This window comes from Pseudomonas sp. PvP027, from assembly GCF_017833005.1.
GTDB lineage: Bacteria > Pseudomonadota > Gammaproteobacteria > Pseudomonadales > Pseudomonadaceae > Aquipseudomonas > Aquipseudomonas congelans.
The window spans coordinates 1,499,461-1,557,131 of record NZ_JAFIBK010000001.1; the positions used below are offsets into that span (position 1 = coordinate 1,499,461).

At 60.0% G+C, this 57,671-nt stretch carries 54 protein-coding genes (1 of these 54 running past the window's edge); 10 read left to right on the forward strand and 44 right to left on the reverse strand.

The genetic code is table 11. The features are described 5' to 3' along the window. From JOE33_RS05845 to JOE33_RS05975, 27 genes are all read right to left on the reverse strand, one after another. Positions 1-787 carry the 5' portion of an O-succinylhomoserine sulfhydrylase gene (locus JOE33_RS05845; RefSeq protein ID WP_010432494.1) on the reverse strand. The gene continues 425 nt to the left of window position 1, outside the view, so 787 of the gene's 1,212 nt are visible here — the first part of the coding sequence; it begins with the start codon at positions 785-787; its stop codon lies off the left edge, out of view. 20 nt (positions 788-807) lie between these two features. Further along, complete coding sequence (gene purF / locus JOE33_RS05850) at positions 808-2,316, reverse strand: amidophosphoribosyltransferase (RefSeq protein ID WP_003347797.1); 1,509 nt, start codon at positions 2,314-2,316, stop codon at positions 808-810. Positions 2,317-2,328: 12 nt separating this feature from the next. Then, complete coding sequence (locus JOE33_RS05855; RefSeq protein WP_187625275.1) at positions 2,329-2,916, reverse strand: CvpA family protein; 588 nt, start codon at positions 2,914-2,916, stop codon at positions 2,329-2,331. Positions 2,917-3,034: 118 nt separating this feature from the next. Beyond that, positions 3,035-3,700 carry an SPOR domain-containing protein gene (locus tag JOE33_RS05860; protein ID WP_010432497.1) on the reverse strand — a complete coding sequence of 222 codons (666 nt, stop codon included), beginning with the start codon at positions 3,698-3,700 and terminating at the stop codon, positions 3,035-3,037. After that, positions 3,684-4,988 (reverse strand): bifunctional tetrahydrofolate synthase/dihydrofolate synthase, encoded by a 1,305-nt coding sequence (folC, locus tag JOE33_RS05865; RefSeq protein ID WP_010432499.1) that lies wholly within the window; start codon positions 4,986-4,988, stop codon positions 3,684-3,686. The genes JOE33_RS05860 and folC overlap by 17 nt, the downstream gene beginning before the upstream one ends. Next, a complete protein-coding gene (gene accD / locus JOE33_RS05870; RefSeq protein WP_003318491.1) occupies positions 4,985-5,905 on the reverse strand; it encodes an acetyl-CoA carboxylase, carboxyltransferase subunit beta in 921 nt (306 codons plus the stop codon). The genes folC and accD overlap by 4 nt, the downstream gene beginning before the upstream one ends. 252 nt (positions 5,906-6,157) lie before the next feature. After that, positions 6,158-6,778, reverse strand: coding sequence for a phosphoribosylanthranilate isomerase (locus JOE33_RS05875; protein WP_003390839.1), 621 nt, complete (start codon positions 6,776-6,778; stop codon positions 6,158-6,160). A gap of 60 nt (positions 6,779-6,838) precedes the next feature. Continuing rightward, positions 6,839-7,663, reverse strand: a complete 825-nt coding sequence (truA, locus tag JOE33_RS05880; RefSeq protein WP_010432501.1) for a tRNA pseudouridine(38-40) synthase TruA — start codon at positions 7,661-7,663, stop codon at positions 6,839-6,841. 159 nt (positions 7,664-7,822) lie between these two features. Beyond that, positions 7,823-10,669, reverse strand: coding sequence for a FimV/HubP family polar landmark protein (locus JOE33_RS05885; protein ID WP_054994573.1), 2,847 nt, complete (start codon positions 10,667-10,669; stop codon positions 7,823-7,825). A gap of 109 nt (positions 10,670-10,778) precedes the next feature. Next, entirely contained in the window at positions 10,779-11,792 is a 1,014-nt protein-coding gene (locus tag JOE33_RS05890) for an aspartate-semialdehyde dehydrogenase (RefSeq protein WP_187625274.1), read from the reverse strand. A gap of 85 nt (positions 11,793-11,877) precedes the next feature. Further along, a complete protein-coding gene (locus JOE33_RS05895) occupies positions 11,878-12,438 on the reverse strand; it encodes a DUF1285 domain-containing protein (protein ID WP_010432512.1) in 561 nt (186 codons plus the stop codon). A 21-nt stretch (positions 12,439-12,459) separates the two neighbouring features. Beyond that, positions 12,460-13,062, reverse strand: coding sequence for a DUF4823 domain-containing protein (locus tag JOE33_RS05900; protein ID WP_010432516.1), 603 nt, complete (start codon positions 13,060-13,062; stop codon positions 12,460-12,462). 123 nt (positions 13,063-13,185) lie between these two features. Beyond that, complete coding sequence (locus JOE33_RS05905) at positions 13,186-13,848, reverse strand: TetR/AcrR family transcriptional regulator (protein WP_010432520.1); 663 nt, start codon at positions 13,846-13,848, stop codon at positions 13,186-13,188. 159 nt (positions 13,849-14,007) lie between these two features. After that, positions 14,008-14,661, reverse strand: coding sequence for a LysE family transporter (locus JOE33_RS05910; protein WP_096102727.1), 654 nt, complete (start codon positions 14,659-14,661; stop codon positions 14,008-14,010). A 359-nt stretch (positions 14,662-15,020) separates the two neighbouring features. Further along, on the reverse strand, positions 15,021-15,806 hold the full coding sequence (locus JOE33_RS05915; protein ID WP_010432523.1) for a TatD family hydrolase: 786 nt from the start codon (positions 15,804-15,806) through the stop codon (positions 15,021-15,023). A 14-nt stretch (positions 15,807-15,820) separates the two neighbouring features. Continuing rightward, complete coding sequence (locus JOE33_RS05920; protein WP_003409617.1) at positions 15,821-16,177, reverse strand: PilZ domain-containing protein; 357 nt, start codon at positions 16,175-16,177, stop codon at positions 15,821-15,823. A gap of 34 nt (positions 16,178-16,211) precedes the next feature. Beyond that, positions 16,212-17,198: a DNA polymerase III subunit delta' gene (locus JOE33_RS05925; RefSeq protein WP_187625273.1), complete on the reverse strand. Its 987-nt coding sequence runs from the start codon at positions 17,196-17,198 to the stop codon at positions 16,212-16,214. Further along, entirely contained in the window at positions 17,191-17,823 is a 633-nt protein-coding gene (tmk, locus tag JOE33_RS05930; RefSeq protein WP_010432532.1) for a dTMP kinase, read from the reverse strand. The genes JOE33_RS05925 and tmk overlap by 8 nt, the downstream gene beginning before the upstream one ends. Positions 17,824-17,842: 19 nt before the next feature. Further along, the gene (gene mltG / locus JOE33_RS05935) at positions 17,843-18,982 is read right to left on the reverse strand and encodes an endolytic transglycosylase MltG (protein ID WP_010432534.1); all 1,140 of its coding nucleotides are present in this window, start codon (positions 18,980-18,982) and stop codon (positions 17,843-17,845) included. A 2-nt stretch (positions 18,983-18,984) separates the two neighbouring features. Next, positions 18,985-19,800: an aminodeoxychorismate lyase gene (gene pabC, locus JOE33_RS05940; protein ID WP_010432536.1), complete on the reverse strand. Its 816-nt coding sequence runs from the start codon at positions 19,798-19,800 to the stop codon at positions 18,985-18,987. After that, entirely contained in the window at positions 19,800-21,044 is a 1,245-nt protein-coding gene (gene fabF / locus JOE33_RS05945; protein ID WP_003390862.1) for a beta-ketoacyl-ACP synthase II, read from the reverse strand. Before fabF ends, pabC begins: the two co-directional genes overlap by 1 nt. A 114-nt stretch (positions 21,045-21,158) precedes the next feature. After that, entirely contained in the window at positions 21,159-21,395 is a 237-nt protein-coding gene (gene acpP, locus JOE33_RS05950; RefSeq protein WP_003227051.1) for an acyl carrier protein, read from the reverse strand. Positions 21,396-21,586: 191 nt separating this feature from the next. Next, on the reverse strand, positions 21,587-22,330 hold the full coding sequence (gene fabG / locus JOE33_RS05955) for a 3-oxoacyl-ACP reductase FabG (RefSeq protein ID WP_187625272.1): 744 nt from the start codon (positions 22,328-22,330) through the stop codon (positions 21,587-21,589). A 15-nt stretch (positions 22,331-22,345) separates the two neighbouring features. After that, positions 22,346-23,284 (reverse strand): ACP S-malonyltransferase, encoded by a 939-nt coding sequence (gene fabD / locus JOE33_RS05960; protein ID WP_187625271.1) that lies wholly within the window; start codon positions 23,282-23,284, stop codon positions 22,346-22,348. Positions 23,285-23,400: 116 nt separating this feature from the next. Continuing rightward, a complete protein-coding gene (plsX, locus tag JOE33_RS05965; protein WP_187625270.1) occupies positions 23,401-24,423 on the reverse strand; it encodes a phosphate acyltransferase PlsX in 1,023 nt (340 codons plus the stop codon). 4 nt (positions 24,424-24,427) lie between these two features. Beyond that, positions 24,428-24,610 carry a 50S ribosomal protein L32 gene (gene rpmF, locus JOE33_RS05970; RefSeq protein WP_002552688.1) on the reverse strand — a complete coding sequence of 61 codons (183 nt, stop codon included), beginning with the start codon at positions 24,608-24,610 and terminating at the stop codon, positions 24,428-24,430. A 13-nt stretch (positions 24,611-24,623) separates the two neighbouring features. After that, complete coding sequence (locus JOE33_RS05975; protein ID WP_003390869.1) at positions 24,624-25,151, reverse strand: YceD family protein; 528 nt, start codon at positions 25,149-25,151, stop codon at positions 24,624-24,626. A gap of 106 nt (positions 25,152-25,257) precedes the next feature. Here JOE33_RS05975 and JOE33_RS05980 point away from each other — a divergent pair, with 106 nt between their 5' ends. Next, on the forward strand, positions 25,258-25,836 hold the full coding sequence (locus tag JOE33_RS05980) for a Maf family nucleotide pyrophosphatase (protein ID WP_032612127.1): 579 nt from the start codon (positions 25,258-25,260) through the stop codon (positions 25,834-25,836). A 57-nt stretch (positions 25,837-25,893) separates the two neighbouring features. Here the strand turns inward: JOE33_RS05980 and sppA are convergent, their stop codons facing one another. From sppA to rluC, 3 genes are read right to left on the reverse strand one after another with little or no spacing between them, the layout of a single operon-like run. After that, the gene (sppA, locus tag JOE33_RS05985; RefSeq protein WP_187625269.1) at positions 25,894-26,892 is read right to left on the reverse strand and encodes a signal peptide peptidase SppA; all 999 of its coding nucleotides are present in this window, start codon (positions 26,890-26,892) and stop codon (positions 25,894-25,896) included. Positions 26,893-26,916: 24 nt separating this feature from the next. Next, complete coding sequence (locus JOE33_RS05990; protein WP_010432555.1) at positions 26,917-27,579, reverse strand: HAD-IA family hydrolase; 663 nt, start codon at positions 27,577-27,579, stop codon at positions 26,917-26,919. Further along, positions 27,569-28,525: a 23S rRNA pseudouridine(955/2504/2580) synthase RluC gene (gene rluC / locus JOE33_RS05995; protein WP_003317474.1), complete on the reverse strand. Its 957-nt coding sequence runs from the start codon at positions 28,523-28,525 to the stop codon at positions 27,569-27,571. The genes JOE33_RS05990 and rluC overlap by 11 nt, the downstream gene beginning before the upstream one ends. A gap of 726 nt (positions 28,526-29,251) precedes the next feature. On the opposite strand from rluC, the gene rne reads away from it, so the two are divergent. Next, positions 29,252-32,572 (forward strand): ribonuclease E, encoded by a 3,321-nt coding sequence (gene rne / locus JOE33_RS06000; protein WP_054994564.1) that lies wholly within the window; start codon positions 29,252-29,254, stop codon positions 32,570-32,572. A 154-nt stretch (positions 32,573-32,726) separates the two neighbouring features. On the opposite strand, the gene murB is transcribed toward rne, so the two are convergent. The 10 genes from murB to JOE33_RS06050 form a co-directional block, all read right to left on the reverse strand. Continuing rightward, positions 32,727-33,746: a UDP-N-acetylmuramate dehydrogenase gene (murB, locus tag JOE33_RS06005; protein ID WP_096126028.1), complete on the reverse strand. Its 1,020-nt coding sequence runs from the start codon at positions 33,744-33,746 to the stop codon at positions 32,727-32,729. 34 nt (positions 33,747-33,780) lie between these two features. Further along, positions 33,781-34,545: a 3-deoxy-manno-octulosonate cytidylyltransferase gene (kdsB, locus tag JOE33_RS06010; protein WP_096102739.1), complete on the reverse strand. Its 765-nt coding sequence runs from the start codon at positions 34,543-34,545 to the stop codon at positions 33,781-33,783. Further along, positions 34,542-34,727 (reverse strand): Trm112 family protein, encoded by a 186-nt coding sequence (locus JOE33_RS06015; protein ID WP_002552679.1) that lies wholly within the window; start codon positions 34,725-34,727, stop codon positions 34,542-34,544. Before JOE33_RS06015 ends, kdsB begins: the two co-directional genes overlap by 4 nt. A 17-nt stretch (positions 34,728-34,744) precedes the next feature. Continuing rightward, positions 34,745-35,740, reverse strand: coding sequence for a tetraacyldisaccharide 4'-kinase (gene lpxK / locus JOE33_RS06020; protein ID WP_187625268.1), 996 nt, complete (start codon positions 35,738-35,740; stop codon positions 34,745-34,747). Further along, the gene (locus tag JOE33_RS06025) at positions 35,740-36,171 is read right to left on the reverse strand and encodes a biopolymer transporter ExbD (RefSeq protein WP_003409582.1); all 432 of its coding nucleotides are present in this window, start codon (positions 36,169-36,171) and stop codon (positions 35,740-35,742) included. Before JOE33_RS06025 ends, lpxK begins: the two co-directional genes overlap by 1 nt. Then, positions 36,168-36,884 (reverse strand): MotA/TolQ/ExbB proton channel family protein, encoded by a 717-nt coding sequence (locus JOE33_RS06030; RefSeq protein ID WP_063613806.1) that lies wholly within the window; start codon positions 36,882-36,884, stop codon positions 36,168-36,170. The genes JOE33_RS06025 and JOE33_RS06030 overlap by 4 nt, the downstream gene beginning before the upstream one ends. Positions 36,885-36,926: 42 nt before the next feature. Next, the gene (locus tag JOE33_RS06035; RefSeq protein WP_187625267.1) at positions 36,927-39,143 is read right to left on the reverse strand and encodes a DNA internalization-related competence protein ComEC/Rec2; all 2,217 of its coding nucleotides are present in this window, start codon (positions 39,141-39,143) and stop codon (positions 36,927-36,929) included. A 136-nt stretch (positions 39,144-39,279) separates the two neighbouring features. Next, positions 39,280-40,068 carry an ABC transporter permease gene (locus JOE33_RS06040; protein WP_010432576.1) on the reverse strand — a complete coding sequence of 263 codons (789 nt, stop codon included), beginning with the start codon at positions 40,066-40,068 and terminating at the stop codon, positions 39,280-39,282. Then, a complete protein-coding gene (locus JOE33_RS06045; protein WP_010432578.1) occupies positions 40,065-40,997 on the reverse strand; it encodes an ABC transporter ATP-binding protein in 933 nt (310 codons plus the stop codon). The genes JOE33_RS06040 and JOE33_RS06045 overlap by 4 nt, the downstream gene beginning before the upstream one ends. Before the next feature lie 183 nt (positions 40,998-41,180). Then, positions 41,181-41,804, reverse strand: a complete 624-nt coding sequence (locus tag JOE33_RS06050; protein WP_010432580.1) for a glutathione S-transferase — start codon at positions 41,802-41,804, stop codon at positions 41,181-41,183. A 162-nt stretch (positions 41,805-41,966) separates the two neighbouring features. On the opposite strand from JOE33_RS06050, the gene JOE33_RS06055 reads away from it, so the two are divergent. The 3 genes from JOE33_RS06055 to JOE33_RS06065 all read left to right on the forward strand — a co-directional run bounded on the left by JOE33_RS06055 (position 41,967) and on the right by JOE33_RS06065 (position 45,946). Then, complete coding sequence (locus JOE33_RS06055) at positions 41,967-44,414, forward strand: acyl-CoA dehydrogenase (RefSeq protein WP_122579422.1); 2,448 nt, start codon at positions 41,967-41,969, stop codon at positions 44,412-44,414. 76 nt (positions 44,415-44,490) lie between these two features. After that, positions 44,491-44,901, forward strand: coding sequence for a PA2817 family protein (locus tag JOE33_RS06060; protein WP_187625266.1), 411 nt, complete (start codon positions 44,491-44,493; stop codon positions 44,899-44,901). A gap of 190 nt (positions 44,902-45,091) precedes the next feature. Then, the gene (locus tag JOE33_RS06065; RefSeq protein WP_187625265.1) at positions 45,092-45,946 is read left to right on the forward strand and encodes a pirin family protein; all 855 of its coding nucleotides are present in this window, start codon (positions 45,092-45,094) and stop codon (positions 45,944-45,946) included. 67 nt (positions 45,947-46,013) lie between these two features. Here JOE33_RS06065 and JOE33_RS06070 read toward each other — a convergent pair whose 3' ends face one another. Further along, complete coding sequence (locus tag JOE33_RS06070; RefSeq protein ID WP_187625264.1) at positions 46,014-47,195, reverse strand: patatin-like phospholipase family protein; 1,182 nt, start codon at positions 47,193-47,195, stop codon at positions 46,014-46,016. Between the two features lie 33 nt (positions 47,196-47,228). Next, positions 47,229-48,161, reverse strand: a complete 933-nt coding sequence (locus tag JOE33_RS06075) for a lipid A biosynthesis lauroyl acyltransferase (protein WP_010432594.1) — start codon at positions 48,159-48,161, stop codon at positions 47,229-47,231. 120 nt (positions 48,162-48,281) lie between these two features. Between JOE33_RS06075 and minC the strand changes: the two genes are divergently transcribed. The 5 genes from minC (at position 48,282) to JOE33_RS06100 (ending at position 52,535) form a co-directional block, all read left to right on the forward strand. After that, a complete protein-coding gene (gene minC / locus JOE33_RS06080) occupies positions 48,282-49,022 on the forward strand; it encodes a septum site-determining protein MinC (protein ID WP_010432596.1) in 741 nt (246 codons plus the stop codon). Positions 49,023-49,253: 231 nt separating this feature from the next. Next, positions 49,254-50,066: a septum site-determining protein MinD gene (minD, locus tag JOE33_RS06085; protein ID WP_003317454.1), complete on the forward strand. Its 813-nt coding sequence runs from the start codon at positions 49,254-49,256 to the stop codon at positions 50,064-50,066. Further along, positions 50,066-50,320, forward strand: a complete 255-nt coding sequence (gene minE, locus JOE33_RS06090; RefSeq protein WP_003317453.1) for a cell division topological specificity factor MinE — start codon at positions 50,066-50,068, stop codon at positions 50,318-50,320. The genes minD and minE overlap by 1 nt, the downstream gene beginning before the upstream one ends. Positions 50,321-50,410: 90 nt before the next feature. Next, the gene (locus JOE33_RS06095) at positions 50,411-51,046 is read left to right on the forward strand and encodes an RluA family pseudouridine synthase (RefSeq protein ID WP_010432599.1); all 636 of its coding nucleotides are present in this window, start codon (positions 50,411-50,413) and stop codon (positions 51,044-51,046) included. Positions 51,047-51,245: 199 nt separating this feature from the next. Beyond that, positions 51,246-52,535, forward strand: coding sequence for a M18 family aminopeptidase (locus JOE33_RS06100; protein ID WP_010432602.1), 1,290 nt, complete (start codon positions 51,246-51,248; stop codon positions 52,533-52,535). A 263-nt stretch (positions 52,536-52,798) separates the two neighbouring features. Here the strand turns inward: JOE33_RS06100 and JOE33_RS06105 are convergent, their stop codons facing one another. Both JOE33_RS06105 and JOE33_RS06110 read right to left on the reverse strand, forming a co-directional pair. After that, positions 52,799-56,395, reverse strand: a complete 3,597-nt coding sequence (locus JOE33_RS06105; RefSeq protein WP_209924046.1) for an Ice nucleation protein — start codon at positions 56,393-56,395, stop codon at positions 52,799-52,801. A gap of 457 nt (positions 56,396-56,852) precedes the next feature. After that, a complete protein-coding gene (locus tag JOE33_RS06110; protein WP_032612107.1) occupies positions 56,853-57,572 on the reverse strand; it encodes a UTRA domain-containing protein in 720 nt (239 codons plus the stop codon). Positions 57,573-57,671: the final 99 nt, after the last annotated feature.

Here is a 57,671-nt window from a genome sequence, read left to right on the forward strand (position 1 = left end):
TGAGGAAGATCCACGCGTTGAACGGGCTGAGCGTCGGCCCGGCAGTACGCAGGAAGCCGACCACTTCTTTCATTTGCTCGCTGCGGCCGGCAACCACGCCACCCATGCAACGGCCCTGGCCATCGATGAACTTGGTGGCCGAATGCACGACAATGTCAGCGCCCAGCAACAACGGCTGCTGCAAGGCCGGCGTGCAGAAACAATTGTCTACGATCAGCATCGCGCCCTTGGCATGGGCGATTTCGGCCAGCGCCGCAATGTCGACCAGCTCGGCCAGGGGGTTGGACGGCGATTCGACGAAGAGCATTTTGGTGTTGGGCTTGATCGCCGCGTCCCAGCCACTCAGCTCTGCGAGAGGAACGTAATCCACCTCGACACCAAAGCGTTTGAAGTACTTGTCGAACAGACTGATGGTCGAGCCAAAAACACTGCGCGACACCAGCACATGATCACCGGCACTGCATAGGCTCATCACCACTGCCAGGGTTGCCGCCATGCCGGTCGCCGTAGCGACGGCCTGTTCGGCACCTTCCAGTGCGGCGATGCGTTCTTCGAAAGCACGCACCGTCGGGTTGGTGTAACGCGAATAGACGTTGCCCGGCACCTCGCCGGAGAAACGCGCAGCCGCGTCGGCGGCTGTGCGAAATACGTAACTGGAGGTAAAGAACATGGGTTCGCCATGCTCTCCTTCCGGTGTGCGGTGATGCCCGGCCCGTACGGCAAGCGTATCGAAACCTACGCCTTCAAGGTCGCTGTCCAGCCGACCTGCATCCCATTCCTGAGTCATGCCGCCCACTCCTTGCCCGATTAGTTGTTGTACAGATCGATGATCGCGCTCACTGCCTGAGTCTTGATCTTGGAGGCGTCATTACGCGCGCTCTCGATCCGGTTCAAATAATGCTCGTCGATGTCGCCGGTCACGTACTTGCCGTCGAAAACCGAGCAATCGAAGTTGTCGATCTTGATCTTCTTGCTGCCGCTGACCGCCTCGATCAAGTCATTCAGATCCTGATAGACCAGCCAGTCGGCACCGATGAGGTCGGCCACGTCCTGAGTGGTGCGGTTGTGGGCAATCAGCTCGTGAGCACTCGGCATGTCGATGCCGTAGACGTTGGGGTAGCGAACAGCCGGGGCTGCAGAGCAGAAGTAGACATTCTTGGCGCCGGCTTCGCGGGCCATCTGGATGATCTGCTTGCAGGTCGTGCCACGTACGATGGAGTCATCCACCAGCATCACGTTCTTGCCGCGGAACTCCAGCTCGATGGCGTTGAGCTTCTGGCGTACGGATTTCTTGCGCGCAGCCTGGCCCGGCATGATGAAGGTCCGGCCGATGTAACGATTCTTGACGAAGCCCTCGCGGAACTTGACGCCCAGATGGTTGGCCAGCTCCAGCGCCGCGGTACGGCTGGTGTCAGGAATCGGGATGACCACGTCGATATCGTGATCCGGACGCTCGCGCAGGATCTTGTCGGCCAGTTTCTCGCCCATGCGCAAGCGCGCCTTGTAGACAGAGATACCGTCGATGATCGAATCCGGGCGCGCCAGATAGACGTGCTCGAAGATGCACGGTGCGTACTTGGGGTTGGCCGCGCACTGACGGGTGTGCAGCTTGCCGTCTTCGGTGATGTAGACCGCTTCGCCCGGCGCCAGGTCGCGAATCAGGGTGAAACCCAGCACGTCCAGAGACACGCTTTCCGAGGCGATCATGTACTCGACGCCTTCGTCGGTGTGACGCTGGCCGAACACGATAGGACGAATGGCGTCCGGGTCACGGAAGCCGACGATGCCGTAGCCGGTGATCATGGCCACGACCGCATAACCGCCACGGCAGCGATTGTGCACGTCGGTCACTGCCGCGAAGATATCCTCTTCGGTCGGCTGCAACTTGCCACGCACGGCCAGCTCATGGGCGAACACGTTGAGCAATACTTCCGAATCGGAATTGGTGTTCACATGGCGCAGGTCGGATTCGTAAATTTCCTTGGCCAACTGCTCGACGTTGGTGAGGTTGCCGTTGTGCGCCAAGGTGATGCCGTAAGGCGAGTTGACGTAGAACGGCTGAGCCTCGGCCGACGTCGAACTGCCCGCGGTGGGATAGCGCACGTGACCGATGCCCATATGCCCGACCAGACGCTGCATATGACGTTGATGAAACACATCGCGCACCAATCCGTTGTCCTTGCGCAGGAATAACCGGCCATCGTGGCTGGTTACGATACCGGCAGCGTCCTGGCCGCGGTGCTGGAGGACGGTAAGCGCGTCATACAGCGCCTGATTGACGTTCGACTTGCCGACGATACCGACGATGCCACACATGCGACACAACCCCTACTTAGTGGAACTGGATTTACCGAGCACATCCTGCGGCATTGTAGACGGCAGGATCTGTTCCTTGAACGGCATGTCAGCGGGTACGCTGATGCCGCTGGCGAGCCACTTGCTGGACATCCCGAGAATCAGGTTTTTCGACCAGTCAGCGACCATGAGAAATTGCGGCACCAGCCTGGACTGCTGCCACCATTGATCCTGCTGCACCGGCCCCAGGCTCAACAGCCCTACCGCCACAACGACAAGCAGGCCTCCGCGAGCTGCGCCGAAGACCATGCCGAGAAAACGATCGGTCCCGGAAAGCCCGGTGACGCGAATCAGCTCGCCTATCAGAAAATTGACCATGGCGCCTACCAGCAAGGTGGCGACAAAAAGAATGGTACAGCTCGCGATCACGCGGGCCGAAGGTGTTTCTATGTAGTTGACCAGATACTGCGACAGCCCTGCGCCAAACATCCAGGCCACAACACCTGCAATGATCCACGTCGTCAACGACAGTGCTTCTTTTACGAAGCCGCGCTTCAGACTGATCAGGGCGGAGATGGCGACAATTCCGAGAATTGCCCAGTCAACCGGAGTAAGTGGCACGTTGCAGCCTGCAGACGGATAAGGCGGCGCATTTTAGCAGAGCGCCTGCCTGCCGGTAAGCAGCGATTACCGGCGCGAGGCATTTAACTTTGCATCAAGGGCACGAGGTGCCGAACGGTCAGCCCCGTTCGGGCTGAAAGCGCACCACAATACCTTTGAGCTTTTGCTGTTTGTCGAGCTGATCACGCAGGCGATCGGCCTCGGCGCGCTCGATGAGCGGGCCGACAAATACCCGGTTCACACCATCAGCGGTGCGAATGTAGGCGTTGTAGCCCTGGGTGCGCAGCGTCTTTTGCAGATTGTCGGCATTGGCACGATTGGACATGCTCGCCAATTGCACCGACCAGCTGATCGACAGACCATTGGCATCGACGCCAGCAGGTGCTGCAGGTTTGGCGGGGGCCGCAGGCGCCGGTGTCGCTGCAGGTGAAGCAGCTGGCGCTGGAGCAGGTGCCGGTTTGGCAGCAGGCTTGGAGGCCGAAGCGGCAGGTGCGGTCTGGGCAGTCGGCGCAGGCGCGATCGGCATGGCAGGCGGCTGGTTGCTGCTCATGTCATCGTCGCCCGGCACAGGCTCCTGAGGCAGTACCTGGGGCTCCGGAACAGGCACCGGATCGACTTGCACCTGGGAAGCCGCAGGCGCCTGGGGCGCGGCTGGCGCCTCGACCTGCACCTGACGTGTTTCATCTTCACGCGTGAAAAGCATGGGCAGAAAGATGACCGCCACGGCGATCAGCACCAGTGCTCCAACCATTCGCTGCTTGAATACGTTATCCAGCAAAGCCATTTGCAGCGTCCTCATCGGTGTACCGGGCCAACCATTCCAGGGCCTCGGCAACACAGTAAAATGAACCGAACAGCAGAATCTCGTCATCGGGCGTGGCATGCGCGCACTGAGCTTCCAGCGCCAGCGCGATACTCTGATAGGACGTCACGCGGGCGCCAAGGTTCTGCAAGGCCGCCTGCAACTCTTCTGCCGGTCGACTGCGCGAGGTAGGAAGCGGCGCAACAGCCCACTCTTCAATGACCGGCGCCAGGTGCGCGACCACGCCGTCGAGGTCCTTGTCGCCGAGCAGGCCAAACACCGCGCGACGCTTGCCGCCAACCGGCTGCCGCGCGAGGCGCTGCCCCAGAAACTGGGCTGCGTGGGGGTTATGGCCGACATCCAGAAGCAGGTTGAGCGATTTGCCGTGCCAACTGACCACCCTGCGATCGAGACGACCGGCAAGCCGGGTCTCGGCAAGCACCTTGCCTGTAACATCCGGTTGCAATGGATACCCCAGCAGGGCGAAGGCCTGGAGTGCCAGCGCTGCATTCTGCATGGGCAGGTCAAGCAGCGGCAGACCACGTAGCTCGACCCGTTCGCCATCAGCGACACCGCGCCAGTCCCAGCTGTCATCGCCTATGGAAAGATCAAAATCCCGGCCACGCAACAACAATGGACAGCCCAGCTCGCGGGCTTTGGCCAGTAGCGGCTCGGGTGGCGCCGGGTCACCGCACAACGCAGGACATCCGGCGCGAAAGATGCCGGCCTTCTCGAAAGCGACCGACTCACGGGTGTCGCCCAGGTACTCGGCATGATCGACCCCGATACTGGTGACCAGCGCCAGGTCCGCATCCACGAGATTGACCGCATCCAGACGACCGCCCAGACCGACCTCCAGAACCACCGCATCGAGCCGGGCCTGCTCGAACAGCCAGAATGCCGCCAGCGTGCCCATTTCGAAATAAGTCAGGGTGACGTCGCCACGCGCCGCTTCGACCGCAGCAAAGGCGTCGCATAATTCCAGATCGGTAGCCTCGACGCCCTGCACTTTCACCCGCTCGTTATAGCGAATCAGATGCGGGGAGCTGTAGACACCGACCTTCAAGCCCTGAGCTTGCAACAAGGCGGCGACAAAAGCGCAGGTTGAGCCCTTGCCGTTGGTGCCCGTCACCGTGATCACCTGCGGCGCCGGGCGTGTAAGCCCCAATTGCAGCGCCACCTGTCGAGACCGCTCCAGCCCCATGTCGATGGCCGACGGATGCAGTTGCTCCAGGTAGGCGAGCCAGTCGCTCAGGGACGTAGAGGTCATATCGTCGCAGGTGCCGGCGGTACGACGATTGGCTCGATGACGGGCGCGACAAAGCGAGGGGTCGGCAGGTTCATCATCTGTGCCAGCAGGTTACCCAGGCGCGGACGAAGTTCACTGCGCGAGACGATCATGTCGATGGCGCCGTGATCCAGCAGGAATTCGCTGCGCTGGAAGCCTTCAGGCAGCTTCTCGCGAACGGTTTGCTCGATGACCCGCGGACCGGCAAAACCGATCAACGCCTTGGGCTCGGCGACGATGACGTCGCCCAGCATGGCCAGACTGGCGGAAACGCCACCGTAGACAGGGTCGGTCAGCACCGAAATGAACGGCAGCCCTTCTTCGCGAAGGCGCGCCAGAACAGCCGAGGTCTTGGCCATCTGCATCAGCGAGATCAGCGCCTCCTGCATGCGCGCACCGCCGGAAGCGGCGAAGCAGACGAACGGGCAGCGATTTTCCAGCGCGTAGTTGGCGGCACGTACGAAACGCTCGCCGACAATGGCCCCCATCGAACCGCCCATGAACGAGAATTCGAATGCCGAAGCCACCACCGGCATGCCCAGCAAGGTGCCGCTCATGGAAATCAGCGCGTCCTTCTCACCGGTCTGCTTCTGCGCAGCGGTCAGGCGATCCTTGTACTTCTTGCCGTCGCGGAATTTCAGACGGTCGACCGGCTCGAGATCGGCACCCAGCTCTTCGCGCCCTTCGACGTCCAGAAAAATGTTCAGGCGTGCACGTGCGCCGATACGCATGTGGTGGTTGCACTTGGGGCAGACGTCCAGGGTCTTTTCCAGCTCAGGGCGATACAGCACCGCCTCACAGGACGGGCATTTGTGCCAGAGGCCTTCGGGAACCGAGCTCTTCTTGACCTCGGAACGCATGATCGATGGGATCAGTTTGTCTACCAACCAGTTGCTCATGCTCTATATCTCCAGTACCGGTGTGGCTCGAACGACTGACAAATCAAACGCCAGCCGCATGCCCTCAGATAAATTCGTATATGGACGACGATGAAAGGATAGCGATCGACCCACGGCCGGACCTGCACACCCCTCACCCCGATTTTTCACAACGACGGCGTTGCACATTGGCACCACCGCTTACTTGATTCGACCCGCGTGTCTCGTGGCGCGGACAGGCTTATGGACGGCGGCCGATCAATAGCCGTCACATCAGGTGCCGTGCACCGCACTCATGAACGCCAGGATCTTCTCGCGATCCTTGATGCCCTTGCTCTTCTCAACTCCGCCGCTTACATCCACGGCGTAGGGCCGGACCTGAGCAATGGCCTGCGCCACGTTGGCCGACGTCAGCCCGCCCGCCAGGATGACCGGCTTGTCCAGGTCGTCCGGAATCAGTGCCCAATCGAAGGTTTCTCCGGTACCGCCGGGCACACCTTCGACGTAGGTATCGAGCAGCACGCCGCGTGCATTGCGGTAGGTACGGCAAACCCCGGCAATGTCATCACCGGCCTTGACCCGCAACGCCTTGATGTACGGACGATGATACCCGTCGCATTCCTCGGGTGTTTCATCGCCATGAAACTGCAGCATGTCCAGCGCAACCGCATCCAGCGTCTCGTTGAGCTCGCAACGGCTGGCGTTGACAAACAGGCCCACGGTGGTGATGAACGGCGGCAACGCGGCAATGATGGCACGCGCCTGCAATACCGTCACCGCACGCGGGCTTTTCGGATAGAACACCAGGCCGATCGCGTCGGCACCTGCCTCGGCGGCAGCCAGTGCATCCTCTATGCGGGTAATCCCGCAGATCTTGCTGCGAACGGCTGACATGTAGTGAGTAACCTCAGGCCTTCGGAAAGTCACGGATGTTAGCAAATGCTGCCCGGATCGTCAGCCGTCCAATTCCGCAAAGCCCGTAAGAAAATGAGGCCCTATATAGCGCTCGGGCAACGGAAATTCATCACGGTACTCGACCCCGACCAGGTACAAGCCGTAAGGATGAGCCGTTACGCCACCGGTGCGCCGAATCCGGCTTTCCAGTACCTCCCGCGCCCACTCGACAGGACGCTCTCCGGTACCGATGGTCATCAGCACACCGGCGATATTGCGCACCATATGATGAAGAAAGGCATTGGCGCGCACATCGATCACGATCATCTTGCCGTGACGGGTCACGCGCAAGTGGTGCAACTGCTTGACCGGCGACTTGGCCTGACACTGGCCGGCGCGAAAGGCGCTGAAATCATGAGTACCCACCAGGAATTCGGCAGCCTGCGCCATGCGCTCGACATCCAGCGGGCGGTGGTTCCAGGTGATTTCCTGGTTCAGGTGCGCCGGGCGGATCTGATCGTTGTAGATCACGTAACGATAACGCCGGGCAATGGCCTTGAAGCGCGCATGAAAAGCGGCCGGCATGACCCTGGCCCAGGTGACACTGACATCATGGGGCAGATTGATATTGGCGCCCATGACCCAGGCCTTCATGGTGCGCTCAGCCTGGGTATCGAAATGCACCACCTGACCGCAGGCATGCACGCCGGCGTCCGTGCGACCGGCGCACATCAGTGAAACCGGTGACGCGGCCACTTTTGACAGCGCGTCTTCGAGGGTTTCCTGCACGGTCAGCACGCCGGACGCCTGGCGTTGCCAGCCGCAATAGCGCGAGCCCTTGTATTCAACGCCCAGCGCGATTCGGGAAAAGCCCTCGGCCACCATCTCGGCGGCCGGGTTATCTATGTTCGCCAAAGTGGTACAGCCTGTCGGTTCGCGAAAAGTCGGCCATTATACGGCCGCAAAAAAAACACGCTACTCAAGCCGGACATCTGAAATGCAAACGGCCGCATAAGCGGCCGTTTGCAGGTTGGCAGAGTTGAATCAGGCGAGTCGTGAAAGCATCTCCCGCGCTTCACTCTTCTGACCGTCATCACCCTCGGTCACGACCTCGTCAAGAATATCCCGAGCGCCGTCTGCATCGCCCATGTCGATGTAGGCCCGCGCCAGATCAAGCTTGGTCGCCGCCTCGTCAGTACCGGACATGAAGTCAAAGTCCGGTTCGTCCTCCAGCGCTGCCGCATCCTCGGCGGTGAATCTTGGCTCATCGAGCGGCGGATGCTCGAGATTCTGCGAAAGACGCTCAAGCTCGGCATTGACGTCGTCGATTTCAGTCGCGAATGCCTGACTTGCCTGATCGGTTTCAATCTCGTCCGCCAACGACAGGTCGAAATCCTCTGGAAGCTCCAGGTCATCACTGACCGGCGGCACAGGCGAGGTTTCACCCAGATCCAGTGGATCCTCACCAAGGCCGAGCAGGAAGTCATCTTCGCTCTTGAGAGCCGGATCTTCCTCGGACAGATCCAGATCGAAATCGGCAAGGTCCTGCGGCGTTGTGGCTGCACGGGCCTCTTCCTGCTGCTGCATGACCGACTCGAAGCTCAGCGCCTCATCATCCGCTAACGCCGAGACCTTGGGCTCGTCGAGCATCAGGTCATCTAGCTCGTTCACAGTAGAGACTTCAGGCACAGACGGTTCTTCGAACTCGTCCAGGCTCAAGTCAAAATCGTGATCGAACGGGTCGGCCTCTTCAACAGGCTCTGCGGCCAGTGGCGCGACTACTTCCGGTTCAGGCTCAGGCTCAGGTGTAGCAACAATTTCAGGTTCAGGCTCGGCTACCTGCTCTGCCGAATCATCAGCCAGCAGTTCTTCGACATATTTGGCATCAAGCTCTGCAACCAATGCGGCTGTCGTGGCCGCGGCAGCGGCTGCAGCGGCTGCCGCGACCGCAGGGGCAGCCGATGCAGTGGAGGTTTCAGAAGCCAGCGGCGCAGCAACAGGTGCCACCGGCTTCAGGGTCGAGTTAAGTTCTTCCCGCTGCTCGACCTCAGCTTCAAGCTTTCCCGCAGCCACCAATTTACGTTCGTGGGCGGCATAGGCTTTGTTGTTACCCTGTTCGGCGTAGATTTCCATCAGTTTCAGACGGATATCGTCGCGTTTGGGGTCTTCGTTGACGGCCTCTTCCAGCAACTCGATCGCCTGATTCATGCGCCCGTAAGCGATATGGATCTCGGCCTGAACCAACGGATCGGCAGGACGCTCACGACCGGCAGAGGCTGCTGCTGCGGCACCTCCCATACGCACGTTGGGCGGCGGCACATCAAGCCCGTCGAAGCTGGCTGGCGGCGCATTCATGTCCATGTCCGAGACGAAATCCGATTCCTCGGCCAGCGCACGTGCCATGCGCTTGTGCTTCTCGGCCTCGGCCTTCGCCGCGCGACGACGCGCGAGGAACAACAGCAGCAAGGCCAGGATCAGCAATACTGCGCCGCCGATCAGGCCAAGCAGCACAGGATTGTTGATGATTTTCTGCAGCGCATCCTCGTCCTCGTCTGCTGCAACAACCGGCTCCACAGCCAATGGCTGTTCTGGCGCAGGGGTCGCAACTTCGGCAGCACCGGCAGGCAACGCATCTTCAGGGGCGATCTCGCCAGCCGGTTTGACCGGAGCACCGTTGGCGTCGACCAGCGAGGCAGGTACCGCCGCGTTGGCGGGCGTCGCCGCTTCCGGGGTGGCGGCAGGAGGAGGCACCGCTGCGCCAGCAGCCTGCATCTTGGCCAACTGACCGTTTTTCAACTCGACCAGACGCTGCAACTTGTCGAGCTGGCTTTGCAGGTCGTTCATGCGGCTTTTCAGCTCGGCATTGTCGCGACGCGTAGTGTCCAGTGCTTCTTGAGCCACGGCCAGTTTGTTGCCCAGATCGCCGTCGCCCGCTGCACCTTTTGCCGCAGGCTTGCCGCTTGCCGAAACCAGGCTGAGATTGTCGGAGGTATCGACTTTGGAGGGCGCCGCGCCCGCACGGTCACGACGGGTAGCATCGACCTGACGTGTACCGGCAGGCAGACGGCGGCCATCACGCCAGGCGCTGTATTGCCGGGAAACTTCTGCCACTGCCTGTGATTGCGGCAGCGCGGTTGTCTGTTGCGGCGTCGGAAGGCGCAACACTTGCCCCTTCTTCAGACGGTTGATATTACCGCCAATGAACGCTTCCGGATTCAACGCCTGAATCGCCAGCATGGTTTGCTGGACAGTCCCGCCATTGCGCACCTTCGCAGCGATTTCCCACAAGGTGTCGTTATTGGCGGTGACGTACTGTGACTGCTTGTCAGCGGCTGGCGGCGGCAATGTGGCAGCGTTAGCGACCGGTGCAGGCGCCTCGGGTGCCGGAGCCGGCGCTTCAGCCGACGGGGCTACCGTTGCCAGTTGCGCAGGCGCTGCCGGCGCTGCAGCGGGTGCCGGGGCAGCCGCCGCAGCGGCTGCTTCCGGAGAGAATTTCGGCGGATCGAGCAGAAGGCTGTACTCACGGAGCAACCGGCCATTTGGCCAGAGCACCTGAACCAGGAACTTCACATAAGGCTCGCGCACCGGCTTGCTGGATGTAATGCGCAGGACACTTTTACCGCTGGCATTGATCACCGGGGTAAAAGTGAGATCGTTGAGAAATGCCTGACGGGTCACACCCGCCTGCGCGAAGTCGGCAGTGGTGGCCAGACTGGGCACAACTTGCGTTGCGTTAAGCCCCTGCGCCTCGGTCAACTCGATTTCCGCTACCAATGGCTGATTCAGGGTCGACTTGACCGACAATTCCCCGAGCCCCAGCGCCTGCGCCATACCCGATGACAGCGCTGATGCCGCAGCGATTGCTAATACCAGTTTACGAACCTGAACCATAGCCCATCCCTTGTTTAAAGATTCCCCGACATCCGGGGAGGTAGTCCTGCATTTGGGTGTAAGGCGTATCGCCGCTAAAACAATTATTCAAATTGTTGCCAAGTATCTTTTACACATAGTCTTTTATCAACAATTCGCCAACCTGCACAGCGTTGAGCGCAGCGCCTTTGCGCACATTATCCGAGGTCAGCCACAGATTGAGCTGCTCGGAGTCGTCGGTTCCCGCCCTGACGCGTCCCACATAAACCACGTCCTGACCCACTGCATCACCCACCGGCGTAGGGTAATCACCCGCATCGACCAGTTCGACCCCTTCTGCAGACTCGAGTGCAGCATTGACCGCCGCCACGTCGACCGCCCCGACCGTGCGCAGCGCTACAGTGAAGCTGTCACCAAAGAACACCGGCACCTGAATGCAGGTTGCAGACACTTTGAGCGATGGCAACGCGAGCAGTTCGCGCAATTCTTCGACCAGACGCCTTTCCAGCGGCAGATGACCCGACGCGTCTGGTGTACCCACTTGGGCCAGCAGATTGAACGCCATCTGGCGATCAAAAAACCGCGCTTCCAGCGGGCGGACATTCAACAGCTCGGTGGTCTGACGTGCCAGCTCACTGACGCCTTCACGCCCCAGTGCCGACACTGCCAGACACGCCGTTACCGTCACCGACTGAATATCGATCAGGCCGCGCAACGGCGCCAGAGCCAGGGCAACCGCAGTGGCAGAAGCACTGGGGCTGGCAACCAGACAAGGAGCGACGCCACGGCTGTGCAAAAGCGTAGCATTTATTTCCGGCACGATATTAGGCGCTTGCGCTGACGTAAATGCGCCTGACAGGTCGATGACCGTACACCCCGCCGCTACCGCCTTTTCGGCATGACTGCGACTCACCGCAGGCCCCGCAGCGAAGAACGCCATGCGCACCGTGCTGAAGTCGAACTCGTCGACTTCGCGTACGCGCACATTCTTGCCTCGAAACGGCACCGAGTGGCCTGCGGACTCGATGCTGGCCAGCAGGTACAGATTGCCCACCGGAAAATTGCGTTCCTCCAGAACCTGCACAACGGTTTCGCCGACAGTACCGGTTGCGCCGACTACGGCGATATCAAAGGACTGGCTCATGCAAAAACCTCAGGAAAAACAGGGAGCGGCACTTTAACCGTCGTACTGCCGGCAGGCAATTCAAGCCGGCAATCAGGTGTGTATTTCAAGGCTCGAGCCCTATCGGAAAGAACACGCCCTGGCTCCAGACGCCCAGCCAGCGCTGCCCGTTGATTTCGCGGGAAACGGCCAGCTCGACCAACTGATAGAAAACGTTGCGATGAATCAGCGCCTCCAGATTGCTTCGCACGTGAACGTACGGCGCCGGCTCCTGGGTATCAGGGTCGGTTACAACCCGCAGAGGGTGTTCCGGTCCCGCCTCGGTCTGATCCTCTACATTGGTCAGAAAGCGCAACACCTGACCCTCGCCCTCCCCCAGCACCTCGAGGCTGACAGCGACAAAAGGCGCGTCATCAACCGTGATGCCTACCTTCTCGACGGGAGTAATCAGGAAATAGTCATCGCCATCGCGGCGCATGATGGTCGAGAACAGCCGGACCATCGGTTTGCGGCCAATCGGCGTGCCCAGGTAATACCAGGTACCGTCGCGGGCGATACGCATGTCGATATCGCCGCAGAAATCCGGATTCCACAAATGAACAGGCGGCAATCCTTTGGTTTTGGGGATCTGCGCGAACAGATCGCCAGCCTTGTTTGAATCGGTCACTCAATTCTCCTGATACGGCTTCTAGCGTTCGACACCCAACAAGGTACGAGCGTAGTCCTCAAGAGGCGGACCCAGCAAATCTTCGGGGCTTTTGTCGTAAAGCGTCAGCAATCCGCCACGACTGCGAATGCGTGCGCTGTCGATGAGGTAGCGGGTGCCGGTCTCGATCAGCATCAGCTGAATGACTCCGCTGTCGACGCCCAGACGATCCACCGCCTCCTGATCGGCCCATTGATCGCCATTGCCGATGCGGTCGTCAGCCTTGGCGAAACGCGTATAGAGCAAATAATGTGCGCCCGCAGCACGCGCCTCGACCATGGCTTCATCCAGCCCCATCGGGCCTCGGGCGCGACGGACCATCGGGAAGTACTCGATAAAGCCCTTGAAGGCCTCTTCAGCCACCACGTTGGGGCGCGGATAGGCATTGCCTGGCGGTACGAAGGCGCCCTGAGCGATGTAAATGAATGAGTCAGGCTGTACACGCCAGTTGGCAGTACGACGGGTTTCGCTGTGATCGAGCAGACCCGCATCGCTGAATTGCTCGCGAACACCCTCGCCCATGTCACTGACTTTCATGCAGCCACTCAACGCCAGAAGCGCGAGCAGCATAACCAGGCTACGCATTATCCCCTCCCAAATACCGGTGACGGAAAACCGGCGAATGGTCGTCGGATGCAGCTTCCGCGCCATCTCTGGCGGAGCCGGCGCCAAAGCCTTGAAGCTGATGCTCAAGACCGGGCCGGTGCGTTATTCGGCGGCGGGATCCGGCGTGGGTTCGGCGGTGACCTCGCCGTCGCGCTTGCGCTTGTTGCCCATACGCACGCCGATATCCATGAGGAAGTGGAAGAAGCCTTCCTGGTCTTCCAGCACGTTGCTCCAGAACGGCGAGTGATACAGCGCCACGGCGCCATGCACCAGCGCCCAGGCAGCACAGTAATGGTAGTAAGGCGGGACATCTTCGAGCTTGCCTTCGCTGATGCGGCCTTTGATCAGCAGCGTCAGGTGTTCGAAGTTGGAGGCGCGGATCTTGTGCAGCTCTTCGACCAGCTCAGGCACCTGATTGCCCTTGACCACCTTCTCTTCCAGGCGGTCGAACAGGCGATATCGCTGAGGGTCACGCATGCGGAATTCGAAGTAGGCGCGCGAGAGCGATTCCTTGTCCTTGTCGACATCGGCGGAATGCAGCAGCTCGTTCAGGTCCCGCTCGTAGTCGAGCATCAGGCGCAGGTAGATTTCTGCCTTGGACTTGAAGTGCTTGTAGATGGTGCCTTTGCCAATGCCGACGGCGTCCGCGATCATCTCGACAGTGACGCTGTCTTCGCCTTGCTCGAGAAACAGCTTTAGCGCGGTGTCGAGAATTTCCTGCTCACGGCGGCGAAATTCACGGACCTTACGAGGTTCTTTCTGCATAGAGAGGTCTGTCAGGATCGAAATCGAAGCCGGGTATTATGCCCAATCGGCGCTAAATTGCACGGTTCATCCATACTTGTCGACTTGCATGAACGATTCGCACGGGAAATCCGCACCGGCCATCCCGGACGCCCGATACCATTCCAGTGCGCCTGCAACCTAATGCGCTGGCAACGCGGGAGAGGCAACCACAAATTCCAGGTAGCCCGTGATCACCACATACAAGGTGAAGTAGGCAAAGATCAGCGCCGAGGCAATGTATGACCAGCGCAACATTCGTTCACCCATGAAACGGCCTCCCTGATGAGCCAGCGCACACAGTGAAATCGACCAGACCACGCCCGCCGCGACGAACCCGGCGAGAAAGCTCGAAGCGCTGGCAAGATCAGAGCCTTGCCGGGCAATCAGCGCCCCGCCGACTGCGGCAAACCAGAGGATGGCGCTGGGTGAGGACATCGCCAGAAAAATCCCGCGCAGGAACAGTGCCAGGCTGGATTTTTCCGATTCAACGTTCTGGCTGCCGAGACCGGCGCTGACGGTGGTGGCACTCATGACCATCCTGAAGCAGAACCAGGCCAGCACCGCCGTGCCGCCAATCCAGAGCACGTAGCGCACGGCTTCATATTGCAGCAGCACGGCCATGCCAAGCATCGCCAGGATGGCGTAGGCCAGATCACCGACGCAGGTTCCCAGGCCCAGCCACAGCCCCCTGGAAAAACCGCGCTGCATGGACAGCGTGATCATGGCGATGTTGGCCAGGCCAATGTCCAGGCACAAGGACAGACTCAGCAGAAAACCGTTGGAAAACTCCACCCCACCACTCCCACCAGAAACACAACAGCCCCGGACATGCCTGGCCCGCAGGCTTGTCCGGGCAAAATTAATGCAGCGCCCCTGCGTATCGCCCGATAAAAAGTGTTCATCGAGCACTCAAGGACCGCTTTAGTATTCCAAAACTGTTTAAAAAACGACCAAAAGACACTGGACGATACGCCGCCCTGAACAATACTTAAGCTGCTGACGCGTCATCATTCCCCAAATGACTCGGCAGTAAAGGTGCCGAAGGATTCGCGCGCCTTTGTTTTACTCCTAATGGTCTTGACCCGGCTTCACCCCCCAGAATCCGGGTTTTTTTTGCCTGCGATTTGCCTGCGTATCGACGGGCGTATCCGTCAGCGCTGAACATGCGCCAGCGGAAACAGGCGAGCGAAATTGGCGGTGGTCTGCTCGGCAAAACGCTCGTAGGACTCACCTCGCAGCATCGCCAGAAACTCGGCAACCTCACGTACGTACTGGGGCAGATTCGGCTTGCCCCGGTACGGGATGGGCGCGAGGTACGGGGAATCGGTCTCGACCAGCAGACGATCGGCGGGCACCTGCCTTGCAACGTCACGCAGGGCATCGGCATTGCGAAAAGTCACGATGCCGGACAGCGAAATGTAATACCCCAGGTCCAGCGCCGCCTTGGCCATCTCCCAGTCCTCGGTGAAACAGTGCAGCACACCGGCGTGGGGCAAGGCCGCTTCGCGTAGCAGGCTCAGGGTATCGGCACGTGCGCCCCGGGTGTGGATGATCACTGGTTTTTCAGTGATTCGGGCCGCTTCGAGGTGCACCCGGAAAGACGCCTGTTGCAGCTCGGCTGCTTCAGGTTCGTAGTGATAATCCAGACCGGTCTCGCCAATCGCCACCACCCGCGGGTGATCCAGCTCCTTGAGCAACCAGTCCAGAGGCGGCATTTCGCCAGGCTTCACGTCCAGCGGGTGAATACCCACCGAGCAGTCGACATCCGCGTAGCGTTCGGCGAGTGCCTTGACAGCACCCGCATTGTCGGCGCTGACACCGATGCAGAGAAAGTGCCCGACCCCTCTGCCACGGGCGGCGTCGAGGGCTGCATCCAGAGAGCCGTCGTGCTGGGCAAGGTCAAGGCGATCGAGGTGACAATGGGAATCTACAAGCATGGGTTAAAACACAACTACATCGTATGGGTTGGACGATCGGACTTGAGAGCGCCGACCAGGTGAGTTTCGATCAGATTGCGGGCAGTGTTGTCGCCGTCATTGAACTGCACGCCGACGCCGGCGGTGCGATTGCCCTGCGCGCCTTTTGGCGTGATCCAGGCAACACGGCCGGCAACCGGCACCTTTTCCGGTTCGTCCATCAGATTGAGCAGCATGAACACTTCATCGCCCAGCTTGTAGCTTTTGCTGGTCGGAATGAACAGCCCGCCGTTTCTGATGAACGGCATATAAGCAGCGTAAAGAACGGACTTGTCCTTGATGGTCAGGGACAGAATGCCATTACGTGGACCTGTGCTCGGCGGCAGACTCATGACAACACCTCAACGGTTCCGGATAACGCAGAGTCTACGCCTGTCCCGGCAGGCCTGCCCACTGCACCAACAACGCTTCAAGCAGCAAAACCCGATTGAGGTTGGCCTTGGACATGACTTTCTGGCGCTGCGCCAGAATCCAGTCCTGAATATCCAGCACTTTGGCGCGAGAAGACTTCTGCGCCAGGTATTGAATCACCTTGCGCATGTCGCCCAGGCCCAGACCTTCCTCGTCCTGCGTCATCTGGTAGCGCAGGATCAGGTGCGACCAGTCACAGAACCAGTCGAACAGCAGTAACGGCGGGATATCCTTCCAGCCCTCGGCCAGTTGGGTAGCCGACTGTTGTTGCTTGAGGAGCTTCTTGACGCCGTCGACCACCAGCGCGCGCTGCTCGCGAACGCCCTGCGTGTGCAGCGCCGCCGCAGCCAGCGGCGATCCGGCGGCCAGCGTCAGCAACTCGAAGCGCTCGTCCTGCGTGCAATCAGGCAATGCGCCGCTCAGCCAGTCCAGGCTCATCTGCTCGCTGGGCAATGGGCACGCCTGCTGCACACAGCGACTTTTGACCGTTGGCAGCAAGCGGCTCGGTTGATGGCTGACCAGCAACAGAACGGTATTGCCCGAAGGCTCTTCCAGACTTTTCAACAAGGCATTGGCCGCGTTGGTATTCATCGATTCCACCGGCTCGACAAGCACCACCTTGCGCCCGCCCATCTGAGCGGTCTGCACCACAAAGCTGACCAGATCACGGACCTGATCGACCTTGATCGGCTTGTCCGCCTCTTCCGGTTCGAGGACGTAATTGTCGGGGTGGCTGCCAGCTGCCAGCAACAGACAGGACTTACAGTGTCCGCAGGCATCAAGCCCTTCGGGCGTCTTGCACAGCAGACTGGCCATCAGCCGTTCAGCCAGGGCGCGCTTGCCGATACCCGCCGGCCCGTGCAACAGATAAGCGTGAGCGTGCTGAGCACGACCGGCCATCTGCTGCCAGAGCGAAGCCTGCCAGGGGTAGGCTTCAGCCACGTTGCAGCTCCAGTAACTGAGGCAGCAAGGTGTCGAGGGATGCCTGAACATCGGCCAGGGTTTGCGCGGCGTCTACCAGGCGATAGCGCGCAGGTTCGGCCTTGGCCCGCTCCAGATAGGTGCTGCGCACAGCGTCGAAGAACGCCCGCCCTTCCTGCTCGAACCGATCCAGCCGACCGCGTGCAGCGGCGCGTGACAGGCCGATCTCCACCGGCAGGTCGAACACCAGCGTCAGGTCAGGACGCAGATCGCCTTGAACGAACTGTTCCAGCGCTGCAATACGCTGATGGGACAGGCCGCGACCGCCACCCTGATAGGCGTAGGTCGCATCGGTAAACCGATCGCAGAGCACCACCTCGCCCCGCGCCAGCGCTGGACGAATGACTTCGGCCAAATGCTGTGCACGCGCGGCAAACACCAGCAACAGCTCGGTGTCAGCGCTCATGGCCTCGTCGCTGGGTGCCAGCAACAGCTCGCGAATACGCTCGGCCAGCGGTGTACCGCCAGGCTCGCGGGTCAGCAATACCTGAACACCCTGCGCACGCAACTGCGCCGCCAGGTAATCACGGTTGGTGCTTTTGCCTGCACCTTCCGGGCCTTCAAGAGTGATAAACAAACCAGTCACAGCTCATCCTTAATCGTCATCATTGCGCATTCGACTCGGGCTGCGGGGCATCCGGAACATCCGCAGGCACGGCTTCTGAAGAGGGCGAGTCAGTTGCCGGTGCCGGTGCCGGTGTGGCAGGTGCGGCGGGTGCCGGGCTGGAGCGATAGTCCGCACGGCGCTTGAGCTGATAATCACGCACTGCCGCGTTATGGGCATCCAGATCGTCCGAGAACACATGGCTGCCATCGCCCTTGGCCACGAAATACAGGCTGCTGCCGTCCACCGGATTGAGCGCAGCATGAATCGCTTCGCGCCCTACCAGCGAAATGGGCGTCGGCGGCAGGCCGGCGATCACGTAGGTGTTGTAGGGCGTGGCTTCCTTGAGGTTGGCGCGGGTCAGCTTGCCGTTATAGCGCTCACCCATGCCGTAGATCACGGTCGGGTCGGTCTGCAACTGCATGCCCAGCTTCAGGCGACGCACGAACACGCCGGCTATCTGGCCGCGCTCCTGAGGTACGCCGGTCTCCTTCTCGACCAGCGACGCCATGATCAGCGCCTGGTAAGGGTTTGAATAGGGAGCCTCCGACGACCGCGAATTCCATTCCTCGTCGAGCACTTCTTCCAGGCGGCTATAAGCCTGCTTGAGCAATTCGGCATCGGTCATGCCGCGCACGTAGCGGTAGGTGTCCGGAAAGAAACGGCCTTCAGGGAACACGTCTGGATGACCGATTTTCGCCATCAGCTCGCTGTCGGACAGGCCTGCCAGCGTTTGATCGAGCTTGGCCTGTTTGGCCAATGCAGCACGCACCTGTCGGAAATTCCAGCCTTCGACCAGCGTCAGGCTGTATTGCACGACCTCCTTGCGCTTCCAGACGTCGAACAGACCTTTGACGTTCATGCCCGGCACCATGCGGTATTCACCGCTGTGCAGCGCCTGTCCGGACAGGTTGAAACGCCAGTAGAGACGCAGCCAGAAAGCGTCCTTGATCACGCCATCGGCCTGCAATCGATTGAGTACGCCGGTCGGCGTTGAACCGGCCGGAACATCCAGCAGTTGTTCCTGAGCCACCTCGAGCGGTTGGTTCAGCGCCTGATACTGCTGCCAGAACGCAAAGCCGAGCAGTAAGCCTGCCAGGACGACCGCTGTTTCCAGCAACACCAATATTTTTCGGATCAAAATCAGATATCCAGAAGGGTGCGGGCAATGCCTTGCAGTTTACGGGTGAGCGGCCCGACCGGCCAGTTCAACGCTGCAAAGCTGCAAACCGGCCAGACGCCGTACACGCTATTGCATAGAAACACTTCGTCTGCCGATTCAAGGTCAGACATGTGCAGGTCACGGATATCGACAGCCAGCCCCAGCTTTGGTGCCTGATCCAGCAACTCGGCACGCATGACACCTGCGACCCCGCAGCGGCTGAGATCAGCCGTCAGCAGACGGCCCTGACTGACCAGAAACAGATTGCTGTAGACACCTTCTATCAGTAGTCCAGATGTGTCGCGCATCAAGCCCTCGGCGTGCTCGCTGTCACTCCATTCGGAGCGGGCCAGAACCTGTTCCAGACGATTGAGGTGCTTGAGTCCGGCCAGAAGCGGCTGCTGCGCCAGACGCGTCTGGCAGGCAAACAGACGCACGCCCTGCTCGGCATGCGTATGGGGATAGGCTGGCGCAGGGCTGCCCTGCAGGATTCGACGCGGCTGGGCACCGGGGGCCGGAGCGTAGCCGCGCTGGCTGTCGCCGCGGGTAAGGATCAGCTTCATGACCCCGTCGCCGAGCTCTGCAGCAAAGCGGGTCATTTCTGCACGGATCAGCGTGTGGTCGGCTGCGATCGACAAGCGCGCGCATCCGTTTTCGAGACGCTGCAGATGGCGCTCCAGGAGCAATGGCTGCCCGGCCTTGACGACGATGGTTTCAAACAGTCCATCGCCATAGGCCAGCCCTCGGTCCTTGAGGGACATGGCGTCTGCGGGGCAGCCATCGACCCAGCCGGGCATTACTCGGCGAACCGACGGAATACCAGCGAGCCGTTGGTGCCACCGAAGCCGAAGGAGTTCGACAGAACGACGTCGATCGGCATGCGTCGCGCTTCGTGAGGCACAAAGTCCAGATCGCAGCCTTCGCTTGGCTCATCCAGGTTGATGGTCGGCGGAGCCACCTGATCAACCATTGCCAGCACGCTGAAGATCGCCTCGACAGCACCGGCGGCGCCCAGCAGGTGGCCGGTCATCGACTTGGTCGAACTGACTGCCAGCTTGTAGGCGTGATCACCGAATACCGACTTGATCGCAGAAGCTTCGGCCAGATCGCCTGCCGGTGTCGATGTACCGTGCGCGTTGATGTACTGCACCTGATCTGGATTGACCTTGGCATCACGCAACGCATTGACGATGCAGCGTGCAGCACCGGCGCCGTCATCAGGTGGCGAGGTCATATGATAGGCGTCGCCGCTCATACCGAACCCGACCAGCTCTGCATAAATGGTCGCGCCACGCGCCTTGGCGTGCTCGAGTTCTTCGAGCACCATGGCACCGGCACCGTCGGACAGGACGAAGCCATCACGGCCCTTGTCCCAGGGACGACTGGCGCGGGTCGGGTCATCGTTGCGGGTCGACAGCGCACGCGCTGCACCGAAGCCACCCAGACCGAGGCCACAGGCGGCCATTTCAGCGCCGCCGGCGATCATCACGTCCGCTTCGTCATAAGCGATATTGCGAGCCGCCATACCGATGCAGTGGGTTGCAGTCGTGCAAGCCGTCGCGATGGAGTAATTGGGTCCCTGTGCGCCCAGATGGATCGACAGGAAACCGGAAATCATGTTGATGATCGAGCCAGGAACGAAGAACGGTGAAATCCGCCCAGGACCCTGCTCGTGCAGCAGACGACTGCTGTTTTCGATATTGGTCAGACCACCGATGCCCGAACCCATGGCAACGCCGATGCGCTCACGGTTTGCATCAGTGACTTCAAGGCCGGCATTACGCACTGCCTGAAAGCTGGCCGCGAGGCCATACTGAATAAAGAGATCGAGGCGGCGCGCTTCTTTGGGCGCGAGGTATTCTTCGACGTTGAAACCCTTGACCGAACCGCCGAAGCGGGTGGTGAAGGCTGACAAGTCCGTGTGCTCGATAAGGCCAATGCCACTGCGGCCCGCCAGAATGCCTTGCCAACTGCTGGGCACGTCATTGCCCAGTGGCGAAAGCATGCCCATCCCGGTGACCACGACGCGTCTACGCGACACAGGACTCTCCTTCTCTCTTGTTTACGGAACAATCACAGCGTTTTTTAAAGAAAAAACCGCACGCCGGTTAAAGCAGTGCGGTTTTCCCGTGACAGCAGTCAGCGATTACAAATCTTAAGCCTGATGGCTAGTGACGTAGTCGATTGCTGCTTGAACGGTAGTGATCTTTTCCGCTTCTTCGTCCGGGATTTCGGTCTCGAATTCCTCTTCCAGAGCCATTACCAGCTCGACGGTGTCCAGGGAGTCAGCGCCCAGGTCCTCAACGAAAGAAGCAGTGTTGACAACCTCTTCTTGTTTGACGCCAAGTTGCTCTGCAACGATTTTCTTGACGCGCTCTTCGATGGTGCTCATACCTAGTTTTAACTCCTAGTGGAAATGTTCAGGCATCTGGCCAGTGGGTAAGTGTATAGAAGAGGTTTTGCGAATTTCAAGCTTAACGCTCTCCCCTTATGCCCAACCGTACCTTTGCCCATTCATAGATTGCAGCTTTATAACGGATTTTAGACAGCTCGTATGACATTTTTTTGAAACAGGTCGTCACATTAGCTCATGTACATGCCGCCGTTAACAGGGATTGTGGCCCCGGTAACGTAGCCTGCGCCTTCGGACGCAAGAAAAGCGACTACGTGCGCAATCTCTTCGGCTTGCCCCAAACGGCCCAGGGGTATCTGGGTAATCAGTGACTCACGCTGAGCCTCAGGCAGCTCACGCGTCATGTCGGTATCGATAAAACCCGGTGCCACCGAATTCACGGTGACCGCCCGCGAGCCCACTTCACGGGCCAGAGCCCTGCTGAAGCCTTCCAGACCGGCCTTCGCGGAAGCATAGTTTACTTGACCGGCGTTGCCCATGGCACCCACAACCGAACCAATGCTGATAATACGCCCCCAACGCGCTTTGGTCATGCCACGCAGAACACCCTTGGAAAGACGGAAAAGGCTGTTCAGATTGGTGTTGACGACGTCATACCATTCGTCATCTTTCATGCGCATCATCAGGTTATCACGGGTGATACCGGCGTTATTGACCAGAATCAACGGTGCGCCGACGCGCTCCTGAATGGTGGACAGGACCGAATTCACAGACTCGGCATCGCAGACATCCAGCATCAGGCCAAAGCCTTCGATGCCGTTTTCCTTGAACGTCGCACTGATGCGCTCGGCGCCGGACTCTGACGTCGCGGTACCCACGACGACAGTACCATTGCGTCCCAATTCCAGAGCAATGGCTTGACCAATGCCGCGGCTTGCACCGGTTACCAGTGCAACTTTACCTTGAAGGCTCATGCAGGCTTCTCCTAATCAGGCCAGTGCCGCGCGCGCGGCGGCAAAGGCGTCCGGGGTATCAAGGTTGTAGGTAATCACGCCGTCGGCGCAACGCTTGTTCAGACCAGCCAGCACTTTGCCCGGACCGCACTCCACAAGCTGGGTCGCACCGCGACTGGCCAGGCATTGAATGGATTCGACCCAGCGTACCGGCTTGTACAACTGCTCCAGCAAATCACGCTTGAGCGTCGCCAGATCACTGACGGCACTGGCGCTGACGTTCTGTACCAGCGCAATTTCCGGCGCTTGCCATTCGATGGCTTCAACGGCCTCGGCGAAACGCTCGGCGGCCGGGCGCATCAGTTCGCAGTGCGATGGCACGCTGACCGGCAACGGCAAGGCGCGCTTGGCACCACGGGCCTTGCACAGCTCCATGGCACGCTTGACGGCATCGGCGGAACCGGCAATCACCACCTGGCCCGGCGAGTTGAAATTCACGGCACTCACGACTTCACCCTGTGCCGCTTCGGCGCAGGCTGCGATAACGTCGGCATCATCCAGACCCAGAATGGCGGCCATACCGCCCTGACCCGCTGGCACCGCTTCCTGCATCAACTGGCCACGACGCTCGACCAGCTTCACGGCATCGGCCAGGCTCAGGCTTTGCGCGGCGACCAGTGCGCTGTATTCACCAAGGCTATGGCCGGCGACGAATGCAGGAACCGCACCGCCCTCGGCCAGCCATACATGCCACAGGGCTACGGAAGCGGTCAGAATGGCCGGCTGGGTCTTGTCGGTCTGATTGAGCAGCTCGGCAGGACCGTTCTGAGTCAGTGCCCACAGGTCATAGCCGAGGGCTTCGGAAGCCTGCTCGAAAGTGTCGAGGATCAGCGGATGTTGCGCGCCTTGCTCGGCGAGCATGCCGAGCGATTGCGATCCTTGACCCGGAAAGACGAATGCGAGGGATGCAGACATTTGACAAGCCTCTGAATTATTGTCGCCAAAATGGGCGTCCGGACAGGCCGAACGCGGGAATTCTAATGTATATGACTGATCGGTTGGATGACTGACCAGTCTGATGCGTCACATTTTCAGGTTCGGCCGTCCTGAAACACAGTTTCAAGCCGCCCCCTCAAACGCTGTGGCAGATTTTCCCCGGACTCGACGATGGCTCGCTGAATCGCGCTCTGAAAACCTGAAACACTTGCAGAACCATGACTTTTCACCACGACCCCCTGCAACCCGAGCAGGCTCGCGCCATTATGACGGGCGGGCGCCAGATCGGTCTGCAACCGCTTCAGCAAGGGCAGCGCCAGCGCGCCAACTGCCCTGCTGAGCAGATTGCGCTGGAACAGCGTCTCGATTCTGGCCGCAATCATGGTCGCCAGCCCCTCACTCGACTTGAGCAACACGTTGCCGACAAAACCATCACACACCACCACGTCAGCTTCCCCTCGGTACAACCCGTCGCCTTCAACATAGCCAATGTAGTTAAGCCCCGAGGCAGACTGCAAAAGACCGGCTGCACGCTTGACCTGCTGATTGCCCTTGATGTCTTCAGTGCCCACGTTGAGCAAGGCCACTCTGGGCGTTGCGACACCGAGGATCTCGGCAAGCACCGAGCCCATCACCGCAAACTGATAGAGCGCCTCGGCACTGCAATCGACGTTCGCCCCCAGGTCCAGCAACTGGCAATGACCTGAGCGAGTGGGAATGGCTGCGATCATTGCCGGGCGATCAATCCCTGGCAAGGTCTTGAGCACGAACCGGGAAAGCGCCATCAGCGCACCGGTATTGCCGGCACTCACACATGCCTGGGCCTGACCGCTGGCCACCAGCTCGAGGGCAACGCGCATGGAGGAGTCCGGTTTGCCACGCAACGCCTGAGACGGGCGCTCGTCCATTGCAATCGCTTCACTGGCATGAATGACACGCAGGCGCGAACGGTCCACGACTTCATGGCCAGAGACGAGTTCTTCAATAAGGGGAGCTTGGCCGACAAGGACCAAATGAAGCGAGGGTGTAGCGGTCAGGCACGCGAGGCTTGCCTGAACAATGTTGCGGGGACCGAAGTCCCCGCCCATTGCGTCGATCGCGATGATCGGAGCGGACAAGAAATTACTCGTCAGCGCCCTTGTCGATCACTTTACGACCACGGTATACGCCTTCTGGCGATACGTGGTGACGCAGGTGAATTTCACCAGTGGTCTTTTCTACCGACAGAGTGCTTGCCTCAAGAGCGTCGTGCGAACGACGCATGTCACGGGCAGAGCGGGATTTTTTGTTCTGCTGAACAGCCATAATTGATTAACTCCTAAACGTTTGGGTCACGCTTTAACTGCGCCAATACACTGAACGGGTTGGACCGCGTTACCTCGTCCACGCTCGGTTCGGGCTCATCGAGACCCGCCGGTTGCTGGCATTCTTCAGGATGATGAGCAGGCACAATGGGCAAGGCGAGCAATAGCTCCTCCTCGATCAATGCCAGCAGATCCAAAGGATCTTCGCCCAGTTCCAGCACGTCATAACCTTTCGGTAACGACTGGGTATTCGCACCCTCCTTCACCACAACGTAACTGCATTCGCTGTGGATCGGCAGGGTCACCAGCTCAAGACAACGCTGGCAAACCATCTTGACCGGGACGTCTATCGAACTGTGGATAACCACAGAGCGGCGTTCGTCACGCTCAAAAACGAATTTCGCCTGCACCGTACCGACAGTGTCGGCAAGCGGGTCGCAGAGTCTCTTCAGATCGCCCAGCAGCACTTCACCCTGAAGGGTAGTGCCGCGATCGGACAATTTGCGCGGGTCAACGTGAGATGGAATCGGGTCATTCAACATAGGCGCAGCATTCTAGGGATGCCCCCCGGGCATGTCAAAGGAAATTCAGGCCTGTTCGTCACTCCGGCCACTCTTTAGAATCAACGCTCAGCCTACGGAGAACCGCATGCCATCCCTGCTCCTCGCTTCCAGCTCCTCATACCGCCGCGAACTGCTCGCCCGCCTGCGCCTGCCATTCACCTGCAGGTCTCCGGATATCGATGAAAGCCGGCGACCGAACGAGTCCGCATTCGACCTCGTACAACGCCTTGCCCAGGAGAAAGCCGCAGCGCTGGCCGCAGAGCATCCGCACCACCTGATCATCGGCTCCGACCAGGTCGCCGTCCTTGACGAACAGGTACTGGGCAAGCCGCACAACTTCGAGCGCGCACTGGAACAGCTGACGGCAGCGAGCGGCAGAAGCGTGACCTTCCTGACCGGCCTGGCCCTGCTCAATAGCTCAACCGGCGAGTGCCAGATCGATTGCGTGCCTTTTACGGTGCACATGCGCGAACTCGACCGGGCCAGCATCGAACGCTACCTGCATGCCGAACAGCCCTATGACTGCGCAGGCAGCTTCAAGGCAGAAGGCCTTGGCGTCAGCCTGTTTCGCAGCACCGAAGGCAGCGACGCGACCAGCCTGATCGGCCTGCCGCTGATACGCCTGGTGGACATGCTAATAAAGGAAGGCGTCAGCGTACCCTGACCCTTACAGACAAAGAACCCGGCCATTGGCCGGGTTCTTTATGCCTATATCAAGCCATCAACGCAGGCTTGGGCCGTTGAAACCGACCAGCATGGCAATTCGCTCGGCGATACTGGTGCCCAGCTTTTTCGAAAAGCGATCGAAAGGCGACTCTTCGACGGTGTACTCGATGATGTCCTTTTCCTTGATCACGTCTCGCGCAACATAACTTGCACTGCCCAGGCCATCGACCAGACCCAGCGCAACAGCCTGCTCGCCGGTCCAGATCAGCCCGGAGAACAGCTCTGGGTGCTCTTTGTCCTTCAACCGGTCGCCGCGACCCTGTTTGACACTGGCGATGAACTGACGATGAGTCGTGTCCAGTACGCCCTGCCAGAACTGCGTTTCATCAGCCTTCTGTGGCTGGAACGGATCAAGGAACGCCTTATGCTCGCCGGAGGTATAGGTACGACGATCAACGCCGAGCTTATCCATGGCACCGACAAAGCCGAAACCTGCTGCCGTTACACCGATCGACCCCACCAGACTGGCCTTGTCGGCATAGATCTGGTCAGCGGCGCTGGCGATGTAATAAGCCCCCGAAGCACCGAGATCGGTAATCACCGCATACACCTTGATGTCCGGCTTCGCCGCGCGCAGACGACGGATTTCGTCGTAGACATAGCCCGACTGCACAGGACTGCCGCCCGGGCTGTTGATACGCAGAATCACGCCCTTGGTCTTTTCATCCTCGAAGGCCTTCTGCAGCGCAGTGACAATGTTCTCGGCACTGGCCGATTCCTTGTCGGCAATCACGCCCTGCACATCGATCAGCGCGGTGTGGCTGGAACGGCGCGAAGTGCCGCCCTCGAAATCCAGCATCGGCACAACGACCGCTACAAACAGGAACGCGAACGTCAGCAGCTTGAAAAAGATCCCCCAGCGACGCGCCCGGCGCTGCTCCTGAACACTGGCCAGCAGCGTCTTTTCAAGAAGCTTCCAGCTTTTCGCCTCTTCCCTGCCATTGATGCCCTCGTCCGCGCTTTGCGAAACGGGTGCCTTCCATTCGTCAGACATGTTCCAATCACTCCAACCCGAAAACTAGACGCTGCGCCTGTTCAACCAGGTGCGCAGCTCGGAAAAATGCTCGATAGCCAGCCGCGGCTCGAACTGGCGCAGCGACTCAAGCGGCTGAGCGCCATAGCCCACCGCAACCGAATCCATACCGGCGTTGCGAGCCATCAGCAGATCGAACGAAGCATCGCCAATCATCAGCGAACGCTGCGGGGTAACACCACAGTGCGCCATGATCTCGTTCAACATTAGCGGATCAGGCTTGCTGGCGGTCTCGTCGGCCGCCCGGGTGGCATCGAAGTAATCCTGCCAGCCGTTGGCCTTCAGCACACGATCGAGCCCGCGACGCGCCTTGCCGGTAGCGACCGCCAGGCGATAGCCATCCTCGCGAAACGCCTGAATCGACTCCACCACACCCTCGAACAGCGGCGACGGCACGTTATCCATTGCCATGTAACTGTCCGCGTAGTGCTGCCGAAACTCGATAAGCTGATTGCCACTGATCTGCGGATACAGGGTTCGAATCGCCTCGGGCAGCCCCAGGCCGATAATGTCCTTGATCGCCATATCGTCGCGAATTTCAAGGTCGGTCTCGATGGCCGCCGTACGCATGGACAGGATGATGCGCCCGACCGAGTCGGCCAGTGTGCCGTCCCAGTCGAAAATCAACAGGTCGTAATCACGGCGCACTCAGACGCTCCACTGTTTTGGCCCACATGTCATCGACAGGCGCCTGCACATTGAGTTTGCTGCCATCGGGCATCGGCACCGTCAGCATGTAAGCGTGCAGAAACAGGCGCTTGCCGCCCAGATCGCGAATTTCGCGACTGAAATTCTCGTCACCGTACTTGGTGTCGCCTGCAATCGCATGCCCGGCATGCAAGGTGTGCACGCGGATCTGGTGAGTACGCCCGGTGACCGGCTTGGCTTCGACCATGGTGGCGAAGTCGCCGAAACGGCGCAGCACCTTGAAAATCGTGAGGGCCTCCTTGCCCTCCTCATTCACTTCGACCATGCGCTCACCGGAGCGCAGATTGCTTTTCATCAGCGGCGCACGCACCTGCTTCAGCGCCGTTGCCCAGTTACCGCGGACCAGCGCCATGTAGCGCTTGTCGACGCCGTCTCCGCGCAGGGCTTCGTGCAGATGGCGCAGCATGCTGCGTTTCTTGGCGATCATCAGCAGGCCGGACGTATCGCGATCGAGACGGTGTACCAGCTCGAGCTCCTTGGCGTCCGGGCGCAGCTGGCGGAATGCTTCGATCACACCAAAGCTCAGGCCGCTGCCGCCATGCACGGCGATACCGGCAGGCTTGTTGAGCACGATAAGCGCCTTGTCTTCGTAGACGATCGCAGCTTCGAGACGCTGCAACAGCGCCTGCGCGACCGGCACAGGCTCGTCGCGCTCAGGCACGCGCACAGGAGGAATGCGCACGATATCGCCTGCCTGCAACTTGTACTCCGGCTTGATCCGCCCCTTGTTCACACGCACTTCGCCTTTGCGCAAAATGCGGTAAATCAAGGTTTTGGGCACACCCTTGAGATAAGTGATCAGAAAATTATCGATGCGTTGACCGGCAAGTTCCGGGGCAACCTCAACCAGCTGGACGCCGGGGGTTGGAGGGGCAATATTCGTCATGCCGCAAATGATAACAATTTTTTATGGATTTGAAGCACTTAATGATTGCTGCTATAGTCGCGAACGCCGCCAAAAGCGGCCGGACAGCGGACCAACGGTTGACAACCGGCCCTGACCAACGCAATTCACAAGGACGGGAGGCCGTCCTACGCAGTGTTCGGTGACAACGGAGCACGCTGAAAACGTAACAAGCGCAGGTGACATGAGGCCGGAAACACGCCTGACAGCAGAGCAGACAGCTCGCGGCCAGTGCGGACAGTTCATGGCCAGTTCACAAAGTGCAGTCGCTTTCAGACGCTACGAGCGAATGCTTCGGGAACAACGCCTCAAGCCATGATGCGCGACCTTCCCTATCGAAGATCGCGGTAAATGCCAACCCGCTGCGGATTCTGCGCGCGGCAGCACCCGAATTATCAGGGATACGTGTAGGGTGGAGACGCACAACCATCGGACTGTGTAGCACAAGGCTTGTTCTAGACGCTTCATCTCGTCCGCTACCGATGGTCGATTCCTCCTCCTGACAAAGCTTTTGCTGAAAGGGGTGTCTTATGCCACCACAGCAAGCAGGAAACGTCGTCGCGACCCTCCGCCCCCTCTGGGCGAGGACCTCGCTAGACACTGGAGTGTCCAACCACTCCTGACGTGCCCTGACACCGACCGTGAGAAGTCGTGTGTGCCGAACGCCGTTTCCGGCAGCCCGGAAACCGACGGTACTACATGAAAAGAATGCTGATTAACGCAACTCAACCCGAAGAGTTGCGTGTTGCACTGGTAGACGGCCAGCGCCTCTACGACCTGGACATCGAGTCAGGTGCACGCGAGCAGAAGAAGGCCAACATCTATAAAGGCCGAATCACTCGTATCGAACCCAGCCTTGAGGCTGCCTTTGTCGATTTCGGCTCTGAGCGCCACGGCTTCCTGCCCCTCAAGGAAATCTCCCGCGAGTACTTCAAGAAAGCCCCTGAAGGCCGCGTCAACATCAAGGACGTCCTGAGCGAAGGCCAGGAAGTCATCGTTCAGGTCGAGAAAGAAGAACGTGGCAACAAGGGCGCAGCCCTGACCACCTTCATCAGCCTCGCAGGCCGCTATCTGGTTCTGATGCCGAACAACCCTCGTGCCGGCGGCATCTCGCGCCGTATCGAAGGCGAAGAGCGCAACGAACTGCGTGAAGCCCTCAACGGCCTGATCGCGCCAGCCGACATGGGTCTGATCGTTCGTACTGCCGGCCTGGGCCGCAGCAGCGAAGAAATGCAGTGGGACCTCGATTACCTGCTGCAACTGTGGACCGCCATCAAGGAAGCATCCCTCGATCGTTCCGCTCCTTTCCTGATCTACCAGGAAAGCAACGTCATCATCCGCGCCATCCGTGACTACCTGCGTCAGGATATCGGTGAAGTCCTGATCGACAGCATCGAAGCCCAGGAAGAAGCACTGACCTTCATCCGTCAGGTGATGCCGCAGTACGCCAGCAAGATCAAGCTATACGAAGACAGCGTTCCGCTGTTCAACCGCTTCCAGATCGAAAGCCAGATCGAAACCGCCTTCCAGCGCGTGGTCGAACTGCCTTCCGGCGGCTCCATCGTCATCGATCCGACCGAAGCCCTGGTGTCCATCGACATCAACTCGGCGCGTGCCACCAAAGGCAGCGACATCGAAGAAACAGCTCTGCAGACCAACCTTGAAGCGGCTGAGGAAATCGCCCGTCAACTGCGTCTGCGCGACATCGGCGGCCTGATCGTCATCGACTTCATCGACATGACGCCGGCCAAGAACCAGCGCGCCGTGGAAGAGAAAGTCCGTGAAAGCCTGGAAGCCGACCGTGCCCGCGTGCAGATCGGTCGCATTTCGCGCTTCGGCCTGCTGGAAATGTCCCGTCAGCGCCTGCGTCCATCGCTGGGCGAAAGCAGCGGCATCGTCTGCCCTCGCTGCAACGGTACCGGCATCATCCGTGATGTTGAATCGCTGTCGCTGGCCATCCTGCGCCTGATCGAAGAAGAAGCCCTGAAAGACCGCACTGCCGAAGTGCGCGCTCAGGTGCCGATCCCGGTCGCGGCCTTCCTGCTCAACGAAAAACGCAACTCGATCACCAAGATCGAACTGCGCACTCGTGCCCGCATCATCATTCTGCCGAACGATCAGCTGGAAACTCCGCACTTCGAAGTTCAGCGTCTGCGTGATGACAGTCCTGAAGCGCACAGCAGCCAGACCAGCTACGAAATCGCCGCTGCCGCTGCCGAAGTGGAAGAAATTGCACCGCTGGCCGCCGCAACCCGCACCCTGGTTCGTCAGGAAGCAGCCGTCAAGACTGCCCCGGCTCGCGCCAATGCGCCGGTCCCGGTAGAAGCTGTTGCTGCCCCTGCGCCAAACCCTGCACCGGCACCTGCCGCTCACGAGCCAAGCCTGTTCAAGGGTCTGGTGAAATCCCTGGTCAGCCTGTTCGCGTCCAAGGAAGAGCCTGTTGCTCCGGTTGTGGTTGAGAAGCCTGTTGCAGAACAGCGTCCAGCCCGCAACGAGGAACGCCGCAACGGCCGCCAGCAGAGCCGTGGCCGCAACAATCGCCGCGACGAAGAGCGCAAGCCTCGTGAAGAACGTGCCCCCCGAGAAGAACGTGCAGAGCGCGCACCGCGTGAAGAGCGTGCTCCGCGTGAGGAACGTGCACCTCGCGAAGAGCGCACTGTTCGCGAACCGCGTGAAGCCCGCGAGGATTCGACACCGCGCGAAGAGCGTCCAGCCCGCACTACCCGCGAGCGCAAGCCGCGTGAAGCGCGTGAAGATCGCCCGGTTCGCGAACTGCGCGAGCCTCTGGATGCAGCCCCGGCGGTGAACCTCGCTCGTGAGGAACGTCCTGAACGCGCACCACGCGAAGAGCGCCAGCCGCGCGCACCTCGTGAAGAACGTCAACCACGCGCCGAACAGGCCGCGGCTGCCGTGAGCGAAGAGGAAGTGCTGCTCAACGAAGAGCAGATCAATGACGAGAACCAGGAAGGCAACGACGGCAGCGAAGGCGACCGTCCTCGCCGCCGCTCGCGTGGCCAGCGTCGTCGCAGCAATCGTCGTGAGCGTCAGCGCGATGCCAATGGCAACGTGATCGAAGGCTCCGAAGAGAACGGCAACGAAGAAGAAGGCAGCGCCACCGACCTGTCGGCTGGCCTGGGCTTCACCGCCGCCGCCTCGGCCGCCAGCAGCGTGATCAGCGCGCCAGCCGAAGCCGATGCACATCAGCAGGCCGAACGTGCCAACAGCAACGCAGTCTCTGCAGACGCCGAGCCGGTGCATCAGGCAACTGCTGCCGAAGCATCTGCGACTGAAACGCCTGTGACCGAAACGCCAGTAGCTGAAACGCCAGCCACCGAAACACCGGTTGTCGAAAAAGCACCGACCGTTGTCGAGCCGACTGTCGAAGCACCGGCCGTTGAAGCCCCTGTTGCAGACGATGCGCCTGTAGCACAGCCTGCTCCCGAGGTGGAAGTTCAGCCGGCAGCGGTCGAAGCACCTGCCATTGCTGCGCAGTCCGAACTGTTCGAAGCACCTCACGCAGAACGCGTAGTGCCGTTCAAGCCAACGCCAGAGCCGGCACCACAGGCGCCGGTCGAAGCAGCGGCCCATGAGGAAGTGCCAGCCACTGAATCATCCGAACTGCCAACGCCTGCACCCGCTGCTGTCGTCGAGCCGGCAGCGGTGAAAGAAGAGCCTGCTCCTTACGTCGCGCCTCAGCCGGTCGTTGAAGAACAGGCACCTGCCCCACAAGAGCAGGCACCTGCGGCTGTAGAAGCAGAGGCTGCACCCGTGGTCAGCAGCACAGGACGTGCACCGAACGATCCTCGTGAAGTTCGTCGCCGCAAGCGTGAAGAAGAAGCACGTCGTCAACAGGAAGCCGCTGCTGCCAGCGCTCCAGTCGTCGAGGCAGCGCCTGCTGCCGCTGAAGCAGAATCGGCTCAGCCTTCACCGGCAGCCGAGGAAAAGACCGAAGAAGCGGCAACTGAGCAACCAGCAGTTAAACCGCAACACGAAGCCGAGAAAGAAAACGAGCCTAAACCCCTCGTTTAAACCCGGCCCATGAAAAAGCCCCGCCTGTGCAAACAGGCGGGGCTTTTTCATGTCCGTTGATTGAGCATTGCACTGCGTTCATCTTCAATACGCGGCGCTTGATCTGATCTCTTCGCGAGCGAGTTCGCTCCCACAAGAGACCATCTCCAGACTATCAGTAGAGGTTCGGCTCCATCTCCAGCTCGACACCAAAGCGTTCGGCGATGTCGGTCTGGATACGGCGCGCCAGATTCAGCAACTGCAAGCCACTGGCCTGCCCATAGTTGACCAGCACCAGCGACTGGAGCTTGTGTACGCCGGCATCACCATCGCGATAACCCTTCCAGCCCGCCTGCTCGATCAGCCACCCGGCCGCCAGCTTCACCCGACCATCGTCCTGCGGGTAGCCGACCACGCCTGGGTGCTGCTGTTTGATCGTTGCATACAGTTCGGCAGGGATAATCGGGTTTTTGAAGAAACTGCCGGCATTGCCCAGCACCGCTGGGTCAGGCAGCTTTTCACTGCGAATGGCGCAGATCGCACGGCTGACATCGAACGGCGTCGGTCGATCGATACCCTGCTCGTCGAGACGCTGACGAACCGGTCCATATTCGAGGTGCAGGCGGGCTACGCGACTGAGCTTGAAACGCACACGCAGGATCAACCAGCGCGCGACCTGATGCTTGAATATGCTGTCGCGGTAGCCGAACGCGCAGTCCTGCAGAGAAAACTCGCGCAATTCGCCCGTCTCACGATCCAGCGCAGTGAGGCTATGGAAGACATCCTTGATCTCGACGCCATAAGCACCGATATTCTGCATGGGTGCTGCGCCAACGGTGCCTGGAATCAGACTGAGGTTTTCCAGCCCCGCCAGCCCCAGTTCCAGACAAGACTGCACAAACGGATGCCAAGGCTCACCAGCCTCTGCCTCGACAATCGATTCGAGACAGTCCTCGTGCACGATGCGAATGCCGCGGCTGGCCATGCGCACCACCAGTGACTGCACATCAGCGCTGAGCAGCAGGTTACTGCCACCGCCAATCACCAGCAGTGGCACGTCATGCTCGGCCGAATAGGCCAGCGCCTCGCGAACATCGTCATCGCTGTGCGCTTCGGCAAACAACCGGGCCTGAACGTCCACCCCGAACGTATTGAACGGCTTGAGGGAAATCGCGGATTGCACCTGCAAGGTCATGCCCTCGCCTTCCCGAACCACTGGACGAAGCGCATCAACCCTCCAGCAAGCGCCTTACGCGCTCCAGGTCTTCAGGCGTATCGACACCACCGGGTGGTGCTTCAAGCGCGTCGGCAACGTGAATCCGCACGCCATTCCACAGCGCACGCAATTGTTCCAGGCTTTCGGTGTTCTCCAGCCAGCACGGGCCCCAACTGACGAAGTCATGAAGGAAACCTGCACGATAGGCGTAGATACCGATGTGCCGACGATAAGGCACGCCGGCAGGCAACTGGTCACGGTCTGCTGCGAGCGCATCACGCGCCCACGGCAAGGGAGCCCGGCTGAACGTCAGCGCCAGGCCGTTGATGTCCGTAGCCACCTTGACGATGTTGGGGTTGAACAACGCGGCCACGTCGTCGATAGGCTCGGCCAGCGTAGACATCCCGGCCTCGGGGTGAGCGGCCAGATTGGACGCCACCTGATCGATCACCGCAGGCGGGATCATCGGCTCGTCGCCCTGCACATTGACCACAATCGCGTCAGCCGCCAGGCCCAATTGCGCGGCCACCTCGGCCAGACGATCGGTGCCGGAATTGTGATCATCGCGCGTCAGCAGCACTTCGGCACCAAAAGCCTGACAGGCTTCGACAATGCGCGCATCGTCTGTGGCAATCACCACACGTTCGGCGCTGCTCTTGCACGCCTGCTCCCAGACCAGTTGAACCATGGGTTTGCCGGCAATGGTTTTCAGCGGCTTGCCCGGGAAACGGCTGGAGCCGTAGCGCGCGGGAATGACAACGGTAAACGCTGCTGTCATTTTTCCAGCCGCTCGTCAGTGCTCAGGGTCCGAGCTTCGCTTTCGAGCATCACAGGGATGCCGTCGCGCACCGGATAGGCAAGGCCTGCGCCTTTGCTGATCAGCTCGGTCTTGTCGGCGCTGAGCTTCAATGGTCCCTTGCAGACAGGGCAAGCGAGGATATCGAGTAGTTTGGTGTCCATAGGAGATCCTGAAGCAATCATGGAGAAAGACGTAGCAGTTGCTGGTCGAACCAACCGACAAAGGCATCGGAAGGTACTGCATCCACTGCCAGATACCACCAGTCATCAGCGGCAAAGGCACGACATTTCACCGCATCCTTCTCGGTCATGACCAAGGGCAGCGCGGGTGTAAATGTCAGCGCCTCGGCACTGTAGACAGCATGGTCGGCGAACGCGTGAGGCACCGGTCGCCAGTGTAATCCTTCGAGGGTATTGAAGAAACGTTGGGGATTGCCGATTCCGGCGACCGCGTGCAGCGTCTGCCCGGCCGGGAAATAATCCACCGGCTGACGTTCGCCACTGCGCAGATTGATCAGCGCCGAAGGTTTGAGCCTGAAGGCGTAGCCGTCGTCCCTGTCAGCCGTCGCGCCGTTATAAAGCAAGGCGTCGACACTGCTCAGCCGCTCGACCGGTTCGCGCAGCGGCCCGGCAGGCAGACAACGGCGGTTGCCCAGACCACGGGCGGCATCGATCAGCACCAGTTCCAGGTCGCGGGCCAGACGGTAATGCTGCAAGCCGTCGTCGGAAAGAATCAGATCCAGCGGTTCGGCAGCGAGCAAGGCCTGTACGGCGCGACTGCGATCAGGATCAATCATCAGCGGCACACCGCAGCGCTGTACGATGAGCAACGGCTCGTCCCCCGCCTCGCCGGCGCTTTGTTCAGAACGTACGCGCCATGGCAGGCTTGGCGGTTTAGCGCCGTAACCACGACTGACCACACCGACACGCAGGCCGCGACGGCGGCAGTGCTCGATCATCCAGAGAATCAGCGGCGTCTTGCCAGTGCCGCCAACGGTGATATTACCCACCACGATGACCGGCACCGGCGCGCGATAGATATCACCCTCACCAACCAGAAACCGCGCCCGCTTGCGCTCTACGACATGCCGGTAAAGGCCTTCGAGCGGGCGCAATAGCGCCAGCGCGGGGTGGCCTTTGTACCAGGCATCGAGCAAGCGATCAGTGAATGCCATCAGTTAGCCGGTGTGGCCTCGACAGTGGTCATGCGCAAATGACTGAAGCCCAGCTTGCCCGCCGCATCCATGGCCGTGATGACCGACTGGTGCGGGGTCTTGCCGTCGGCACTGATCGACAAAGGCAGGCTGGTATCGCCCGCCGACTCGCGCTGCAGCGCCTCGATCAGCGTCGCCAGATCGTTTTTCGGCAACAACTGATTGTTCAGCGAGAAAATCCCGTCGGCGTTGATGGCGATGTCCAACTGTTTGGCGCTGGCGTCCACGTCCGGCGTTCCGGTGACGGCCTGTGGCAGATCCACCCGCAACTGGGTTTCACGGGTGAAGGTGGTCGTCACAATGAAGAACAGCAGCAGGATGAACACCACATCAATCAGGGAGACCAGATTGATGTCGATGTTTTCCCGGGGTCTGCGACGGCGAAATTTCACTTCTTCTTGCCCCCGCCCGCTCTGGCCAGCGACTTGAGATCGATCTTGGCGTCGATCAGATCGACATCGCGGTCACCCTGCACCACTTCCACCAGACGAATGGCCTGTTGTTCCATGCCGACCACCAGCTCATCGACGCGGCTCTGCAGAAAGCGATGAAAGAAAATCGCCGGGATCGCTACGATAAGACCCGACGCCGTACAGATCAGCGCCTTGGAAATACCACCTGCCAGCACGCCGGCGTTGGCGGTGGCCCCGGAGCTGTTGAACGAGCCGAAGATATCGATCATGCCCAGCACGGTACCCAGCAAACCGAGCAGCGGCGCCATGGCAGCGATCGAGCCCAGTGCGCTCAGGTAGCGCTCCAGCTCATGAATGACCCGGGCAGCGGCTTCTTCGATGCACTCCTTCATGATCTCGCGACCATGCCTGGAATTGGCCAGGCCTGCGGCAAGGATTTCACCCAGCGGCGAGTCAGCGCGCAGCTGCTTGAGTTTTTCGCTGTCCAGCTTCTTTTCCTGAATCCACTGCCAGACCTGCCCGAGCAGGTGCGGTGGCGTGATACGGCTGGCACGCAACGTCCACAGGCGCTCGATGATGATGCCGGCGGCGGCGATGGAGCTCAGAATAATCGGCAGCATCATCCAGCCGCCAGATTTGACCAGTTCCCACACAGTGATCACTCCCTCGAAAAATTGGCGCCACTCTACCATAGGGTCGCCAAGTGCCGAACGTCGAGATCGATATCCATTCACTCAATCACGCCAGAAGCGCCGTTGCGCACGCTCGGCCTGTGGCACCCCGAACGTACCCAGTCGCAGCCGGACAGCGCCCAGCTCGGCACTGTCGAAACTGGCGATACCCAAGCCTCGATAGCGCGCCATGACCAACGGGTGCGGATGACCGAATGCGTTGTTGCGGCCACGGGAAATCAGCACGCCAACCGGTGCCACGGCGCGAAGAAATGCTTTGGACGACGAGGTCCGGCTGCCGTGATGCGGCGACTGCAACCAGTGGGCACGAAGGTCGAAGCCGCTGTCGATCGCCGCGCGCTCGGCATTCACGTCGATATCACCCGCCAGCAGCAGACGCTCGCCACTGGCGTCGACGCTGAGGATGCACGAGGCTGGATTGCCGTCAGGCCCCTGCTCCCAGCGCCACGTGGAAAACACCACGCCATCCCACTCCCAGCGCGCACCGCTCTCGCACAATCGGGCGTCGAGTTGCGGCGCGAGCCTGGCCAGCTCGCCGCCCAGGACCTGGCTCACCGGAAAAGCCTTATGAACCGCCGCTGCACCTCCGGCATGGTCCGCGTCGGAGTGGCTGATCAACATCAGATCGAGATGGCGGACACCTGCCTTGCGCATGGCGGGCACGACCACGCGCTGACCGATATCGAACTCACCGAAACGTGGACCTGCGTCATACAGGAGTGTGCGATTGCGGGTGCGCAGGAGGATGGCCAAGCCCTGCCCCACATCCAGCTGCAACACCTCTACCTGACCTTCAGGCACTGATTCGAGCGGCGGAAAAACGCACAGTAACAACAACGGCCAGCCCAGCGGACGCATGGGCACGCCTTTGGGCAGCAACAACAGCAAGGCCCCGAGCAGACTCAACCACCATGCCCAGACCGGCACCGCACTGGGCAGCCAGGCCGGCAATGCGGCGGCCACCGCACCGAGGAATACGAACAGCCACTGCAGCGCCCCGCCCGCCAGCCACAGCAGACCTTCCCCGATCACAGGGACTTGCAGCAACAGCGTCCCGAGCAATGCCGGAGGCAGGACGATCACGCTGACCCAAGGCACGGCAAGCAGGTTGGCGAACGGGCCGCTGAGGCTGATCGGCAGGTTCAGCGCCAGCAGAATCGGCAACAAGCCAACGGCGATCAGCCATTGCGCCCGTGTCCAGCTTTGCCACCAGCTCCAGGCGCCGAGACGTCCACTGAAAATCAGGATCAGAATGCCGACCGCTGCGAACGACAGCCAGAAACCCGGCTGCAGCGTCACCAGCGGCTCGAAGATCAGCACTGCGTTGAAGGACAGCAACAAGGGCCAGACCACGCCCAGGTGCCGAAAACGCAAGCGCCACAGCAGCACCATCGCGACCATCACACAGGCGCGCCGGACCGGCACCTCGAAACCGGCCAGCAGTCCGTAGCCCAGTGCAGCGCTGAACGCCAGTGCACACGCCCACGGCAGCCAGGGCAAAAAGCGTGGCCACAGCCCCCAGCGCGCCAGGCCTGCGACCAGCGCGTAAATCACCCCGGCCAGCAAACCGATGTGCTGGCCGGAGATGACCAGTAGATGCACGGTGCCGGTATCCTGCAACACCTGCCAGTCGGTGCTCGACAGTCCTGAGCCATCGCCCAGCACCAGCGCCGCCAGACCGCCCTCCCAGCCCTGCGCATCGACCGCCAGCAGGCGCTGACGAATGGCATCGCGCCAGGCAGCGCGTGCGGGTGCCAATAGCTGACCATCCACCACCGTGCCGGTGGCACCGATGCGCTGCGCCAGCAACCACGCCTGATAGTCGAACGCATCGGGATTGACCAGCCCGGCCGGCCGCTTGAGTTTGATCGCCATGCGCCAGCGCTCACCGCTGTTTACGGGCTGGCCGCCGTACCAGGCCACCCGGATTCGCGCCGGCAGCCTGGCACGTCGTGACCAGGCCTCTTCCAGTTCGAAACGCACCACGCCTTCAGCGACACTCGGCAAGCCGACCACTTTGCCCTGCACCCACAAAGTCCGACCATCGAGACGCTGCGCCAACCGGTCACTCTGCGCCCACTGCGCCGAAACGCAGGCCCAGGTGAAACCGAGCAGGAACAACGCCAGTGGATAGGTACGGAACGGCAGCAGCATCAACGCCAGTGTCGGCATCAGCAGCAATAGCCAGGTCGGCGGCAGTGCCGGTAGAAAGCGCAGGGCAAGCAGCCCGAGCGCGAGCGCGATCATCCCTGTGCGCATGGCGGTTCCTTGCAGCGGAAAGCCTCAAGGATCAGCGCACTGGGGAAATGTCGGAAGGGGTGGTGTGTTGCAGAATCTGAACAGCCGGCCTAGACCAGAGCTCGACCCGCCAGCCTGGCGGGTCGAAGCCAATGTGTTACTGACGCATACCGCGACCGCTCACCAGCAACCTTGCGCAGCCCATATAAAGCACGAAGGTCGCCACGATCATGAACGCCAGAGCGATGCTGATCTTGATGTCGGAGACGCCCAGGATGCCGTAGCGGAAGGCATTGACCATGTGCAGGACCGGGTTGGCCAGCGACACGGTCTGCCAGAACGGTGGCAGCAGGTTGATCGAGTAGAACACGCCGCCCAGGTAGGTCAGCGGGGTCAGGACGAAGGTTGGAATGATCGAGATATCATCGAAGTTGCGCGCAAACACTGCGTTGATGAAGCCCAGCAGCGAGAAAATCGTCGCGGTCAGCACCACTACCAGAATGGTCACGCCCAAGTGGTGCACTTGCAGATCGGTGAAAAACATCGACAGCATGGTGACGATGAAACCGACCATCAGACCACGCAGCACACCGCCCAGGGTGTAGCCGACCAGGATGGTGTGCGGCGAGACCGGCGACACCATCAGTTCTTCGATGGAGTGCTGAAACTTGGCACCAAAGAAGCTCGACACCACGTTGCCGTAGGAGTTGGTGATCACCGACATCATGATCAGCCCCGGCACGATGTACTGCATGTAGGTAAAGCCGCCCATGTCGCCAATCTGGCGACCGATGAGGTTACCGAAGATGACGAAGTACAGGACCATGGTGATGGCTGGCGGCAGCAAGGTCTGCGGCCAGATCCGCATGAAGCGGTGCACTTCACGATAGACGATGGTTTTCAGGGCAATCAGGTTGGGGCGCAACTCGCCGTTGGGTACGGTCATACCGCCACCTTCGCGAGGTTTTTTTCCACCAGGGACACAAACAACTCCTCAAGGCGATTGGATTTATTACGCAGGCTCAAGACTTCGATGTTCTGGAAGGCGAGCTGGCTGAACAGCGCAGTGATGCCGACGTTCTTGTCGACCTGCACTTCCAGGGTGTGGCTGTCGAGCAGGCGGCAAGGGAAACCGGGCAATTGTGGCGCGCTCTGCCAGGAGGCTTTGAGATCGAGCACGAAAGTCTCGACGGTCAGGGTGCTGAGCAGCTGCTTCATGCCAGTGTTCTGCACGATCACCCCGTGGTCGATGATGCCGATGTTGCGGCACAGCTGTTCAGCCTCTTCCAGATAATGCGTGGTGAGGATGATGGTGATGCCTTTGCTGTTCAGCTCGGTCAGAAAAGTCCACATCGAACGGCGCAACTCGATATCCACGCCTGCGGTAGGTTCGTCGAGGATCAACAGGCGCGGCTCGTGAATCAGCGCACGGGCGATCATCAGACGCCGCTTCATGCCGCCGGACAGCGAACGTGAAGGCACATCGCGCTTTTCCCACAGCCCCAGTTGTGTCAGGTACTGCTCGGCACGCTCCTTGGCGATTTTCGCCGGGATGCCGTAGTAGCCTGCCTGGGTGACGACGATGTCCAGGGTCTTCTCGAACTGGTTGAAGTTGAACTCCTGCGGCACGACACCGATGCAACGCTTGAGCGCAGCGGGCTCGCGATCCAGGTCGTGGCCAAAGATGTTCACCGTGCCGCTGGTCTTGTTGACCAGCGTCGAGATGATGCCGATGGTGGTGGACTTGCCAGCGCCATTGGGGCCCAGCAACGCGAAGAAATCACCTTCGGCGACGTCCAGATCGATGCCACTCAAGGCCTGGAAACCGTTGCCGTAGGTTTTGGTTAACTGCCGAATGGACAGAGCTGAAGACATATCGGGATAGGTACTCATCAGAAAAAGGAATTGAAGATGACTGTAAGCAGCCGCCTGCCGTGACGACCCAGCCGCGCAATGGTGCTCGGCTGCGCCGTTCAAGTACAGACACATCTGTTAATAGTAAATATCAAGCGGCGGACATGCGCCCGATCAGCCCTTTTACCTGTTCACATCACACGCTCAGGTCAATGGGGTCATGACGGCCTTGCGATAGGCCGGGCGCGTCTTGAGACGCTCATACCAAGCTTGGAGGTGAGGCAGCGGCGGACGTTCAATCGGCATTTCAAACCAGCCGTAAGCGAAGCATCCCAGGGGAATATCGCCCATACCGAAAGCATCACCAGACAGATAAGGCTGTCGCGACAGCGCCTCATCGGCAACCAGCAGCAGGCTGTGCAGCGTCTTGATGCCTTGCTCGATGGCCGGCCAGTCCTGCTTGTCGGCCGGGGTACGTACTACGCCCCAGAACACCGGGCTGAACGGCGCGGCGATGGTCGAGCTGGTCCAGTCCATCCACTTGTCTGCGTTGGCGCGGGCCTGCAGATCTGCGGGGTATAAATCAGAGTCCGGGGCATGACGGGCGGCCAGGTAGCGCACGATGGCGTTGGACTCCCACATCACGAAGTCGCCGTCTTCGATCATCGGAATCCGGCCGTTAGGGTTTTTCGCGCGATAGGCTGCTTCGTTGACCAGGCCGAATGCACCACCGGCGTCCTGCGTTTCGTAAGGTACGCCCACTTCCTCGGCAATCCAGAGTGCCTTGCGCACATTGCTGGAATTCTTCCGTCCCCAGATCTTGAGCATTGCGTTCCCCTCGCACTCGCTGATAAATAAAGGCTCACAGTCTACCCCGAAGCGGCGGCAACTTACTCGTCAACCAGGGGTCACTATCGATGTCGCCCCACCACTGCCTGGCGACCAGTTCTTGATCGCTGCCACGGCGGCGGTCATCACGGAGGAATACTTATGCTGTTGTTGTGGATTGTTGTGCTGGTCGTCGGCATCGCCTGGCTGGCTCATCGGCGAACCGCCCCGCTCCCGGCGCTCGGCGTGGTAGCTGTCTACCTGCTGGCCATGGGTATTTTCAGTCACGCGCCAGGATGGCTGCTGACGGTGTTCTGGTTGCTCTGGCTGGCAGTGTTCGTACCGGTCATGCTGCCCGATCTGCGCCGCAAGCATTTCACTGCGCCGATGTTCAGCTGGTTTCAAAAAGTCCTGCCGCCGATGTCGCAAACCGAGCGCGATGCGATCGATGCCGGCACGGTCTGGTGGGATGGCGAGCTGTTCAGCGGTCGCCCGGACTGGGACAAGCTGCTGGCCTACCCTAAAGTCCAGCTGACCGAAGAGGAACAGGCCTTTATCGACGGGCCGACCGAAGAACTCTGCGCGATGGTCAGCGACTGGGAGATCGGCCAGGCTATGGACCTGCCGCCTGAAGCCTGGGCGCACATGAAAGCGCACGGCTTCTTCGCGCTGATCATCCCCAAGGAATTCGGTGGCAAGGGCTTCTCCGCCTACGCCCACTCCCAGGTGGCCATGAAGCTGGCCACCCGCAGCGGCGACCTGGCCTCCACGGTAATGGTGCCCAACTCGCTGGGCCCGGCCGAGTTGCTGCTGCATTACGGCACCGACGAGCAACGCAATCATTACCTGCCACGTCTGGCACGCGGTGAAGATATCCCCTGCTTCGCGCTGACCGGCCCGCTGGCCGGTTCCGATGCAGGTGCGATGACTGACACCGGGATCATCTGCAAAGGCCAGTGGCAGGGCGAAGAAGTCATCGGCCTGCGCCTGACCTGGGAAAAACGCTACATCACCCTCGGCCCGGTCGCTACCCTGCTGGGCCTGGCCTTCAAGGCCCACGACCCTGAGCACCTGCTCGGTGAAAAAGAAGATCTGGGCATCAGCCTGGCGCTGATTCCGACCGATACGCCCGGCGTGGAAATCGGCCGCCGTCACCTGCCGCTGGGCGCGGCGTTCATGAACGGTCCCAACTCGGGCAAGGACGTGTTCATCCCGCTGAGCTACCTGATCGGTGGTCAACCGATGCTGGGCAAAGGCTGGATGATGCTGATGAACTGCCTGTCGGTGGGTCGTTCGATCTCGCTGCCGGCAGTCGGCACCGGCGCTGCCAAGTACACCAGCCTGGTCACCGGCCAGTACGCGAAGGTGCGTGAGCAGTTCAACGTACCTATCTCCGCATTCGAAGGCATCCAGGAGGCACTGGCGCGAATCGGCGGCAACGCCTGGCTGATGGACAGTGCACGCATGCTGACGGCCAATGCGGTCGACCTGGGCGAGAAGCCTTCGGTGCTCTCTGCGATCCTCAAGTATCACCTGACCGAACGCGGCCGCGAGTGTATCGGTCACGCCATGGACGTGCATGGCGGCAAGGGCATCATCATGGGCCCGAACAATTACCTGGGTCGCAACTGGCAAGGTGCGCCGATCTTCATCACCGTCGAGGGCGCCAACATCCTCTCGCGCAACCTGATGATCTTCGGCCAGGGCGCGATTCGCTGCCATCCATTCGTACTCAAGGAAATGGCCCTGGCCGGGCGTGAAGACAAGCAGCAGGCGCTGATCGAGTTTGACAGCCTGCTGCTCAAACACATCGGCTTTGCGGTGAGCAATGCCGCCAGCACCTTCATTCTCAACCTGGGTTTTGGCCATTTCGAAAGAGCGCCGGGCAACAGCCTGAGCCAGGGCTACTTCCGGGCGCTGAACCGTCAGGCAGCAGCGTTCGCGATGCTGGCGGACTTGAGCATGATGCTGCTGGGCGGCGAGCTGAAACGCCGCGAACGCCTGTCCGCCCGCCTGGGTGACGTGCTCAGTCATATGTACCTGGCTTCGGCAGCGCTCAAGCGTTATCACGACCTCGGCTCGCCGGACCACATGAGCCCGTTGTTTCGCTGGGCCATGGAAGAAAGCCTGGGGCATTCTGAACGTGCGATGGACGAGATCCTCAGCAACTTCCCCAACCGCATACTGGGCGGCGTGTTGCGTGCCGTAGTGTTCCCGTTCGGTCGCAGGCACAAGGGGCCGTCGGACAGACTGGACGCCGAAGTTGCCCAGGTACTGGGCCGCGCCAAGGGCGATCCGACGCTGGAAGAGTTGCTGGCCGGCTGCTATCGCCCGCAATCGGCAGACGATCCGGTCGGCGCACTGCAACAGGCCATCGACCTGCTCAGTGCTGCGTATCCGCTGCACAAGAAGCTGCAAGTGGCTCTCAAGAGCGGTCAGGTCAAGCCGGACGCCGGCGAGCCTGTCATCGACGCCGCATTGCGCATCGGTGTGTTGCAGGCCGACGAAGCGCAAACCCTGCGCACCGCCGAGGCAGCCCGCCGCAAGGTGATCGACGTGGATGATTTCGACAAGGAAGAACTGACCCTGGCAGCCGGCAAGATTCGCTGATAGTCAGGTCGCACCACACAGCAGGCGCGTAGAGCTTTATACTCTCGCGCCTGTTTTTGCATTTGAGGATTACCCAATGGCCGACGCCACTCTCGATCACCAACTTGGCCTGCTGGCACACCTGCGCAGCATTCTGGTCGCGCTGGGCGAGGCCGAGCAGGTTCCGGAAGAAAGCCACGCGCTGTTCATGGAGCGTTTCGACGAACTGGTCGAGCTGCTGCCGCAGGATCCCATCGAAAGCCAGTACCTGGGTCAGGATATTCTTTGCCAGGTCATCCAGCGCTACCCGCAAATCGCGCATCTGGTACCGCGCGACCTGCTGTGGTTCTTCGCCGGTGACTGCCTGCATTTCATGCCGGATGACGAAATCGAGCTGTATCAGGCGCTGGAAGAACGCCGCTACGAAGCCGAGCAGAACGAAGAACCGTTCGACTGGAATCAGGAGAAACAGCTGCTGAGCATGTCGACACAGAGCAGCAAGCACTGAGCATCGCCTGGCCTCAAGCCTGCTCCGGAGGTCATTCCGGGCAGGTGCCTGTCACCTCGCATCAATGCGCCATACCGCGCAACTCATCAATTAATATGATCATTACGTCCCGGCATTCGAATAAATTTATCGAATAAACAGGCATACCATGACACTTCGTATCACATGATTAAGGAGTGCTCTCTCTCCCATGACTCAATTTCGTAAAGTCCTGTCCATTCAAGCGGGTCAGCCAGCGTCCGATGGCGCGGGTGTCAAACTGACGCGCGTCTTCGGCGGGCATGGCGTGGAGCAGTTCGATCCGTTTCTGATGCTGGACGAGTTCGGATCGGACAAGCCGGATGACTACATCGCCGGCTTTCCACCTCACCCGCACCGGGGCTTCGAAACGGTGACCTACATGCTTGAAGGCCGTATGCGTCATGAAGACCATATGGGCAACGTCGGCCTTCTGCAGAGCGGCGGTGTGCAGTGGATGACTGCGGCACGCGGGATCATTCACAGCGAAATGCCCGAGCAGGAAGAAGGCACCATGCGCGGCTTTCAGCTCTGGCTGAACCTGCCGGGCAAGAACAAGCTGAGCGACGCCAGCTACCAGGACATCCAACCGGAACACGTTCCGAGTGTGACCACCCAGGCCGGTGTGCAGGTGGTGGTACTGGCCGGGCATTTCGACGATGGCCAAGTGCGCCAGGCCGGGGCAGTACAGCGCCCGGACACCGAGCCGTTGTACTTCGACTTTGACATGCCTGCCGGCAGTCGTATCAGCCCGCAAGTACCCGATGGGCACCTTGTGCTGCTGTACGTCTATGAAGGCAGTGTCGAGCTGGAAGGCAGCACCCAGCCGATCGGTAAACGCCAAATGGCACGCCTGTCCGACAGTGGTGAAGTGCAGATCAGCAGCGCCGCCGGTGCGCGGCTGTTACTGATTGCAGGCAAGCCGTTGCGTGAGCCGATCGTGCAATACGGCCCCTTCGTTATGAACACCAAGGAAGAGATCGAGCAGGCGATTCGTGACTTCCGGGAAGATCGTCTGACCGCTTGATGACTTCGGTCACCGAGCCCTGCGCCCGCCGATCAAGAGACAGGGGCCCCTCCCCTGTCTCGCCACATTACTCCAGACGCAAAAAGCGCTTCAGCTCGGCACCCTGAGCAATCGCATCGTGACGACCCAGCTCGATCAATTCACTGCAATAACCTGACTCGAACAGCAGATAGCTCAGCACGCTGGCGCCGCTGCTCTTGGTCGCGCCCGGCCCGCGCAGAAATGTGCGCAATGCGGGGGGCAGTTCGCGGCGGTGGCGGGCTGCGATTTCATCCAGCGGACGACTCGGCGAAATCACCAGCACCTCCACCGGCTCCATGCCCGGCTGCCGGACCTGATCCTCGGGCAGCAACGCACTGGCGGTGTTCAAGCGTTCGAGCAGCTCGATATCGCTTTCCAGATTGTCGATGAACGTACTGTTGAGCATGTGGCCGCTGATCTGCGCCAGGCTTGGCTGAACACCGCGGGGTGCGCGGGGCGCCGGTCTTTCGGTTTTGAGGCCGCGCGGGTTGCCGCTGACGCCGACCACCAGAACTCGATTGGCGCCCAGGTGCAGCGCCGGGCTGATCGGTGCCGACTGACGCACAGCTCCGTCGCCGAAGTACTCCTCGTCGAGCATCACGGGGGCGAACAACAAGGGAATGGCCGAACTGGCGAGCAAGTGATCCACGGTCAGTTGCGTCGGACGGCCGATGCGGCGATGACGCAGCCAGGGTTCGATCGTACCGCGGCCCTGATAAAACGTGACCGCCTGACCCGATTCGTAACCGAAGGCAGTCACTGCCACGGCACGCAAATGATGGGCTTCGATGGCGGCTTCGATTCCGGACAGGTCCAGCCGCTCATTGAGCAGATCACGCAGGGGCGAACTGTTGAGCAAGGCAACCGGGATATTTCGCCCGAAACCCAGCAGGCTGCGGCCAAAAAAACGACTGGCCTGATGAATCACCCCGGACCAGTCGCTGCGCAGCACCTGATGGCTGCGAAAAGACTGCCAGAATTCGGTCAATTGATGGATGGCAACTCGAAAATGCAGCGCGCCACTGGCGAGCTTGACCGCATTGATCGCGCCAGCCGAGGTACCGACGATGACCGGAAAGGGATTGGGCGAACCGGGCGGCAGCAGATCGGCAATGCCTGCCAGTACGCCGACCTGATAGGCCGCACGCGCCCCGCCACCCGACAAAATCAGCCCGGTTACAGGCTCGACATCACCTATTGCACTGTTCGTTACTGCGCGATCCTGCATCTACGACTGACCTCGGTGATCAACGACGCTTTCTTATTTAGGCTTCTCATATAGCTTCGGTTCACCGGCCGGTCGACTTTTAAAGCGTCGATGGGCCCAAAGATACTGTTCCGGGCATTCAGTGACAGCCCTTTCTACCCATTGATTGATGCGCAGGCAATCGGCTTCGTCGCTTTCACCCGGAAAGTTGTCCAGTGGCGGGTGAATCACCAGCCGGTAACCACTGCCGTCTGCCAGGCGCTGCTGAGTGAAGGGCACAACCTGCGCACGGCCCAGGCGGGCGAACTTGCTGGTCGCGGTCACGGTGGCGGCCTGGATACCGAACAGCGGCACAAAAATGCTCTGTTTGGCGCCGTAGTCCTGATCCGGCGCATACCAGATCGCCCGGCCGGCACGCAGCAACTTGAGCATGCCGCGCACGTCATCGCGCTCGACAGCCAGCGAATCCAGGTTATGTCGCTCGCGCCCGCGCCGCTGGACGAAGTCGAACAGCGGGCTCTTGTGTTCGCGGTACATGCCGTCAATGGTGTGCTGCTGGCCCAGCAGCGCCGCACCGATTTCCAGCGTGGTGAAATGCAGCGCCATCAGAATCACGCCCTCGCCTTTTTGTTGAGCATTCTGCAAATGCTCGAGCCCTTCGACGTGGGCAAGCCTGGCCAGACGTTTTTTCGACCACCACCAGCTCATGGCCATCTCGAAGAAGGCGATCCCGGTGGAAGCGAAGTTTTCCTTGAGCAGACGCTTGCGCTCGGCCGCGGACAAATGCGGGAAGCACAGCTCCAGATTGCGTGACGCGATTTTTTTTCGATCAGTGGCCACACGGTACATGATGGCGCCCAGTGCCCGACCGATGACCAGCAGAACGCGAAATGGCAATTGGACAATCAGCCACAAGAGCCCCAGCCCCAGCCATAACGGCCAGAAACGGGGGTGAAGGAAACTGGCTTTAAAGCGCGGGCGATCCATTTGGGCTTCCGTCAGAACAAAGGCCGCGCATTCTACAACGGTTCTAGCCGCTTGCGGCTCGCGGGCGTTCTCGCTATAAGTCTCGGCACTTTTAGCGACAAGCTGTTGTGTATATCAACCATGAGCCAGATTGAATCGCAAAACCCGGAACCTGTATTTCAGCTCAAGGGCAGCATGCTCGCCATCACCGTGATGGAGCTGGCCCGAACCAACCTTGAAGCGCTCGACAGGCAGCTGGCGGCCAAGGTGGCACAAGCCCCCAATTTCTTCAGCAACACGCCGTTGATCCTGGCTCTGGACAAACTCGCACCGAACGAAGGTCCGGTGGACCTCCCGGGTCTGGTGCGCATCTGTCGCCAGCACGGCCTGCGCACCCTGGCGATCCGCGCCAATCGTATCGAAGACATTGCGGCGGCGATTGCCGTCGACCTTCCGGTCCTGCCGCCGTCCGGCGCACGTGAACGCGTGATCGACCCGATTGAAGCCGAAGCACCGAAAAAAATCCCGGAAAAACCGCCCGAGCCACTGATCAAGCCGACCCGCGTGATAACCGCTCCGGTACGCGGCGGTCAGCAGATTTATGCCCAGGGCGGCGACCTGGTTGTCGTCGCGCCGGTCAGTCCAGGTGCGGAACTTCTCGCCGATGGAAACATCCATGTCTACGGCCCGATGCGTGGCAGGGCACTGGCAGGAATAAAAGGCGATACCAAGGCACGCATCTTCTGTCAGCAGTTGAGTGCCGAGCTGATTTCGATTGCCGGACAATACAAGGTGTCCGAGGACTTGCGCAGGGACCCGTTATGGGGCTCGCCAGTCCAGATCAGCTTGTCAGGTGATGTGTTGAACATCATTCGTCTTTAACGGATACTGCCGCAATTTTCAAAGCATCTCTGATTCGTCGCGAAATTGTCGTGAAGGCGGCCGGAAGTTCTGAAAAGCACTGCTTTTCAGTGGGTATATGAGTCGAAAGTAATAGCTTAGTGCTAGCTTTCCGGAATCAGACCCCAGGACTTCCAGAATGCTTCGGCGGGCGCGGCGCCAGGAGATGCCTTTCAGGGACTCAATGTCCTTTTCCTCTAGGGGTGATACACCTTGGCCAAGATTCTCGTTGTTACATCCGGCAAGGGTGGTGTGGGCAAGACCACCACCAGCGCCGCCATCGGTACCGGTCTCGCGCTGCGCGGCCACAAGACAGTCATCGTCGACTTCGACGTCGGCCTGCGTAACCTCGACCTGATCATGGGTTGCGAACGTCGTGTCGTGTATGACTTCGTCAACGTGGTCAATGGCGAAGCCAACCTGCAACAGGCGCTGATCAAGGACAAGAAGATCGAAGGCCTGTTCGTGCTGGCCGCCAGCCAGACCCGCGACAAGGAAGCACTGACCAAGGAGGGCGTTGAAAAAGTCCTCATGGAGCTGAAGGAATCCTTCGAATACATCGTCTGCGATTCGCCGGCCGGTATCGAAACCGGTGCTCACCTGGCCATGTATTTCGCCGATGAAGCCATCGTCGTGACCAACCCTGAAGTATCGTCGGTGCGTGACTCCGACCGCATGCTGGGCCTGCTGGCCAGCAAATCGCGTCGCGCCGAACGTGGCGAAGACCCGATCAAGGAACACTTGCTGCTGACCCGCTACAACCCTGAGCGCGTCAGCAAGGGCGAAATGCTCGGCGTTGAAGACGTCAAGGAAATCCTTGCCGTTACCCTGCTCGGCGTGATTCCCGAATCCCAGGCTGTACTGAAAGCCTCCAACCAGGGCGTGCCGGTCATTCTCGATGACCAGAGCGACGCAGGTCAGGCCTACAGCGATGCGGTCGACCGCCTGCTGGGCAAAACACTTGAGCACCGCTTTCTGGATGTGCATAAGAAAGGATTCTTTGAACGCCTGTTCGGGGGTAATTAATGAATATTTTTGACTTCTTTCGTGACCGCAAAAAAGGAAGCACGGCCTCGGTAGCGAAAGAGCGTCTACAGATCATCGTTGCTCACGAACGCGGCCAACGCAGTACCCCGGACTACCTTCCTGCGCTGCAGAAGGAGCTGGTGGAAGTGATCCGTAAATACGTCAATATCGAGTCTGACCAGGTACAGGTCGCTCTGGAAAGCCAGGGCAGCTGTTCGATTCTGGAACTCAATATCACCCTGCCCGATCGCTGATCAGGCAGTCGCTCGCGGCGGTATCGGTGCACTTCTGCGGAAGCTGCGCCCTTGCCGCCGTTGGCGTTTCTAGCGTTTCGAGGCCGTTGCATGCCGTTGTCGAACATCCGCATCATTCATCAGGACGCCGCCGTTCTGGTGATCGATAAGCCTACCCTGCTGCTTTCCGTTCCCGGCCGTGCCGACGACAACAAGGATTGCCTGATTACCCGCCTGCAGGAAAACGGTTACCCCGAAGCGCGTATCGTCCATCGCCTGGACTGGGAAACCTCGGGCATCATCCTGCTGGCTCGCGATGCCGATACGCATCGGGAACTGTCGCGTCAGTTTCACGACCGGGAAACCGAGAAAGCCTATACCGCGCTGTGCTGGGGACAACCGTCACTGGACAGCGGCAGTATCGATCTGCCGTTGCGCTATGACCCGCCCACCAAGCCCCGGCATGTGGTGGACCACGAAGCTGGCAAACACGCGCTGACGTTCTGGAAGGTTATCGAGCGGCATGATACTCACTGCCGCGTCGAGCTCACGCCGATCACTGGCCGCTCGCATCAGTTGCGTGTGCACATGCTGTCGATCGGGCATCCGCTGTTGGGTGATGGTCTGTACGCGCATCCGCAAGCGCTGGCGGCCTATCCACGTCTGTGTCTGCATGCCAGCATGCTGAGCTTCACGCATCCAGGCACCGGCGAGCGACTGACCTTCGAGTGTGCTGCTCCGTTCTGATCTGAATGCGTGGTGAGCGACACCTTGACTATCGTTCCTCACGCTCCAGCGTGGGAATGCAGTTCGTGACGCTCTGCGTCACATAGCGCTTCTGTGGCTGTGGTTAGCTGGCGAGAACCATCAGGTAACGATAAGTGCAACCCAAGGCAACGTTTGAGCCAATACGGTAAACTCGCGCCATTGTTGTCTGGAGCTATTTATGCGCGCAGAGTTGAACAAAGGCCTCATTGATTTCCTGAAGGCCTCTCCTACCCCATTCCACGCCACTGCCACACTCGTGCAACACTTCGAAGCCGCAGGTTTTCAGCGGCTGGACGAACGTGAGACTTGGGCGGTAGAAACCGGCGGTCGTTACTTCGTTACCCGTAATGACTCTTCTATCGTCGCTTTCCGGATGGGTCGTCAGTCGCCACTCACTGGCGGCATCCGCATGGTCGGCGCACACACCGACAGCCCGTGCCTGCGGGTCAAGCCGCAACCGGAACTGCAACGTCAGGGTTTTTGGCAATTGGGCGTCGAAGTCTACGGCGGCGCCCTGCTGGCTCCCTGGTTCGATCGTGATCTGTCGCTGGCCGGTCGTGTCACTTTCCGCCGCGATGGCAAGGTCGAAAGCCAGCTGATCGACTTCAAACTGCCGATCGCCGTGATTCCCAATCTGGCGATTCACCTGAACCGCACGGCCAACGAAGGCTGGGCGATCAATGCGCAAAACGAACTGCCCCCCATTCTGGCGCAGGTTGCCGGTGACGAGCGAGCGGACTTCCGGGCGCTGCTGACCGACCAACTGGCCCGCGAGCACGGACTCAATGCCGATGTGGTGCTCGATTATGAGCTGAGTTTCTACGACACTCAGGGCGCCGCCTTGGTCGGCCTCAACGGGGACTTCCTGGCAGGTGCACGCCTGGACAACCTGTTGTCGTGTTTCGCCGGGATGCAGGCACTGCTCAACACCGAGAGCGACGAAACCGCCCTGCTGGTGTGCACCGATCACGAAGAGGTCGGCTCGTCTTCTGCCTGTGGCGCAGACGGTGCGATGCTCGAGCAGATCGTCCAGCGCCTGCTGCCAAGCAGCGAAGACTACGTGCGTACGATTCAGAAGTCGCTGCTGATATCAGCCGACAATGCCCACGGCATTCATCCCAACTACGCTGACAAGCACGACGCCAATCATGGTCCCAAGCTCAATGCCGGGCCGGTGATCAAGGTCAACAGCAACCAGCGTTACGCCACCAACAGCGAAACCGCCGGTTTCTTCCGTCATCTGTGCATGGCCGAAGAAGTCCCGGTGCAGAGCTTTGTGGTGCGCAGCGACATGGGTTGCGGCTCGACCATCGGACCGATCACTGCCAGCCATCTGGGTATCCGCACTGTAGACATCGGCTTGCCGACGTTCGCCATGCACTCGATTCGCGAACTGGCCGGCAGCCATGACCTGGCGCACTTGGTCAAGGTACTGAGCGCGTTCTATGCCAGCCACGAGCTGCCATAACGGCTGAGGCGATCATCGATACCGTGGGGGCGGTCTGCTGCTCCCGCGTATCGGTGTTGACGCGCGCTAAAATGCTCATTGAAAGAAATAAAAACTTCTCTGATCACAACGATAAAAAAGATGCGTTTGCCTGCGTCATCCTGAACCACCTTGTACGCAACAAAAGGTCGTTCGTTTAGTTCGTTTATAAAGGGACTTCATGTCCCGAACTCCATCGACGCACCCTGTCGATGATTCAGTAGTGGAGCACTTGAATACGCTGGCTACTCGACCTCTATCCAGTCATCGTCCTCGTCGGGTTTATCGACAATATCGTCATCTTCGTTCACGTAATACGGTATGTCGGCTTCAACACCGTTCTCACCCGTTCTGGCAACCAGTTGCCTGTACCTCTTCCCGTCCCAGAGCCTGAAAATAAGCGTTGAGTCTTCTCCAGCCGAAAGCGTCGAGCCTTCACTGCCAATAAGTTTGCTACGGGCGCCTGCCGTCAAGATACTGTTCTTTCCTGCGGTCAATCTGCTTTGGTCTCCCGCCATCAGCGTACAGTCATGCCCGCCGGTCAGTTTGCTTCTATCCCCGGCAGTCAGATAACTGTTATTACCGGCCAATAGTTTGCTGCGGTCACCCGCGGTCTGATTACTGCCTGCACCGGCAATCAACCTGCTGCGATCACCCGCCAGCTGTACGCTGCCCGCACCGGCAATCAGCGTGCTGCGAAAACCTGCTGTCTGCGAGCTGCCCTTGCCGGCAATCAGCATGCTTTTATTTCCGGCGACCTGAATGCTTTCATGGCCTGCAATCAACGAGCTGCCGTAACTTGCAATCTGGTTACTGCCATAACCCGCAGTCAATGTGCTGCGAATGCCCGATGTAAGGCTACTGCCATACCCGGCGATCAAAACGCTGCGAAGTCCGGCGATCAGCGTGCTGCCATAGCCTGCCGTCAGAAAACTCCTGATTCCGCTGGTCAGGGTGCTGCCATAACCGGCGATCAATGAGCTGTCTTGCCCGGCCGTTGCAGTGCTGCCGTAGCCCGCAGTGAGCGAGCTTCCGTACTCTGCGGTCTGGGTACTGCCGTAACCAGCCGTGAGAGTGCTTTCATAGCCCGCTGTCTGCGTACTGCCATAACCGGCGATCAGCGAGCTGGCAAAGCCGGCAGTGGAGGTACTTCCGTACCCGGTGGTGAGCGAGCTGTTTTCCTGTGCGGTTTGCGTGCTGCCGTAACCGGCGGTCAAGGTGCTCTCGTAACCCGCAGTCTGCGTACTGCCATAACCCGCAATCAACGAACTCGCGTAGCCAGCAGTAGAAGTACTTCCATAACCTGTCACCAGGTCACTGCGCTCCTGCGCGGTTTGCGTACTGCCGTAACCGGCGGTCAACGTACTCTCGTAGCCTGCCGTCTGTGTACTGCCGTAACCCGCGATCAGCGAGCTGGAATAGCCCGCAGTAGAGGTACTTCCGTAGCCAGTGGTGAGCGAGCTGTTTTCCTGAGCGGTTTGCGTACTGCCATAACCGGTCGTCAACGTGCTCCCATAGCCTGCCGTCTGCGTGCTGCCATAGCCGGCGATCAAGGAACTGGAATAGCCCGCAGTCGACGTGCTTCCGTAGCCTGCGACCAGGTCGCTGCGCTCCTGTGCCGTCTGTGTACTGCCATAACCTGCGGTCATTATGCTTTTGAAGCCCGCCGTCTGAGTGCTGCCGTAGCCGGCGATCAGCGAACTGTTTGACCCTGCCGTCGAAGTGCTGCCATAGCCTGCGACCAGGTCGCTGTGTTCTCTGGCGGTCTGGGTACTGCCATAACCGGCGGTCAGCATGCTTTTGTAACTCGCGGTCTGGGTGCTGCCATAACCTGCGATCAGCGAACTGCCTGAGCCTGCGGTTCCCGTACTGCCATAGCCCGCAACCAGGTCACTACCGTCCCTGGCAGTCTGAGTACTCCCATAACCAGCGGTCAGGATACTTTTGTGGCCGGCTGTCTGTGTGCTCCCATAACCCGCGATGATGAAGCTCTCATGACCCGCGGTGCCTGTACTTCCGTAACCGGTGGTGAGGTTACTGGCAGCCCCGGCCGTTTGCGTACTGCCATAGCCTGATGTAAGTACGCTGCCCTGCTGTGCGGTCTGGGTACTGCCATAACCTGCCGTGAGCGAGCTGTCACTGCCCGAGGTTTGCGTACTGCCGTAACCGGCGATCAACGAGCTGTCAGCGCCAGCTGTTCCCGTACTGCCATACCCGGCCGTCAGGGTGCTGCCTTCACGGGCAGTCTGGGTACTGCCATAGCCTGCGGTAAGCGAACTTTCGCTGCCTGATGTCTGCGTGCTGCCATATCCGGCGATCAACGAACTGTCGGCACCTGCTGTACCAGTGCTGCCATAACCCGCGGTCAGGTTGCTGCCTTCCTGGGCCGTCTGCGTACTGCCGTAACCCGCTGTCAGCGCACTGTCACTTCCAGACGTCTGCGTGCTGCCATAGCCGGCGATCAACGAGCTGTCGACACCTGCTGTGCCCGTGCTGCCGTACCCCGCTGTCAGGTTGCTGCCTTCCTGGGCCGTCTGCGTACTGCCGTAACCTGCCGTAAGCGAACTGTCACTGCCCGATGTTTGCGTGCTGCCATAACCGGCGATCAGCGAGCTGTCGGAACCTGCCGTGCCGGTGCTGCCGTACCCAGCGGTGAGATTGCTGCCTTCCTGAGCCGTTTGCGTGCTGCCGTAGCCTGCGGTCAGAGCGCTGTCACTCCCCGAAGTCTGCGTGCTGCCATAGCCGGCGATCAACGAGCTGTCGGCACCTGCTGTACCAGTGCTGCCGTACCCGGAGGTCAGGTTGCTGCCTTCCTGGGCCGTCTGCGTACTGCCGTAGCCCGCTGTCAGCGAACTGTCGCCGCCCGAGGTTTGTGTACTGCCATAGCCGGCAATCAACGAGCTATCCGAGCCTGCCGTGCCGGTGCTGCCATACCCTGCGGTGAGGTTGCTGCCTTCCTGAGCCGTTTGTGTGCTGCCGTAGCCTGCTGTGAGCGAGCTGTCTTCTCCGGAAGTCTGAGTACTGCCGTAACCGGCGATCAGCGAGCTATCGGAGCCCGCCGTGCCGGTGCTGCCGTACCCGGCCGTCAGGTTGCTGCCTTCGCGGGCGGTCTGGGTGCTGCCGTAACCCGCCGTCAGCGCGCTGTCCCCACCGGCGGTCTGGGTGCTTCCATAGCCTGCTACCAGCGAGCTGTCGGAGCCGGCGGTGCCTGTACTTCCATAACCGGCAATCAGATCACTGTGGTTGCCAGCGGTCTCGTTACTGCCATAACCGGCAATGAGCCGGCTGTTGTTGTCGCCACTCAACGTGCTGCCGTAAGTAGCGGTCTGCAAATTCTGCGGCGTCGTCACCGGCAGGGTGTTTACTGAGGGGGCAGCTGCGCTGACCAACGCCACATCGAACACTTCATGACTGGGCTGTTCTACCACCGGTAACGCGATATTTGCTGCCGCAGGCGTGGGCGTGGCCATTGGCGTTGGCGTTGGCGTTGGCGTTGGCGTTGATGCAGGGTCGGCCTGACGTGCCGAAATGAAGTGTGATGCGCTGATCCTGTCGCCGACATGAACCACCTCGGCCCGCGGAAACTTGACCATCCCCGGCTCTTCCAGACCGATGATGTCTGCAACGGCGACTTCACAGACAATCCATCGCGCATCGGCATGCACGCTTAGAAAAGCGCTGGTTCCAGCGCCCCACAGTAAACCGACCAGACCATTCTCATGCCGCCTGGTTGACTGCCAGTATTTGGATTCCACCGTGCCGGAGGCGGGCCATATAAGGCCGCAATGATCGGCCATGTTATTTGCACAGGTACGCAGTACCAACGCCTTGTCGATATTCATTACAGCATCCTCATAGATCCTTTAAATAAAAGCAGCTGCACTTATCAAGCATTGCTTTACAGGACAACCGCCGTGTCAGCCTTAATCCTAAAGTGGAACGATGGTGCACATTACATCAACTAAGCAGCGCACATCCGTCCACACTAAAAACTTACCACACCCTATTAAGAAGCATTAATTAATATTGAGATTTTTCTTATAGCCCGCTAAAAATTAGAATAATTAATCTGGAAAATCTCATGAAAAAACCAACTAATTTAACCCCGCCACGCCAGAAGCAATAGAATAATTCTCATTAAATTTTTTTGTTAATCAAACGCAGGCATTACACAAAACCTATTAAACAGGCTGTGCACTGCGCAAGTTTTTATCAAATAAATGAGTATTTACTTATAGAAAACAGCGAACTAACGTTGGTACAGGCCGCGCTTGGGAAGTGGGCTTGCCACACCGGCATTCAGTCGCCATGCACCTCTGCGCGCACATGAATAGCATCATGACGCCAGTATTCGATATCGCAGTCGATCAACCGGTCTTTACGGTCGTAATTGACACGCGCAATGCGCAGGCCCGGGCTACCAGGCGAAACCTTCAGTGCGGCAGCCGCGTCGGCATGCAGCGCGGTCGGCATCATGTCGAAACGCACCTGCCCGTAATGCACGTCATAACTGCGAGCATAAAGCTCGGTGAGTGATTCGTTGAGATCATGCTCTAGAATGCCGGGGAACAATTCCGGCCTCAGGTAGTGCTCGACGTAAAGCACCAGCCGCTGATCGATTCGCCGCGCGCGACAGATCTGGACCACGCTCGACAGCGCCGGCAGTTCCAGCATTTCGCAGATCAGCGCTGAAGCAGGTTGCAGGCGCGCCGACAGAAGCAGGGTATGCGGCACCCTGCCCTGGGCACAGACCATAGCGTGGAAATGGCTGCGCCTGATCAGGTCATAGGCCAGTCGCGGCGGGGAAATGAACCAGCCACGACGCTCTTCCCGGTAGATCAGCCCCTGCGCTTCGAGCTGCAAAAGCGCTTCACGCAAGGTGATGCGGGTGGTGGCGAATACCTCACTGAGCTTGCGTTCTGCAGGCAACTTGCTGCCATGCGGCAACAAGCCGTGTTCGATCTGCTCCTGCAGCGCATGGCAAATCGTTGTTACCGCCCGTGGTACATCTTCGCGCATTCCGGTATCCGTCTGGACTAGACCAGCCCTGTTACGAGGCATACATCAGTTCGGCCAACGCCGTTGACTCCGTTACCGTGAGCCTAGGCCGGGTACATG

Coding starts and splice junctions, on each gene's coding strand:
- JOE33_RS06110 (WP_032612107.1), bottom strand. CDS start 57,572: ATGCGCGAAGATGTACCACGGGCGGTAACAACGATTTGCCATGCGCTG.
- acpP (WP_003227051.1), bottom strand. CDS start 21,395: ATGAGCACCATCGAAGAGCGCGTCAAGAAAATCGTTGCAGAGCAACTT.
- JOE33_RS06105 (WP_209924046.1), bottom strand. CDS start 56,395: ATGAATATCGACAAGGCGTTGGTACTGCGTACCTGTGCAAATAACATG.
- JOE33_RS05920 (WP_003409617.1), bottom strand. CDS start 16,177: ATGAGTCTGCCGCCGAGCACAGGTCCACGTAATGGCATTCTGTCCCTG.
- JOE33_RS06045 (WP_010432578.1), bottom strand. CDS start 40,997: ATGTCTTCAGCTCTGTCCATTCGGCAGTTAACCAAAACCTACGGCAAC.
- rpmF (WP_002552688.1), bottom strand. CDS start 24,610: ATGGCTGTTCAGCAGAACAAAAAATCCCGCTCTGCCCGTGACATGCGT.
- JOE33_RS06035 (WP_187625267.1), bottom strand. CDS start 39,143: ATGCGCACAGGGATGATCGCGCTCGCGCTCGGGCTGCTTGCCCTGCGC.
- JOE33_RS06075 (WP_010432594.1), bottom strand. CDS start 48,161: ATGGATCGCCCGCGCTTTAAAGCCAGTTTCCTTCACCCCCGTTTCTGG.
- JOE33_RS05915 (WP_010432523.1), bottom strand. CDS start 15,806: ATGCTTGTAGATTCCCATTGTCACCTCGATCGCCTTGACCTTGCCCAG.
- rne (WP_054994564.1), top strand. CDS start 29,252: ATGCTGATTAACGCAACTCAACCCGAAGAGTTGCGTGTTGCACTGGTA.
- JOE33_RS06055 (WP_122579422.1), top strand. CDS start 41,967: ATGCTGTTGTTGTGGATTGTTGTGCTGGTCGTCGGCATCGCCTGGCTG.
- JOE33_RS06060 (WP_187625266.1), top strand. CDS start 44,491: ATGGCCGACGCCACTCTCGATCACCAACTTGGCCTGCTGGCACACCTG.
- fabG (WP_187625272.1), bottom strand. CDS start 22,330: ATGAGCCTTCAAGGTAAAGTTGCACTGGTAACCGGTGCAAGCCGCGGC.
- accD (WP_003318491.1), bottom strand. CDS start 5,905: ATGAGCAACTGGTTGGTAGACAAACTGATCCCATCGATCATGCGTTCC.
- JOE33_RS05890 (WP_187625274.1), bottom strand. CDS start 11,792: ATGAGCCAGTCCTTTGATATCGCCGTAGTCGGCGCAACCGGTACTGTC.
- JOE33_RS06030 (WP_063613806.1), bottom strand. CDS start 36,884: ATGGTAGAGTGGCGCCAATTTTTCGAGGGAGTGATCACTGTGTGGGAA.
- sppA (WP_187625269.1), bottom strand. CDS start 26,892: ATGTCTGACGAATGGAAGGCACCCGTTTCGCAAAGCGCGGACGAGGGC.
- JOE33_RS05975 (WP_003390869.1), bottom strand. CDS start 25,151: ATGTTGAATGACCCGATTCCATCTCACGTTGACCCGCGCAAATTGTCC.
- murB (WP_096126028.1), bottom strand. CDS start 33,746: ATGACCTTGCAGGTGCAATCCGCGATTTCCCTCAAGCCGTTCAATACG.
- lpxK (WP_187625268.1), bottom strand. CDS start 35,740: ATGGCATTCACTGATCGCTTGCTCGATGCCTGGTACAAAGGCCACCCC.
- rluC (WP_003317474.1), bottom strand. CDS start 28,525: ATGACGAATATTGCCCCTCCAACCCCCGGCGTCCAGCTGGTTGAGGTT.
- minC (WP_010432596.1), top strand. CDS start 48,282: ATGAGCCAGATTGAATCGCAAAACCCGGAACCTGTATTTCAGCTCAAG.
- JOE33_RS06065 (WP_187625265.1), top strand. CDS start 45,092: ATGACTCAATTTCGTAAAGTCCTGTCCATTCAAGCGGGTCAGCCAGCG.
- truA (WP_010432501.1), bottom strand. CDS start 7,663: ATGGTGGCCGAGGGCTTTTCCCGAATCGCGCTGGGCGTTGAATACAAG.
- pabC (WP_010432536.1), bottom strand. CDS start 19,800: ATGCCCGGCTGGGTCGATGGCTGCCCCGCAGACGCCATGTCCCTCAAG.
- JOE33_RS06100 (WP_010432602.1), top strand. CDS start 51,246: ATGCGCGCAGAGTTGAACAAAGGCCTCATTGATTTCCTGAAGGCCTCT.
- JOE33_RS05860 (WP_010432497.1), bottom strand. CDS start 3,700: ATGGCTTTGCTGGATAACGTATTCAAGCAGCGAATGGTTGGAGCACTG.
- kdsB (WP_096102739.1), bottom strand. CDS start 34,545: ATGACAGCAGCGTTTACCGTTGTCATTCCCGCGCGCTACGGCTCCAGC.
- JOE33_RS06040 (WP_010432576.1), bottom strand. CDS start 40,068: ATGACCGTACCCAACGGCGAGTTGCGCCCCAACCTGATTGCCCTGAAA.
- JOE33_RS05905 (WP_010432520.1), bottom strand. CDS start 13,848: ATGCAGAAAGAACCTCGTAAGGTCCGTGAATTTCGCCGCCGTGAGCAG.
- fabD (WP_187625271.1), bottom strand. CDS start 23,284: ATGTCTGCATCCCTCGCATTCGTCTTTCCGGGTCAAGGATCGCAATCG.
- minE (WP_003317453.1), top strand. CDS start 50,066: ATGAATATTTTTGACTTCTTTCGTGACCGCAAAAAAGGAAGCACGGCC.
- JOE33_RS05900 (WP_010432516.1), bottom strand. CDS start 13,062: ATGCGTAGCCTGGTTATGCTGCTCGCGCTTCTGGCGTTGAGTGGCTGC.
- JOE33_RS06095 (WP_010432599.1), top strand. CDS start 50,411: ATGCCGTTGTCGAACATCCGCATCATTCATCAGGACGCCGCCGTTCTG.
- JOE33_RS06015 (WP_002552679.1), bottom strand. CDS start 34,727: ATGGACACCAAACTACTCGATATCCTCGCTTGCCCTGTCTGCAAGGGA.
- JOE33_RS06050 (WP_010432580.1), bottom strand. CDS start 41,804: ATGCTCAAGATCTGGGGACGGAAGAATTCCAGCAATGTGCGCAAGGCA.
- folC (WP_010432499.1), bottom strand. CDS start 4,988: ATGACCTCTACGTCCCTGAGCGACTGGCTCGCCTACCTGGAGCAACTG.
- JOE33_RS05885 (WP_054994573.1), bottom strand. CDS start 10,669: ATGGTTCAGGTTCGTAAACTGGTATTAGCAATCGCTGCGGCATCAGCG.
- JOE33_RS05980 (WP_032612127.1), top strand. CDS start 25,258: ATGCCATCCCTGCTCCTCGCTTCCAGCTCCTCATACCGCCGCGAACTG.
- purF (WP_003347797.1), bottom strand. CDS start 2,316: ATGTGTGGCATCGTCGGTATCGTCGGCAAGTCGAACGTCAATCAGGCG.
- JOE33_RS06070 (WP_187625264.1), bottom strand. CDS start 47,195: ATGCAGGATCGCGCAGTAACGAACAGTGCAATAGGTGATGTCGAGCCT.
- JOE33_RS05875 (WP_003390839.1), bottom strand. CDS start 6,778: ATGTCAGCCGTTCGCAGCAAGATCTGCGGGATTACCCGCATAGAGGAT.